This is a genomic window from Nesterenkonia sp. CL21, from assembly GCF_031705515.1.
Classification (GTDB): domain Bacteria; phylum Actinomycetota; class Actinomycetes; order Actinomycetales; family Micrococcaceae; genus Nesterenkonia; species Nesterenkonia aethiopica.
Map to the genome: position 1 here is coordinate 1 of NZ_JAUTWR010000012.1, position 55,678 is coordinate 55,678.

53 protein-coding genes, 1 tRNA gene and 1 pseudogene (1 of these 55 cut by a window edge) are annotated in these 55,678 nt (G+C 69.7%); 40 read left to right on the top strand and 15 right to left on the bottom strand.

All coding sequences use genetic code 11. The features are described from left to right. The coding region (locus tag Q7C18_RS14590; RefSeq protein ID WP_311025990.1) for an aldehyde dehydrogenase family protein at positions 1–865 on the top strand (865 nt) is incomplete at its 5' end. 65 nt (positions 866–930) lie between these two features. On the opposite strand, the gene Q7C18_RS14595 is transcribed toward Q7C18_RS14590, so the two are convergent. Next, on the bottom strand, positions 931–1,590 hold the full coding sequence (locus tag Q7C18_RS14595) for a TetR/AcrR family transcriptional regulator (RefSeq protein ID WP_311025991.1): 660 nt from the start codon (positions 1,588–1,590) through the stop codon (positions 931–933). Positions 1,591–1,756: 166 nt separating this feature from the next. On the opposite strand from Q7C18_RS14595, the gene Q7C18_RS14600 reads away from it, so the two are divergent. From Q7C18_RS14600 to Q7C18_RS14625, 6 genes are all read left to right on the top strand, one after another. Then, positions 1,757–3,163, top strand: coding sequence for an NAD(P)/FAD-dependent oxidoreductase (locus tag Q7C18_RS14600; protein ID WP_311025992.1), 1,407 nt, complete (start codon positions 1,757–1,759; stop codon positions 3,161–3,163). A gap of 29 nt (positions 3,164–3,192) precedes the next feature. Beyond that, positions 3,193–4,062 carry a universal stress protein gene (locus Q7C18_RS14605; protein WP_311025993.1) on the top strand — a complete coding sequence of 290 codons (870 nt, stop codon included), beginning with the start codon at positions 3,193–3,195 and terminating at the stop codon, positions 4,060–4,062. Positions 4,063–4,076: 14 nt separating this feature from the next. Continuing rightward, on the top strand, positions 4,077–5,630 hold the full coding sequence (locus tag Q7C18_RS14610; RefSeq protein ID WP_311025994.1) for an APC family permease: 1,554 nt from the start codon (positions 4,077–4,079) through the stop codon (positions 5,628–5,630). 29 nt (positions 5,631–5,659) lie between these two features. After that, a complete protein-coding gene (locus Q7C18_RS14615; RefSeq protein ID WP_311025995.1) occupies positions 5,660–6,787 on the top strand; it encodes an agmatine deiminase family protein in 1,128 nt (375 codons plus the stop codon). A gap of 16 nt (positions 6,788–6,803) precedes the next feature. Then, entirely contained in the window at positions 6,804–8,549 is a 1,746-nt protein-coding gene (locus Q7C18_RS14620) for an amidase (protein WP_311025996.1), read from the top strand. Between the two features lie 95 nt (positions 8,550–8,644). Then, positions 8,645–8,986 (top strand): hypothetical protein, encoded by a 342-nt coding sequence (locus Q7C18_RS14625; protein WP_070158746.1) that lies wholly within the window; start codon positions 8,645–8,647, stop codon positions 8,984–8,986. Between the two features lie 9 nt (positions 8,987–8,995). Here Q7C18_RS14625 and Q7C18_RS14630 read toward each other — a convergent pair whose 3' ends face one another. Next, the gene (locus Q7C18_RS14630; protein ID WP_311025997.1) at positions 8,996–10,510 is read right to left on the bottom strand and encodes an MFS transporter; all 1,515 of its coding nucleotides are present in this window, start codon (positions 10,508–10,510) and stop codon (positions 8,996–8,998) included. A gap of 104 nt (positions 10,511–10,614) precedes the next feature. Here Q7C18_RS14630 and Q7C18_RS14635 point away from each other — a divergent pair, with 104 nt between their 5' ends. The 9 genes from Q7C18_RS14635 (at position 10,615) to Q7C18_RS14675 (ending at position 18,196) form a co-directional block, all read left to right on the top strand. Continuing rightward, entirely contained in the window at positions 10,615–10,893 is a 279-nt protein-coding gene (locus tag Q7C18_RS14635) for a hypothetical protein (RefSeq protein ID WP_311025998.1), read from the top strand. A gap of 43 nt (positions 10,894–10,936) precedes the next feature. Continuing rightward, positions 10,937–11,539: a hypothetical protein gene (locus tag Q7C18_RS14640; protein WP_311025999.1), complete on the top strand. Its 603-nt coding sequence runs from the start codon at positions 10,937–10,939 to the stop codon at positions 11,537–11,539. 202 nt (positions 11,540–11,741) lie between these two features. Continuing rightward, the gene (locus Q7C18_RS14645) at positions 11,742–12,506 is read left to right on the top strand and encodes an exodeoxyribonuclease III (RefSeq protein ID WP_396954381.1); all 765 of its coding nucleotides are present in this window, start codon (positions 11,742–11,744) and stop codon (positions 12,504–12,506) included. A 49-nt stretch (positions 12,507–12,555) separates the two neighbouring features. Beyond that, positions 12,556–12,837 carry an Lrp/AsnC family transcriptional regulator gene (locus tag Q7C18_RS14650; protein ID WP_070161514.1) on the top strand — a complete coding sequence of 94 codons (282 nt, stop codon included), beginning with the start codon at positions 12,556–12,558 and terminating at the stop codon, positions 12,835–12,837. 26 nt (positions 12,838–12,863) lie between these two features. Beyond that, positions 12,864–13,748 carry a tryptophan 2,3-dioxygenase family protein gene (locus tag Q7C18_RS14655; RefSeq protein ID WP_311026000.1) on the top strand — a complete coding sequence of 295 codons (885 nt, stop codon included), beginning with the start codon at positions 12,864–12,866 and terminating at the stop codon, positions 13,746–13,748. A gap of 19 nt (positions 13,749–13,767) precedes the next feature. Continuing rightward, positions 13,768–15,096, top strand: coding sequence for a kynureninase (gene kynU / locus Q7C18_RS14660; protein ID WP_311026001.1), 1,329 nt, complete (start codon positions 13,768–13,770; stop codon positions 15,094–15,096). Next, positions 15,093–15,932 (top strand): alpha/beta fold hydrolase, encoded by an 840-nt coding sequence (locus tag Q7C18_RS14665; protein WP_311026002.1) that lies wholly within the window; start codon positions 15,093–15,095, stop codon positions 15,930–15,932. Before kynU ends, Q7C18_RS14665 begins: the two co-directional genes overlap by 4 nt. Before the next feature lie 98 nt (positions 15,933–16,030). After that, positions 16,031–17,074: a tryptophan--tRNA ligase gene (trpS, locus tag Q7C18_RS14670; RefSeq protein ID WP_311026003.1), complete on the top strand. Its 1,044-nt coding sequence runs from the start codon at positions 16,031–16,033 to the stop codon at positions 17,072–17,074. A gap of 36 nt (positions 17,075–17,110) precedes the next feature. After that, the gene (locus Q7C18_RS14675; RefSeq protein ID WP_311026004.1) at positions 17,111–18,196 is read left to right on the top strand and encodes a YihY/virulence factor BrkB family protein; all 1,086 of its coding nucleotides are present in this window, start codon (positions 17,111–17,113) and stop codon (positions 18,194–18,196) included. 100 nt (positions 18,197–18,296) lie between these two features. On the opposite strand, the gene Q7C18_RS14680 is transcribed toward Q7C18_RS14675, so the two are convergent. The 5 genes from Q7C18_RS14680 to sdhC form a co-directional block, all read right to left on the bottom strand. Beyond that, on the bottom strand, positions 18,297–19,457 hold the full coding sequence (locus tag Q7C18_RS14680; RefSeq protein ID WP_311026005.1) for a hypothetical protein: 1,161 nt from the start codon (positions 19,455–19,457) through the stop codon (positions 18,297–18,299). Between the two features lie 206 nt (positions 19,458–19,663). Next, positions 19,664–20,455, bottom strand: a complete 792-nt coding sequence (locus tag Q7C18_RS14685; RefSeq protein WP_070161503.1) for a succinate dehydrogenase iron-sulfur subunit — start codon at positions 20,453–20,455, stop codon at positions 19,664–19,666. Beyond that, complete coding sequence (gene sdhA, locus Q7C18_RS14690; protein WP_070161501.1) at positions 20,455–22,242, bottom strand: succinate dehydrogenase flavoprotein subunit; 1,788 nt, start codon at positions 22,240–22,242, stop codon at positions 20,455–20,457. The genes Q7C18_RS14685 and sdhA overlap by 1 nt, the downstream gene beginning before the upstream one ends. 124 nt (positions 22,243–22,366) lie before the next feature. Then, the gene (locus Q7C18_RS14695) at positions 22,367–22,864 is read right to left on the bottom strand and encodes a succinate dehydrogenase hydrophobic membrane anchor subunit (protein ID WP_070161499.1); all 498 of its coding nucleotides are present in this window, start codon (positions 22,862–22,864) and stop codon (positions 22,367–22,369) included. A gap of 3 nt (positions 22,865–22,867) precedes the next feature. Beyond that, positions 22,868–23,248, bottom strand: a complete 381-nt coding sequence (gene sdhC / locus Q7C18_RS14700; protein ID WP_139827581.1) for a succinate dehydrogenase, cytochrome b556 subunit — start codon at positions 23,246–23,248, stop codon at positions 22,868–22,870. Between the two features lie 519 nt (positions 23,249–23,767). On the opposite strand from sdhC, the gene Q7C18_RS14705 reads away from it, so the two are divergent. The 5 genes from Q7C18_RS14705 to Q7C18_RS14725 are packed head-to-tail and all read left to right on the top strand — an operon-like array spanning position 23,768 to position 28,809. Continuing rightward, entirely contained in the window at positions 23,768–24,847 is a 1,080-nt protein-coding gene (locus Q7C18_RS14705; protein WP_311026072.1) for a mannose-1-phosphate guanylyltransferase, read from the top strand. Next, entirely contained in the window at positions 24,837–26,075 is a 1,239-nt protein-coding gene (locus Q7C18_RS14710) for an amidohydrolase (RefSeq protein ID WP_311026006.1), read from the top strand. Before Q7C18_RS14705 ends, Q7C18_RS14710 begins: the two co-directional genes overlap by 11 nt. Before the next feature lie 51 nt (positions 26,076–26,126). Beyond that, the gene (locus Q7C18_RS14715; protein WP_083277677.1) at positions 26,127–26,633 is read left to right on the top strand and encodes a cytidine deaminase; all 507 of its coding nucleotides are present in this window, start codon (positions 26,127–26,129) and stop codon (positions 26,631–26,633) included. A 59-nt stretch (positions 26,634–26,692) separates the two neighbouring features. Then, positions 26,693–28,048 carry a thymidine phosphorylase gene (locus Q7C18_RS14720; protein ID WP_311026007.1) on the top strand — a complete coding sequence of 452 codons (1,356 nt, stop codon included), beginning with the start codon at positions 26,693–26,695 and terminating at the stop codon, positions 28,046–28,048. Positions 28,049–28,083: 35 nt separating this feature from the next. Then, positions 28,084–28,809 carry a DedA family protein gene (locus tag Q7C18_RS14725; protein ID WP_070161492.1) on the top strand — a complete coding sequence of 242 codons (726 nt, stop codon included), beginning with the start codon at positions 28,084–28,086 and terminating at the stop codon, positions 28,807–28,809. A gap of 225 nt (positions 28,810–29,034) precedes the next feature. Here Q7C18_RS14725 and Q7C18_RS14730 read toward each other — a convergent pair. Further along, positions 29,035–30,266: pseudogene (locus Q7C18_RS14730) on the bottom strand (IS3 family transposase). Between the two features lie 45 nt (positions 30,267–30,311). Next, positions 30,312–30,458 (bottom strand): hypothetical protein, encoded by a 147-nt coding sequence (locus tag Q7C18_RS14735; protein WP_311026008.1) that lies wholly within the window; start codon positions 30,456–30,458, stop codon positions 30,312–30,314. 64 nt (positions 30,459–30,522) lie between these two features. Here Q7C18_RS14735 and Q7C18_RS14740 point away from each other — a divergent pair, with 64 nt between their 5' ends. From Q7C18_RS14740 to Q7C18_RS14790, 11 genes are all read left to right on the top strand, one after another. Continuing rightward, the gene (locus tag Q7C18_RS14740; RefSeq protein ID WP_311026009.1) at positions 30,523–31,677 is read left to right on the top strand and encodes an adenosine deaminase; all 1,155 of its coding nucleotides are present in this window, start codon (positions 30,523–30,525) and stop codon (positions 31,675–31,677) included. Further along, on the top strand, positions 31,674–32,453 hold the full coding sequence (locus Q7C18_RS14745) for a MazG nucleotide pyrophosphohydrolase domain-containing protein (RefSeq protein WP_311026010.1): 780 nt from the start codon (positions 31,674–31,676) through the stop codon (positions 32,451–32,453). The genes Q7C18_RS14740 and Q7C18_RS14745 overlap by 4 nt, the downstream gene beginning before the upstream one ends. 21 nt (positions 32,454–32,474) lie before the next feature. Then, positions 32,475–33,755, top strand: a complete 1,281-nt coding sequence (gene eno, locus Q7C18_RS14750; protein WP_085437674.1) for a phosphopyruvate hydratase — start codon at positions 32,475–32,477, stop codon at positions 33,753–33,755. 200 nt (positions 33,756–33,955) lie between these two features. Continuing rightward, positions 33,956–34,549: a septum formation initiator family protein gene (locus Q7C18_RS14755; RefSeq protein ID WP_311026011.1), complete on the top strand. Its 594-nt coding sequence runs from the start codon at positions 33,956–33,958 to the stop codon at positions 34,547–34,549. A gap of 39 nt (positions 34,550–34,588) precedes the next feature. Further along, a complete protein-coding gene (locus Q7C18_RS14760) occupies positions 34,589–35,218 on the top strand; it encodes a DUF501 domain-containing protein (protein WP_396954377.1) in 630 nt (209 codons plus the stop codon). Next, positions 35,215–36,276, top strand: a complete 1,062-nt coding sequence (locus Q7C18_RS14765; RefSeq protein WP_083277393.1) for a Ppx/GppA phosphatase family protein — start codon at positions 35,215–35,217, stop codon at positions 36,274–36,276. Before Q7C18_RS14760 ends, Q7C18_RS14765 begins: the two co-directional genes overlap by 4 nt. An 80-nt stretch (positions 36,277–36,356) precedes the next feature. After that, positions 36,357–38,054, top strand: a complete 1,698-nt coding sequence (locus Q7C18_RS14770) for a S8 family serine peptidase (RefSeq protein WP_311026012.1) — start codon at positions 36,357–36,359, stop codon at positions 38,052–38,054. A gap of 200 nt (positions 38,055–38,254) precedes the next feature. After that, positions 38,255–39,637: an FAD-dependent oxidoreductase gene (locus Q7C18_RS14775; RefSeq protein ID WP_311026013.1), complete on the top strand. Its 1,383-nt coding sequence runs from the start codon at positions 38,255–38,257 to the stop codon at positions 39,635–39,637. Positions 39,638–39,750: 113 nt separating this feature from the next. Continuing rightward, positions 39,751–39,824, top strand: a tRNA-Leu gene (locus Q7C18_RS14780). 84 nt (positions 39,825–39,908) lie between these two features. After that, positions 39,909–40,997 (top strand): FAD-dependent monooxygenase, encoded by a 1,089-nt coding sequence (locus Q7C18_RS14785; RefSeq protein ID WP_311026014.1) that lies wholly within the window; start codon positions 39,909–39,911, stop codon positions 40,995–40,997. A gap of 7 nt (positions 40,998–41,004) precedes the next feature. After that, entirely contained in the window at positions 41,005–41,529 is a 525-nt protein-coding gene (locus Q7C18_RS14790) for a TetR family transcriptional regulator (protein WP_311026015.1), read from the top strand. 11 nt (positions 41,530–41,540) lie between these two features. Here Q7C18_RS14790 and Q7C18_RS14795 read toward each other — a convergent pair whose 3' ends face one another. Further along, the gene (locus Q7C18_RS14795; RefSeq protein WP_311026016.1) at positions 41,541–42,581 is read right to left on the bottom strand and encodes a LacI family DNA-binding transcriptional regulator; all 1,041 of its coding nucleotides are present in this window, start codon (positions 42,579–42,581) and stop codon (positions 41,541–41,543) included. Positions 42,582–42,900: 319 nt separating this feature from the next. Between Q7C18_RS14795 and Q7C18_RS14800 the strand changes: the two genes are divergently transcribed. The 4 genes from Q7C18_RS14800 to Q7C18_RS14815 all read left to right on the top strand — a co-directional run bounded on the left by Q7C18_RS14800 (position 42,901) and on the right by Q7C18_RS14815 (position 47,248). Then, complete coding sequence (locus Q7C18_RS14800; protein ID WP_311026017.1) at positions 42,901–44,037, top strand: Gfo/Idh/MocA family oxidoreductase; 1,137 nt, start codon at positions 42,901–42,903, stop codon at positions 44,035–44,037. Beyond that, complete coding sequence (locus Q7C18_RS14805; RefSeq protein WP_311026018.1) at positions 44,034–44,984, top strand: PmoA family protein; 951 nt, start codon at positions 44,034–44,036, stop codon at positions 44,982–44,984. The genes Q7C18_RS14800 and Q7C18_RS14805 overlap by 4 nt, the downstream gene beginning before the upstream one ends. Next, a complete protein-coding gene (locus Q7C18_RS14810; protein WP_311026019.1) occupies positions 44,981–45,748 on the top strand; it encodes a cupin domain-containing protein in 768 nt (255 codons plus the stop codon). Before Q7C18_RS14805 ends, Q7C18_RS14810 begins: the two co-directional genes overlap by 4 nt. Positions 45,749–45,928: 180 nt before the next feature. Next, positions 45,929–47,248 carry an extracellular solute-binding protein gene (locus Q7C18_RS14815; RefSeq protein WP_311026020.1) on the top strand — a complete coding sequence of 440 codons (1,320 nt, stop codon included), beginning with the start codon at positions 45,929–45,931 and terminating at the stop codon, positions 47,246–47,248. A 27-nt stretch (positions 47,249–47,275) separates the two neighbouring features. On the opposite strand, the gene Q7C18_RS14820 is transcribed toward Q7C18_RS14815, so the two are convergent. The 3 genes from Q7C18_RS14820 to Q7C18_RS14830 all read right to left on the bottom strand — a co-directional run bounded on the left by Q7C18_RS14820 (position 47,276) and on the right by Q7C18_RS14830 (position 49,659). After that, a complete protein-coding gene (locus tag Q7C18_RS14820) occupies positions 47,276–48,280 on the bottom strand; it encodes a LacI family DNA-binding transcriptional regulator (RefSeq protein WP_311026021.1) in 1,005 nt (334 codons plus the stop codon). Positions 48,281–48,367: 87 nt separating this feature from the next. Then, positions 48,368–48,961, bottom strand: coding sequence for an energy-coupling factor transporter transmembrane protein EcfT (locus Q7C18_RS14825; RefSeq protein WP_070160008.1), 594 nt, complete (start codon positions 48,959–48,961; stop codon positions 48,368–48,370). A 92-nt stretch (positions 48,962–49,053) separates the two neighbouring features. Then, positions 49,054–49,659: a biotin transporter BioY gene (locus Q7C18_RS14830; RefSeq protein WP_311026022.1), complete on the bottom strand. Its 606-nt coding sequence runs from the start codon at positions 49,657–49,659 to the stop codon at positions 49,054–49,056. Between the two features lie 339 nt (positions 49,660–49,998). On the opposite strand from Q7C18_RS14830, the gene Q7C18_RS14835 reads away from it, so the two are divergent. The 4 genes from Q7C18_RS14835 to Q7C18_RS14850 all read left to right on the top strand — a co-directional run bounded on the left by Q7C18_RS14835 (position 49,999) and on the right by Q7C18_RS14850 (position 54,387). Then, positions 49,999–50,916, top strand: coding sequence for a Bax inhibitor-1/YccA family protein (locus Q7C18_RS14835; RefSeq protein ID WP_311026023.1), 918 nt, complete (start codon positions 49,999–50,001; stop codon positions 50,914–50,916). A gap of 170 nt (positions 50,917–51,086) precedes the next feature. Continuing rightward, positions 51,087–52,646, top strand: a complete 1,560-nt coding sequence (locus Q7C18_RS14840; protein WP_311026024.1) for an AI-2E family transporter — start codon at positions 51,087–51,089, stop codon at positions 52,644–52,646. A gap of 29 nt (positions 52,647–52,675) precedes the next feature. Beyond that, on the top strand, positions 52,676–54,031 hold the full coding sequence (ilvA, locus tag Q7C18_RS14845) for a threonine ammonia-lyase (RefSeq protein ID WP_237090105.1): 1,356 nt from the start codon (positions 52,676–52,678) through the stop codon (positions 54,029–54,031). Continuing rightward, a complete protein-coding gene (locus Q7C18_RS14850) occupies positions 54,031–54,387 on the top strand; it encodes a hypothetical protein (RefSeq protein ID WP_311026025.1) in 357 nt (118 codons plus the stop codon). Before ilvA ends, Q7C18_RS14850 begins: the two co-directional genes overlap by 1 nt. Here the strand turns inward: Q7C18_RS14850 and greA are convergent, their stop codons facing one another. Both greA and Q7C18_RS14860 read right to left on the bottom strand, forming a co-directional pair. Next, complete coding sequence (gene greA / locus Q7C18_RS14855; RefSeq protein ID WP_311026026.1) at positions 54,388–54,891, bottom strand: transcription elongation factor GreA; 504 nt, start codon at positions 54,889–54,891, stop codon at positions 54,388–54,390. Positions 54,892–55,201: 310 nt separating this feature from the next. Continuing rightward, on the bottom strand, positions 55,202–55,678 hold the 3' portion of the coding sequence (locus tag Q7C18_RS14860; protein ID WP_311026027.1) for an ABC transporter permease. Its footprint extends 324 nt past the window's final position; only the last 477 of its 801 coding nucleotides appear in the window; its start codon lies off the right edge, out of view; it ends in the stop codon at positions 55,202–55,204.

Below are 55,678 nucleotides of genomic sequence, written 5' to 3' on the forward strand. Positions count from 1 at the left end.
CCGGTTGGCTGGGGAGATCTTCCCGGCCGGGGTGGTCAATGTGGTCCTCGGTGATGGTTCGACCGGGCGGCTGCTCACGGAGCATCGGGCTGCGGCGATGGTCTCGTTGACCGGGTCGGTGCGGGCCGGGGAGGCGGTGGCCGCCTCGGCGGGGTTGAAGCGCACGCATCTGGAGCTGGGTGGGAAGGCTCCGGCGGTGGTCTTCGCGGATGCGGACCTGGCTGCGGTGGCGAAGGCTGTGGTGGAGTCAGGCACCTTCAATGCGGGGCAGGACTGTACGGCGGTGACTCGGGTGCTGGTCGAAGAGGCGGCTCATGATGAGTTGGTGGAGCATCTGGTGGCTGCGGCGGAAGCGACCCGCACGGGGAACGTGGATGATGGGCTCAATGATTATGGGCCGTTGAACAATGCGCGGCATTTCGCGGCGGTGCAGGCCAAGATCGAGGGGTTGCCGGGGCATGCGCGGATCCTCACTGGGGGTGGCCCGGTGGAGGGCAGTCCGGGGTTCTTCTTTGAGCCCACGATCATCACGGGGGTTGAGCAGTCGGATGCGATTGTGCAGGAGGAGGTCTTCGGGCCGGTGCTCACGGTGCAGTCGTTTGCCTCGGAGCAGGAGGCGTTGGAGCTGGCCAATGGGGTGGAGTATGCGTTGGCTTCGAGTGTGTGGACGGCTGATGGGGCGCGGGCGATGCGGTTCACGCGGGATTTGGACTTCGGGTGTGTGTGGGTCAATACGCATCTGTTGTTGGTCGCGGAGATGCCTCATGGGGGGTTCAAGGCTTCTGGGCATGGGAAGGATCTCTCCGGGTATGCGGTGGAGGAATACACCCGGGTCAAGCACGTCATGCACGCGATCGAGGTCTGAGCGGCCGCTCCTGAGCATCCGCCCGAGGGGCTCATGCCCGCGCCTCCCCAGAGGTCGCGCGACGCTCACTCGGTGGCCACGCGGCGGCGCAGTCCGTCGATCAGAGAGTCCAAGGTGAACAGGAAGGCGCGGTCCGCCGCGGCGCGGGCGTCCTCGTCCCGCGCCGCAGCGGCCCGGCCGAAGCGCGGGGCCAGGTCTGCCCGGCGCCCGGGGTCGAAGATGTCGGCCGGTGCCGAGGCGTCGTAGGCGGCGCCGAAGACGAGGGCCTCGACGCCGACGATCACGTCCACGGCGTCCGGCCCGGGGATGCCGGCGTCCTCCAGTGCGGCGGTGACACGTTCGTACATCACCAGCGTCTGGGGCGCGTCGGCCACCGGGAGGACAGCCATGATCGGGATCAGCTCGGTGTGCCGGATGTAGCAGTCCCGGTAGGAGATCGCCCACCGGCGCAGCGCCTGGTCCCAGGGCAGGGACTGGAAGCCGGTGGTGTCGATCTGTTCGTTGAGCCGATCCTGCAGGAGCAGCATCACATCTCGCTTGGAGGAGACGTGGTTGTACAGCGCCGAGGTGGAGACGCCGAGCTCGCGGGCGAGGGACGCCATCGTCAGGTCCCTGTAGCCACGGGTACTCACGATCCGGATCGCCGCGGTGGTGATGCCCTCGCGGGAGAGTACGGGGGAGGACGGTCGGCCGCGTCGTCGGGGTCGGGTCTGCTCCGGGCTCACGGTGGTCCTTCGGGTCGAGGTCAGCTGGCGCCCTCAGTGTAGGCGGCGCCTGGGTGAGAACCACGACGACGGCCCGCAGGGCGGGGGAAGTCATCGCAGGGCTTGACAAGGTGGGTGTCCATGCCCGTTAATGAATATAGTTCATTTAATTGTGAAGGAGAGCACAGTGACAGGGATCCGCTCCGTGGGAAGCATCGAGGCACTCGACCGTGACGTCGTCGTGGTGGGGGCCGGACCGGCCGGGCTGCGCGCCGCCCGCGCCCTGCAGCAGCAGGGCCGCAGCGTCGCCGTCCTGGAGGCTCGCGACCGCGTGGGAGGCCGCACCTGGTCGCAGGAGATCGACGGCGCCTTCCTGGAGGTCGGGGGCCAGTGGGTCTCGCCGGACCAGACCGAGCTGCTGGGTCTCCTCGACGAGCTTGGGCTGGAGACCTTCCAGCGCCACCGCGACGGGGCCAACGTCTACCTGGCCACCGACGGCACCCGCCACGAGTTCACCGGTGAGATGTTCCCCGTCGGGGAGCACACCGAGGCCGAGATGGAGCGCGTCATCGAGATCCTCGATCGGCTGGCCGCCGAGATCGGGGCCCAGGAGCCGTGGGCGCACCCGCAGGCCCGGGAGCTGGACTCGGTCACGTTCGCCGAGTGGCTGCGGCAGCAGACCGACGACGCCCCGGCCCGCGAGAACCTCGCGATCTTCCTGGCCGGCGGCATGCTGACCAAGCCGGACCACGCCTTCTCCGCGCTGCAGGCGGTGCTGATGGCCGCCTCCGCAGGCTCCTTCAGCCACCTGGTCGATGAGGACTTCATCCTGGACCGTCGCGTGGTCGGCGGCATGCAGAGCGTCTCCGAGACGATGGCCGCTCAGCTCGAGCCGGGCACCGTGCACCTGGAGACCCCGGTGCGCACCATCGCCTGGGAGGAGCCGCACGGGGTCACCGTGTGGTCGGACCGGGTCACCGTCCGCGCGCAGCAGGTGATCGTGGCCGTCCCGCCGAACCTGTACTCCCGCATCAGCTTCGAACCGGCTCTGCCGAGGCTGCAGCACCAGATGCATCAGCACCAGTCCATGGGCCTGGTCATCAAGGTCCACGCCGTCTATGACCGCCCCTTCTGGCGCGAGGCAGGCCTCTCCGGCACCGGTTTCGGGGCCGCGGAGATCTGCCAGGAGGTCTACGACAACACCAACCACGGGGACTCCCGCGGAACCCTCGTCGCCTTCGTCTCCGACGAGAAGGCCGACGAGATGTTCGCCCTCCCGGAGGAGGAGCGTCGTCGGCGGATCCTGGAGTCGCTCGCGCACTACCTGGGTGAGCAGGCGCTGAGCCCAGAGGTCTACTACGAGTCCGACTTCGGCTCGGAGGAGTGGACCCGCGGAGCCTACGCCGCCAGCTTCGACCTCGGCGGACTGAGCCGCTACGGCGCCCATCAGCGGGAGGCCGTCGGTCCGATCCACTGGGCCTGCTCGGACCTGGCCGCCGAGGGCTATCAGCACGTCGACGGCGCCCTGCGCCAGGGCCGCCGAGCCGCCGAGGACGTCCTGGCCGAGCTGCCGACGTCAGCCGCCACGGTGTGAGCGACGAGCCTGCGAGAGGAGACCCCCCGATGAGCCCCCACACAGACACCGGAACAGACACCGCAACCGGCACTGAGGCCGTCACCGTCACGGAGACGGAGACCCCGCCCGCGGTGACGGCCCCCGCCCTGCGACGCATCCTGGTCGGATACGGCGGTGACGAGCGCAGCCGCGATGCGGTGCGACTCGGCGTCGCCCTCGCCCGGGCCGCCGACGCACACCTGCACCTGCAGCTGATCCTGCGGCAGGACTCCGCCTTCACCCCGGCGTACCCGCCGGTGGGCGACGTCGGCGGGATCATCGCCGACCAGGCACGCGGCTGGCTCGCCGAGGCGCAGCAGATGATCCCCGACGACGTCGCGCACAGCAGCGCGATCAGCCCCGCCCCCTCGGTGGCCGAAGGTCTGATCGCCGCCGCCGAGGAGCACGGAGCCGACCTGCTGGTCACCGGCTCCGGAGTGGGCGCCCGTCGGCTCACCACCCATCCGGCGGTGGATGCTCTGCTGCACAGCTCACCGGTTCCGCTGGCGCTGGCGCCGGCCGGTCACTGCGGCGAGACACCGGTCGGCCACGTGCTGGCCGCCGTCTCCCCGGGCGGTGGCGTGCACCAGGTCGCCGACGACGCCGCCGCCTGGGCGGCCCAGCTCCAGGTGCCGGTGACCCAGGTGACCTTCCCCCAGGGCGGGGACCCCGCCCGCGCCGTCGCCGCGCACGACTGGCCCGAAGGCGGGCTGCTGATGATGGGCTCCTCCCGCCTGGCCGGCCGACGTCGGCTCTTCCTGGGTGACACGGCCGCCCGCATCCTCACGCAGCTGCCGATCCCGCTGATCGTCATGCCGCGACACGACACCCCTGACCACCGGAACGACCACCCGAACCCCGCGGATTCCGTCCGTTGAGGGAGGACACCACCATGACCCAGATCGGCAGCGGCGCCGCCACCGGCGCCCCCGGATCCGCACCCGCAGGGACGGACCACAGGAAAGGCCTGAGTGCCGGAGCGATCGGCACACTCGGCGCCGTCGTCATCGGCGTCTCCACGATCGCCCCGGCCTACACGCTCTCCGGCGCGGTCGGACCCACCGCCTCGGCCGTGGGTGAGCACCTGCCGGCGGTGCTGATCGTCGGGTTCATCCCGATGCTGCTGGTGGCCCTGGGCTACCGCCAGCTCAACCGGGCCATGCCCGACTCCGGCACCACCTTCACCTGGGCCTCCCGGGCCTTCGGCCCATGGATCGGGTGGATGGGCAGCTGGTGCCTGCTGGCCTCCACGATCCTGGTGCTGTCCAACCTGGCCGGCATCGCCGTGGACTTCTTCTACCTGGCGATCAGCCAGCTCACCGGCCTGGACTGGATCGCGGACCTGACACGCAACGTGCCGGTCAACATCCTCACCTGCCTGGCCTTCATGGCCGTGGCCGCCTACATCTCCTACCGCGGACTGGAGGCCACCAAGGCGTTCCAGTACCTGCTGGTGTCCTTCCAGATGGTCGTGCTGGTCTGGTTCTCCGTGGTGGCCTTCCGCCACGTGGGCAGCGGCACCGCCTTCGACGCGACCCACTTCAGCTGGGACTGGTTCAACCCGTTCGGTGTGGAGACCTTCTCCGCCTTCGCCGCCGGCATCGCCCTGTCGGTGTTCATCTACTGGGGCTGGGACGTCGTACTGACGATGAACGAGGAGTCCAAGGGCACCACCACCACGCCCGGCAAGGCGGCCGTGCTGACCATCCTGGTCGTCGTCGGGCTCTACACCCTGGTGACGCTGGCGACCCTGTCCTACGCGGGCGTCTCCACCGGGGACTTCGGCCTGGGCAACCCGGACATCCAGGAGAACGTCTTCGCCGCGCTGGCCGGCCCGGTGATGGGGCCCTTCGCGATCCTCATCTCCCTGGCGGTCCTGTCCTCCTCCGCCTCCTCGCTGCAGTCCACCATGATCTCCCCGGCGCGGACCATGCTCGCCATGGGCCACTACGGAGCGCTGAGCCCCAAGTACGCGAAGGTCAGCCCCAAGCACCAGACGCCGGCCTACGCGACGATCGTCTCGGTGGTCATCGCCGCGGTCTTCTACGCGGTGATGCGCGTGATCTCGGAGAACGTCCTGTGGGACACCATCACCACTCTGGGCATGATGGTCTGCTTCTACTACGGCGTCACGGCGCTGGCCTGCGTGTGGTACTTCCGTGCCGAGGCCACCGCCTCCGTGGGATCCTTCATCAACAAGCTGCTGGCCCCGCTGCTGGGCGGCATCCTGCTGCTGATCTTCTTCTTCCAGACCGCCTGGGACTCGATGGACCCGGCCTACGGCTCCGGCTCCGAGATCGGCGGCGTCGGCCTGGTGTTCATCCTGGGGGTGCTGATCTTCGTGCTCGGCGTGGCCGCGATGCTCTACCAGCACCGCCGCAACCCGGAGTTCTTCCGCCGTCGCTTCGAGACCACCGAGTACCCCACCGAGCACCCGACCGCCTGACCGCCCCGCGGAGGACCCTGAGGAGAGACATGGACACCCCCATCTCACAGCCGACGACGGCGCAGCCGGTCGGCGCCACGACGGAGACGACCGTGATGCCGCCCGAGTGGGCGCCGCATGAGCGCACCTGGATGGCCTTCCCCCCGGCCAACGAGACCTTCGGTCCGCACGGCTCGCAGTCGCTGGCACGCGCCCGGCGGGCCTGGTCCCAGGTGGCGCGTACCATCGCCGCCGTCGAACCGGTCACCGTGGTGGCCGACCCGGCGGACGAGCAGGCCGCCCGGGAAGCGCTCGGCGAGGTCGCCGAGATCGTCACCATCGCCCTCGACGACGCCTGGATGCGTGACATCGGGCTGACCTTCGTCCACACCGCCTCGGGCGCCGTCGCCGGAGTGGACTGGATCTTCAACGGCTGGGGCGACCAGCCCTGGGCCCCCCATGAGCGGGACGCCAAGGTCGGAGTGGAGATGGCCGGTCCCGCCGGCGTCGAACGGATCGGCAGCCCGCTGGTCAACGAAGGCGGGGCCTTCCACGTGGACGGCCGCGGCACCGTGCTGCTCACCGAGACCGTCCAGCAGGATCCGGGGCGGAACCCCGGGCTGAGCAGGGAGCAGATCGAGGCGGAGCTGCACGCGAAGCTGGGCACCCGCCACGCCGTCTGGTTCCCCCGTGGTCTCACCCGGGACTACGAGGAGTTCGGCACCCGCGGTCATGTGGACATGTTCGCCTGCTTCACCCCGTCCGGCAGCGTGCTGCTGCACCGGCAGGACGACCCCCGGCACCCGGACCACGAGGTCACCCGCCGGCTGCGCGAGGTCCTGGAGGCGGCGCGCGACGCGGAGGGGGACCCGTTCGAGATCATCGACGTCCCGGCCCCGCGCACCATCGTGGACGCCGACGAAGAGTTTGTGGACTGGACCTACATCAACCACTACGTGGCCGACGGCCTGGTGGTGCTGTGCGGCTACGACGACCCCCACGACGCGCAGGCCGCCGAGATCCTGGCCCGGGCCTACCCGGACCACCGGATCCAGCTGGTGGACGCCCGGGACATCCTCTGCTTCGGGGGCGGCATCCACTGCATCACCCAGCAGCAGCCGCGGCCGCGCCTCCGCCCGGAAGCACCCGGCCGGGAGCAGGCGACCCCTCACGCGTGAAAGGAACAGATCAGCGATGACGGCAGCATTCGACGTCGTGGAGGCCACGATCCCGCAGATGCGCGCGGCTCTGGAGCGCGGCGAGACCACCAGTGAGGAGCTGGTGGGCGCCCACCTGGCGCGCATCGAGGCCTACGACCAACAGGGGCCGCGGCTCAACGCCGTGGTGGTGCGCAACGAGCAGGCCCTCGCCGAGGCCCGCGCCTCGGACGCCCGCCGTGCCCGCGGCGAGCTCCTGGGTCCGCTCGACGGCCTCCCCTACACCGCCAAGGAGAGCTACCAGGCCGCCGGGCTGACCGTCTCGGCCGGCTCGCCGGCCTTCGCCGAGCTCGTCGCCCAGCGGGACTCCTTCACCGTGGAGCGGCTGCGAGCCTCAGGGGCGGTCCTGCTGGGCCTGACCACCATGCCTCCGATGGCCAACGGCGGCATGCAGCGAGGTCTGCGCGGCCGGGCCGAGAGCCCGTACAGCGCCGAGCACCTCACCTCCGCCTTCGCCTCCGGCTCCTCCAACGGATCCGGCACGGCGACGGCGGCCAGCTTCGCGGCCTTCGGCCTGGCGGAGGAGACCTGGTCCTCCGGGCGCGCGCCGGCGTCGAACAACGCCCTGTGCGCCTACACCCCGTCCTGGGGGATGATCTCGATCCGGGGGAACTGGCCGCTGGTGCCCACCATGGACGTGGTGGTGCCGCACACCCGCAGCATGGAGGACATGCTGGAGGTGCTCGACGTCATCATGGTCGACGACGCCGAGACCCGGGGCGACTTCTGGCGGGTGCAGCCGTGGGTGGAGATCCCGAAGACCTCTGCTGTGCGTCCGGAGAGCTTCACAGACCTGTGTCCGGCCGATCCCGCGGAGGCCGCGCGGCTGCTCGCGGGGCTGCGGATCGGGGCGCCCGCCCTGTACTTGGGCCTGGACGCCTCGGCCGGGACCGCTGAGCCGTCCCCCGAAGGGGTCACGGGCATCGGCGGCTCCACCGGGCGGCCGATCACCCCGCGGCCCAGTGTGCTCGACCTCTGGGAGCAGGCGCGCGCGGACATGGAGCGCCACGGGGCCGACGTACGCATCACGGACCTGCCGGTGGTCACCAACTACGAGGGAGACCGCCCAGGGGCCCCGACGATCCGCACCCGAGGGCTGGTCAGCTCCGAGTATCTGGACCGAGAGATCCTCGACCTCTCCGCCTGGGGGTGGGAGGACTTCCTGAACGCCAACGGGGACCCCGGGCTGTCCAGCCTCGCGGCGGTGGACGGGACGCAGATCTTCCCGCACCCGGAGGGCGCCCTGGAGGACCGGTACCACGGCTTCGACGACGACATCGCCGCCTACCCGCAGTTCATCCGGGACAACCCCGAGCTGTCGATGCATCAGATCCCGCACCTTCAGGAGGGCCTGCGCGGTCTGGTGCGCACCCGGGAGGTCGATCTGGAGGCCTGGATGGACCGGCTGGGCCTGGACGTCATCGCTTTCCCCGCGGTGGCCGACGTCGGACCTGCGGATGCGGACGTCAACCCAGACTCGGCGGAGCTCGCGTGGCGCAACGGCGTCTGGGTGGCCAACGGGAACCTGGTCTGGCGGCACCTGGGGGTGCCGACCGTCACCGTGCCGATGGGCACCATGGCCGACACCGGGATGCCGGTGGGGCTGACCTTCGCCGGGCGCGCCCACGACGACGTCAGGCTGCTGCAGATCGCCGCGGCCTTCGAGGCCACCGGGCGCCGCCGCACCGAGCCGCCGCGGACGCCGCGGCTGGATGCTTCGTAGGATGGAGGCGCGGCGGGTCAGCGGGAGCCGGCCCGCCGCGAGTCGGGGCTGACCTGCTCCGGCCCGCCAGACGCCCCGTCCTTGCGAGGAGAGACATGACCGAGCTTCCTGAGACCACCGTCGGCGCCGAGGAGACCCGGCGCACCACCTGGATGCGCCGCTACAGGCTGGACCCGGAGCTGGCGCAGGAGTTCGTCGCGTTCCTGCGCGACGAGGTCTTCCCCGCCCGGGAGGAGCGCGGCTTCACCGTCGAGTCGGTGTGGCTCGCCGCGGACAGCACCGAGCTGACCTGGTATGTCAGCCGCTTCGGCACTGCCGAGGAGTTCGCGGCCGCCGAGAAGGAGTGGGAGGAGTCCGAGGAACGGGCTCGGATCTTCTCCGGCCGGCCGAAGTACGTGCTCGACAAGGACCTCACCCAGGTCACGCGCCTGCGCTGACCGGGCCCCTCACGAGGCGGCCGCCGGGGCCCGTCGCGCCCGGCGGGCCGCCAGCACTGCGGCGAGCACGGCGCTGAGCATGCATGCGGCGATCGCCAGGGAGGCCACCAGCACGGCGGCATGGTGGTCCACGGCTGCCGCGATGCTGAAGTAGACCCCGGTGACCAGAGCGATGCCGACCGCCGTGAACAGCCTCTGGGAGGTCTGCGCGACGCCGCCGGCCGCGCCTGCCATGCGCGCCGGCACATCCTGCATGGACAGGGTCTGCGCGCTGGGGATGATCAGCGCCTGGGAGAGCCCGTTGAGCGCCAGGGCGGCTCCCACCAGCCACAGGGACCCGGAGCCGGCGCCCATCAATGCGGTGGCCCCGGCCAGGGCGAGCATGGAGAGCACGGCGATCACCGTGCCGACCACCAGCATCCGAGGGCCCGAGGTCTCCACGCGGCGCCCCACCGCGGTGGAGAGCAGCATGACCATCACCGCCGAGGGCAGGGTCACGACGCCGGCCACCAGCGCCCCATGGCCCAGCCCCTGCTGCACATAGACCGCGACGACCGCCCACACAGCCGGCATTCCGAGGAAGTACAGGGACAGCACCAGGGTGTTGAGGGTGTAGCTGGGACGGGTGAACAGGGCCAGGTTCACCATGGGCGCCTCGGCGTCGAGCCGTCCCAGGCGGCGCTCCCAGAACGCCCAGACGGTCATCAGCGCCAGACCAGCGGCGCCGAGGAACGCTCCGGTTCCGGAGCGGAACTGGATGAACGGCAGCATGACCAGCACCACGGCCGCGGAGAGCAGCGCCACGCCCAGCGGATCCAGCGCGGCCAGGCCTCGGCGGCCGCCGCTGCCGGTGCGGGTGCCGGTGCTGCTGGAGGTGCCGGTGACGGCCCCTCCACGGGTGCGCGGGAGCCACAGGAAGGCGAGCACGAAGGCCAGCAGGGTCAGCGGCACATTGATCAGGAACGTCGTCCGCCAGCCCAGGTCGTCACCGACGACGTCGATGATCAGCCCGCCGATCGCCGGTCCGGCCGCCACGGCCACGCCGATGACGGTGCTCATCAGCCCGTAGGCCCGGCCGCGGGCCGACCCACGGAACAGCTGCTGGATCATGCCGATGATCTGTGGGGTCAGCAGCCCCGCCCCGACTCCCATGAGCACGCGGGCGATGTTGAGCACCATCGGGGTGGGCGCCAGGGCGGACATCAGGGAGGCCAGCCCGAACACCGCCACGCCCAGCAGGAAGAAGCGGCGGCGGCCCCACAGGTCGCCGGCCCGGCCCGCAGGAACCAGCACCACCCCGAAGGCCAGGGCGTAGCCGGACAGGACCCACTGCAGATCCGAGGACCCGGCGCCCAGCCCTGATTCGATCGCCGGCAGCGCCACGTTGACGATGCTGATGCTCATCAGCGCGGCGAACAGCGGAGTCAGCAGCGCCACCATCACCCGGCGGGCCGGGGGATCAGGCGGCGCGCCGTCCGGGGCGGCTGAGCCGGCGTCGTCGGGTGTGGGGGAGGCTGAGGTCACACTCTGCCCAACCGTGCTGACCCGGGAGATCTTCCCCCGGGTGTGACCCCGGGCCTACACTCACCGGCACAGCCGTCGCCGGTGAAGAAACAGGGGTGAGGGAGATGCTGAGAGCCACGTTGATCCTGGAGGTCCCACGCGGGCTGCTGATCAAACAGGAGGAGCACCACGACAACGACGTCGAGGGCTACACCGGGCAGCACCTGATCCGCGGGGAGGAGGGGTTCACCTTCACAGTGGACCAGTACACCTACTCGCAGCATGAGGAGCACGTCGACATCAGGCTCTCTGAGCCGGTGGACGACGAGGGTCTCCACCGCGATCCCATGCAGGCGCTCCCGAGGCACGGCTGGGAGCACCATCTGACCTGGCCGACCCGCTGACGCGATTCGCCGTCCCACCCCGGTCTCGGAGATAATCGGGACCATGAGTTCGCAGCCTCCTCTCGAATCCGGGTCCACGGGCCGTCGTGCCGACGACGCCCTCCGCAGCTTCGGGCGCCGATCCTCCGGCATCACCTTCGCCGTGATGATCACGGTGCTGCTGGTGGCGCTGGTGTTCGCCGCCAACCAGAACGACGTGATCGGGTGGATCATCGTCGCCATCTCCACCGGCTGGCTGATCCTCGCCGCGATCCTGGTGACCTCGGTGCGCCGAGGGGCGCAGAAGATGAGCCAGACGCTCGACTCGGCGCGGGCCGACGCCGCCGCGCGCCACAGCCAGGACGCAGGCGGAACCGCCGTCGTGGACGAGGACGCCCACACCCGCAATATGAAGCTGGACCACTCCTTCAAGATCGTGCAGGTCCAGCGCAGGGTCATCGGACAGGAGCTCGCCAAGGGCGAGGAGGCCGACCTGGAGATGGTCGAGCGTGCCCTGGACACCATCGAGATGACCGCGACCAACGGTCGTGACATGCTCGCCGAGCACGTCGGCCGCGGCGGTGAGGAGCAGCGCCGCGGGCGGGAGCAGCGTGACGACCGCCCGCGCGATGACGATCGGCCCATCAGCGGCGAAGTCGTCGACTGAGCCGCACCGGCCGGAGCCGGCGTCGCGGGCCGCGGCGCCGGTGCACACCAGACTGAGCTGACAGACGAGAGGATCCTCCGTGCCTGACGAGACCACCCCCTTCGGCGAGTTCCCGCATCGCGTCGTCGACCCCAAGCCCGAGGGCCTGACCCGCGTGGCGTCGGTGAACGTCAACGGCATCCGCGCCGCCCACCGCAAGGGGATGGGGGAGTGGCTGGCCTCCCGCGACGTCGACATCCTCGCCCTGCAGGAGGTCCGTGCCGACGAGTCCATCGTCACCAAGCTCATCGGAGAGATGACCGAGCCCACAGGCGTGGCATGGCACATCCACGAGGAGGAGGCCGCACAGAAGGGGCGGGCCGGCGTCGCCATCGTCTCCCGCACCGAGCCCACCGAGGTCCGCAGCGGTATCGGCGACGGCCACCCGGAGGACCAGGGCCGGTGGGTGGAGGCGGACTTCACCCTCGGAGACGGCAGCACGCTGACCGTGGTCAGCGTCTACGTGCATTCGGGCGAGGTCGGCTCCGTGAAGCAGGAGCACAAGATGCGGTTCCTGGAGTACATGCGTCACCACCTGCCGCAACTCGCCCGCACCAAGGACCACGTGCTGGTGGTCGGGGACCTCAACGTCGGGCACACCGAGCTCGACATCAAGAACTGGAAGGGCAACGTGAAGAACTCGGGCTTCCTGCCGGAGGAACGGGCGTACTTCGACGGCTACTTCGGCGACGAGGGCGGATACGTCGACGTCGCCCGCACCCTGGCCGGTCCCGTGGAAGGGCCCTACACCTGGTGGTCCTACCGCGGGAAGGCCTTCGACAACGACACCGGCTGGCGCATCGACTACCAGATGGCGACCCCCGCACTCGCGGAGACGGCCGAGAAGTCCGCCGTGGACCGGGCGCTGGACTATTCGCTGCGCTGGTCCGACCATGCGCCCCTCGTGGTGGACTACCGCCTCCCGTAGGCTGAGCGGGCCACCCCACTGATCACGAGAACTCGATGAGGAGCATGCGATGGTCACTGCCTTCGTGATGATCAAGACCGACCCCCAGGGCATCCCGGAGGCCGGCCAGCAGATCGCCGACATCGACGGCGTCCAGGCCGTCTATTCGGTCACCGGACCCTGGGACCTGGTCGCGATGGTCAAGGGCCCCAGCTTCGACGAGCTCGCCGAACTGATCCCGGACCGCATCTCCAAGGTCTCCGGGATCCGGGACACCGAGACCCTGCTGGCGTTCCGCACCTACTCCGACCAGGACCTCGAGGCCGGATTCGCCCTCGGGCTGGACGACTGAGTCCCGGTCCGGGGCAGAGAGGCGCCATGACAGAGTCGTCGACGGCCCGACCCAGCGAGACGGCCGAGCACAACGAACGTGAGCTTGAGGCCGGGATCCACACCGACCTGCGGGACCGCATGACCTACGGGTCCTATCTGGGGCTGGAGCGGCTGCTCTCCGCCCAGCATCCGGTCAGCGAGCCCGAGCACCATGACGAGCTGCTGTTCATCATCCAGCACCAGACCACCGAGCTGTGGCTGAAGCTGGTCATCCATGAGCTGCGCGCCGCCCGGGACCTGATCGCGGCAGATCAGCTGCAGCCCGCGCTGAAGTGCATCGCCCGGGTCAAGCACATCCAGCGGACGCTGACCGAGCAGTGGTCGGTGCTGGCCACACTCACTCCCAGCGAGTACGCGGAGTTCCGCGACTTCCTGGGCAGCTCCTCGGGATTTCAGTCCTGGCAGTACCGGGCCGTGGAGTTCCTGCTCGGCAACAAGAACGCCGGCATGCTGAAGGTCTTCGACGCCGAGCCCGAGGCACAGCGTCAGCTGGCCGACCTGTTGGAGCAGCCCAGCATCTATGACGAGTTCATCCGCCATCTGGCCCGCCTGGGGCACCCGGTGCCCCAGGAGCTGCTGGACCGGGACGTCTCACGGGCCCACACCGCCCACGACGGCCTCACGGAGCTCTTCCGCGGCATCTACGAGGATCGCGAGCAGCACTGGCTGATCTATGAGAGCTGCGAGGAGCTGGTGGACCTGGAGGAGAACTTCCAGACCTGGCGGTTCCGCCACCTGCGCACCGTGATGCGGATCATCGGCGGAAAACCCGGCACCGGCGGCTCCAGCGGGGTCGCGTTCCTGCAGAAGGCACTGGAGCTGACCTTCTTCCCTGAGCTGTTCGCCGTCCGCTCCGAGATCGGACGCTGAGGTCACCGAGGAGATGCCCATGGACCCCCAGCAGCCTGCCCAGCACCACGCCCGGCAGCACGCACCAGCCGCAGCGCCGGCCGCCGTCGACCGCGCCGCCGTCGACCGTGCCCTCGTCGACCGTGCCGCCGCGCTCGACGCCGCCGATCCGTTGGCCCACCTCCGGGACGAGTTCGTCCTGGACGAGCAGGTCCGCTCCTACCTGGACGGCAACTCCCTCGGGCGGCCCACCAGGACGGCGGCCGAGCGACTGGGCCGCTTCGCCGTCGAGGAATGGGGCGCTCGGCTGATCCGCGCCTGGGACGAGTCCTGGATGGAGCTGCCGCTGCGCCTCGGGGACCGGATCGCCCGGCTCACCCTGGGAGCCGCCGAGGGGCAGACCTTCGTCGGGGACTCCACCACCGTCATCCTGTACAAGCTGCTGCGCGCCGCCGTCGAAGCCCAGGCCGCGGCCGGCCGCCATGAGATCATCCTGGACACCGGTAACTTCCCCACCGACCGGTATCTGCTGGAGGGCATCGCGGCCGAACGCGGCATGACGCTGCGCTGGATCGACACCGACCCGGTGGAGGGCGTGGCCCTGGCAGACGTCGAGGCGCTGCTGGGGGAGCGGACCGCCGTCGTCGTGCTCAGCCACGTGGAGTACCGCTCCGGGCATCTGGCGGATCTTCCGGGCATCACCGCCGCGGCGCACCGGCACGGCGCGGTGGTGCTGTGGGACCTGTGCCATTCGGTCGGGTCGGTGCCGATCACCTTGGACGCCCATGAGGTGGACCTGGCGGTGGGCTGCACCTATAAGTACCTCAACGGCGGCCCGGGCTCCCCGGCCTTCGGCTATGTGGCTCGCCGTCACCTGGGCCGCCTGCGGCAGCCGGTCCAGGGCTGGATGGGCGCGGCAGACCCGTTCGCCATGGGGCCGGAGTATGCCCCGCACCCGGGCATCCGGGGGTTCATCAGCGGCACCCCGCCGGTGACCGGCATGCTCGCCATGGAGGGGATGCTGGACCTCATCGAGCAGGCCGGGATGGAGGCGGTGCGGGAGAAGTCGGTGGCGCTGACGGGCTTCGCCGAGGAGCTGGTGGACGAGCTGCTGACACCGCTGGGCGTGCGTCTCTCCTCCCCACGGGATCCGCACCGGCGCGGGTCCCACGTCACCGTGGACCACGAGGACTTCGCCGCCGTGCTGCCGCGGCTCTGGTCCCAGGGCGTGATCCCCGACTTCCGGCCTCCGCACGGGCTCCGGCTGGGCCTGTCCCCGCTGTCCACCAGCTTCGCGGAGGTGGAGGTCGGCATCCGCGCCATCCGGGACAGCCTGGTGGAGGTTCGCGACGGCGCAGGGTCGGCATGAGCCGCGCCGGCACGCGCAGGGTCGGCGCGGGACATGACGGTACGACGCCGGCGCAGCGGGAGTCCGCCCAGCTGGCCTCCCTGCTGGCCCGCGGGACCGCCGCCGGGACGCGCCACACCTACGGGGACCGGCCCGATCAGCACCTGGAGCTCTACGGCGACCCGGCCACCGCCGAGCAGGGGATCATCCTGATCCACGGCGGGTACTTCCGTCAGCGCGTCGACCTCACCCACGCGCGCCCTCTGGCCGCCGAGCTCGCCGGGGGAGACGCGTCCGGGCGAGGGGGCGCCGTCGTGGCCCTGCTGGAGTACCGGCGGGCCGGCGGAGACGGCGGGCATCCGCGCACGCTGGAGGACGTCAGCACTGCGGTGGCGCACTGTGTCCGGCTGTGGCAGGAGCTCGGGATGCGTCCCGAGGGGGCCGCCGCCCCGCTGATCGCCGGGCATTCGGCCGGAGGCTGTCTGGCCCTGGCCTGGGCCACCCACCACGGGGCGGACCTGCCGCAGGCCCGGGTCCGGGCGCTGGCGCCCATCACCGACCTCATCCGTGAGGCGCGCGGTGGGCTCGCCGAGGGCGCGGTGCTCGACTACATGGGTGCGCTCCCGGACGAGGCACCGGAGGCGTACCGCTGGGAGGATCCGCGCTCGCGGGCCGCGCTGCTGCCGGACGGATTCGACGCGCGGATCATCCATGGCACCGATGACGCCACCGTGGACATCGGATTCTCCCGAGACATGCCGCTGCCGCGCACCGAGCTCGACGGCGCCTGCCACTTCGACGTCATCGACCCGGCGTCGCCGTACTTCGCCGGCGTGCGGGACTGGCTGGCGGGCTGAGGCGCGGTCCGCCCTCGCGGCACCCGACGCGCTGGTAATCTGACGGAGGCAGCGACACACCACGCCAGGGACTCCTGGCACGATCGATGAGGGAGAACATGGCCGAGCAGAGTGCGCAGCTGGTGGGCATCTCCGACGAGCACCGGGTGCTCTCCGGGATGCAGCCCTCCGGAGACTCCCTGCACCTGGGGAACTACGTGGGCGCACTGGTCAACTGGGTGACGATGCAGGAAGACTATGACGCCTTCTTCTTCATCCCGGATCTGCACGGCATCACCGTCCCCCACGACCCGGCGGAGCTGCGGCATCGCACCCGAATGACCGCCGCCCAGTTCCTGGCAGGCGGGATCGACGTCGAGCGCTCCACCCTGTTCGTGCAGTCCCATATGCCGGAGCATGCCCAGCTGGCGTGGGTGCTGACCTGCCTCACCGGTATGGGCGAAGCCTCCCGGATGACCCAGTTCAAGGACAAGTCCGCCAAACAGGGCGCGGACTCCGCCGGAGTGGGTCTGCTGACCTACCCGATGCTCATGGCCGCCGATATCCTGCTCTACCAGCCCGACGGCGTGCCGGTGGGCGATGACCAGAAGCAGCACGTGGAGCTGGCCCGGAACCTGGCCCAGCGGTTCAACCACCGGTTCGGAGAGACCTTCCGGGTCCCGGAGCCCTTCATCCCTCAGGTCGGAGCCCGCATCTATGATCTGCAGGACCCCACCACCAAGATGAGCAAGTCCGCCTCCTCACCGAACGGGCTGCTCAACATCATGGACACGGATAAGAAGATCGCCAAGAAGATCAAGTCCGCGGTCACCGACGACGGCACCGAGATCCGCTTCGACCGGGAGTCCAAGCCGGGGGTGTCGAACCTGCTCAGCATCTATTCGGCGGTCTCCGGAAAGAGCATCGACGAGCTGGTCGAGGAGTACCAGGGGAAGATGTACGGGCACCTCAAGGTGGACCTGGCCGACGCCGTGGTGGCCACGCTGGGACCCATCCGCGACCGTACCCTGGAGCTGCTGGAGGACCCCGCGGAGCTCGACGCGCTGCTCGCCCGCGGTGCGGAGAAGGCACGCGGCATCGCCGGACCGCTGCTGGCCGACGTCTATGAGAAGGTCGGCTTCCTGCCCGCTGCGGGCTCCTGAGGCGGGCGGGCGGCGAGGACCGGAGGTGAGGAGCAGGTGACCACGAACCCTTCCCGCCTCCGGCCGCGGAACTCCCACCACAACGCGCTGCTGCAGTCGGCCCGCACCCGGATCGAGAAGATCGACGACCGCACCGAGGTGCACGCCCGCCCGGACCCGATCGACGCCGCCGCCCTGAAGCAGGAGGAGCTGCGCGCCCGGATGGCGTTCGGCCGTGCCCGCCGCGACGCCCGGGGCCCCATGGCTGTGGGGATGGCCCTGGTGGAGTGGGGGCTGGCCCGCTGGGCACGGTTCCGCCCGGTCCGCGCGCTCAACCTGTTCTTCTTCCACTACGGCACGGTCATGGCCGCCGGTGCCGCGTACATGATGTTCTTCTCCGTGGCTGCCATGCTGGTGGCGGTCTTCTCCGTGGCCGGTCTGGTGATCGGCGGGGACGAGGAGATGCAGGACTTCATCGTGGAGGCCGTCGAGACGGCGGTGCCCGGGGTGATCGACACCGGCGACGGTGGACTGGCCCGGCCGGAGACCCTCTTCGACACCGCCGGGTTCAATGCTGCCCTGGTGGTCTCGCTGATCGTCATGGTGGTCGCCTCGCTGAGCTGGATCCACGGCCTGCGCTCGGGCATCCGCAGCATCTTCGACCGGCCGCTGATGGCCGAGTACATCTGGGTGGTGAAGTCCCGGGACTTCCTGATCATGCTGGTGCTCGGTGCGGTGCTGGCCACCACGACGGCGGCGAACCTGCTGACCACGGTGTTCTTGGACGCCACTCTGGGCTTCTTGGGCTGGGAGGTGCTGGACGGGCCGCTGACGCGGCTGACCACCATCGGAGTGTCCTTCGTGCTGGACGTCCTGGTGGCGGTGCTGCTGATGCGGGTGGCCTCGCGCATCGTCATTCCCGTCTCGGCGCTGTGGCAGGCCGCGATCATCGCCGGGCTGGGGTCCTCGCTGCTGCGACAGCTCTCCACCCAGCTGATCTCCGGGGCCACCGCCAACGAGCTGCTGCTGCCGTTCGCCACGGTGTTGGGGCTCTTCTTCTACTTCTACGTGTTCAGCCTGGTGTACCTGCTGGCCGCCGCCTGGGGCGCCGTCGTCGCGGCTGACCGCTCCTCGACGGCCTGAGCCGCCTCCCCCGACTCGCCCGTCGTGCGCCGTCCAGCACGACACCGAGCGAAAGATCGTCCCTCTATGAGAGATCGTGCCTGTATGGACGGGCGATTTCTCATAGAGAGACGATCTGTGAGGACGGCAGCCGCGGGACGCCGGCGGCACACAGACGCGTGCCGAGTGTGGTGGGGCGTCGCAGGTCCTCCCATCCCCATCGCACCACCGTGCGGCCGGTGCGGCGGATCCCGTCCTCGCGGATCTTCTCTTCATGGACGGCCAGGGCCGCGCTCCGTCCCGTCTGATCCTGCTGGCTGAGGTACTTGATCCGGCCGTCGAACTCTCCGACGACGCCGGCGTCACGCCATTCGAAGTCCAGTCGGGCGTGTCCCGTCTCCAGTGCCACTCGGGTCTGAAGCTCCGGCGTGACGAACCCCAGCTCATGAATCCTCACGCGCGACCATGATTCTCCCGGAGATTCGGCCCGCGGGTCGGCGAATGCGAGACGCCTCTGCAGCAGAGCGCGCCGGCGTCGTGAGCTGACGTGGTCCTTCCACGCGAGAAGCAGACGCCGCGCCTCATCTTCCTCCGTACCTTGCGCCATGAGCCGGGCGAGCACGGCATCGAGGATGACGACGGCGTCCGCGGCGGGCAAGCGGGTCGCTGTGTCCACCGCGGCGAGTTCCAGAGGCTCAGCTCGGTACCCGACGGCAGGGCCCTGGCAGATTCTCAGCGCCGTGGGCGGGAGCATCTGCTGGGGGAGGAGCAGCTCTTCGGCAGATCGCCTGTCCTGCTGGGCCTGAGACCGCATGGCAGAGCGGTGCTGGTCAGGTGGAATCATCGGCTCATGGCGCTGTGTGGGCATGCCCTGCAGAATCGCTGCCCGTGCCGGAGGACGGCGGTGCTTGGCCAGAACGGCGTCAGCGGAGAGCCGGCCCGTCATCGGCGTCTGCCGTGTGATGCGCACGGAACTCCTGCGCATCGTCCGCACGTGGATGCGCTGAGGAGGATGCAGCAGCGGGATGCCGTGCAGAAGCAGGGCGCTGGTGCGGCAGAAGACCGTCTCAGGGTCGGCCAGGGCCGTGGCTGCGATCATCAGGACGGGTCTTTCCCACGGTGCGGCGTCGAGCCATTCCTGCGCGGGGACGTAGACGCCGCGTCGCAGCCTGAGCATGTCGCCCGTCCGCACTCCGTAGCTGAGGTCGGTGCCGGTGTGCAGACCGTCAGGGGTGGGCCGGGCGAGGTGCAGGGGGATCTGGGGCCGGGAGGGGATCTCCATGGAAACACTCTGCCGCACATCGGCCTGATGCCGCCCACGTTATCCACAGGTCCGGGGGCACTGTCCGCAGGAGGGGGGGCGGCGAAGGAGCAGACGCAGAGGGTGCAGACGCAGAGGGTGCAGACGTAGAAAGTGCAGACGCCAGGAGGGGCCCGCCGCATCATGCGGCGAGCCCCTCCTGGTGCCTGGGAACGTAGGTCAGCCGGTCACATGGCCCGGGTCAGGATGGCCGTCTTGACCTCCTGGATGGCCTTGGTGACCTCGATCCCGCGCGGGCAGGCGTCCGAGCAGTTGAAGGTGGTGCGGCAGCGCCACACGCCCTCCTTGTCGTTGAGGACCTCCAGGCGCATGTCGCCGGCGTCGTCGCGGGAGTCGAAGATGAAGCGGTGGGCGTTCACGATCGCCGCGGGGCCGAAGTACTGGCCGTCGGTCCAGAACACCGGGCAGGAGGACGTGCAGGCCGCGCACAGGATGCACTTGGTGGTGTCGTCGAACCGCTCGCGGTCCTCCGGGGACTGCAGCCGTTCCGCCGTCGGGGCGGGGGAGTTGTTGACCAGGAACGGCATGATCTCCCGGTAGGACTGGAAGAACGGCTCCATGTCCACGATCAGGTCCTTCTCCACCGGGAGGCCCTTGATCGGCTCCACCGTGATCGGCTTGGAGGTGTCGAGGTCCTTCAGCAGGGTCTTGCAGGCCAGGCGGTTGCGGCCGTTGATGCGCATGGCGTCGGAGCCGCAGATGCCGTGGGCGCAGGAACGACGGAACGTCAGCGAGCCGTCGATCTCCCACTTGACCTTGTGCAGGGCGTCCAGCACACGGTCCGTGCCGTACATGGTCAGGGTCCACTCGTCCCAACGGGCCTCATCCGAGAACTCGGGATCGTAGCGGCGCACCTTCAGCGTGATGTCGAAGCTGGGGATCTCCCCGCCTCCGCCCGAGCTCTGGGCGAGATCGACCTTGGAGGCAGGCTCTGCGACGTCTTGGGTGGGGGTGCTCATCAGTACTTACGCTCCATCGGCTCGTAGCGGGTGAAGACGACCGGCTTGGTCTCGAAGCGGATGCCCTTCGTGCCCTCGGTCTCCGCCTCGGGGTCCTGGTAGAGCATCGAGTGCAGCATGAAGTTCTCGTCGTCGCGGTCGGGGAAGTCCTCGCGGTAGTGACCTCCGCGGGACTCCTGCCGGTGCAGCGCGGCCACGGTCATGACCTCGGCCATGTCCAGCAGGAAGCCGAGCTCCACGGCCTCGAGCAGGTCGAGGTTGAACCGGCGGCCCTTGTCCTGGATCTGCACCTGCTGGTAACGCTCCCGCAGGTTCTCGATGACGCCGAGGGCCTCCTTGATGGTCTCCTCGGAACGGAACACCTGCATGTTGGCGTCCATGGTCTCCTGGAGCTCGGCACGGATGGCGGCCACCCGCTCTCCGCCGTTGCCGTTGCGGACCGTGGCGAGCATCTCCTCGGTGCGGGCGGTCGGGTTCTCCGGCAGCTCCACGAACTCGGCGGTGGAGGCGTACTCGGCGGCGGCGATGCCGGCGCGCTTGCCGAACACGTTGATGTCCAGCAGGGAGTTGGTGCCCAGACGGTTGGACCCGTGGACGGAGACGCAGGCGACCTCGCCGGCGGCGTAGAGGCCGGGGACGGTGGTGTCGTTGTCCTGCAGCACCTCGGAGGTCACCGTGGTGGGCACGCCGCCCATGGCGTAGTGGCAGGTGGGGAACACCGGAACCGGCTCCGTGTACGGCTCCACACCGAGGTAGGTGCGGGCGAACTCGGTGATGTCCGGCAGCTTGGCGTCGATGTGCGCCGGCTCCAGGTGGGTCAGGTCCAGCAGCACGTAGTCCTTGTTCGGGCCGCAGCCGCGCCCCTCCCGCACCTCGTTGGCCATGGACCGGGCGACGATGTCACGCGGGGCCAGGTCCTTGATGGTGGGGGCGTAGCGCTCCATGAAGCGTTCACCCTCGGAGTTGCGCAGGATGCCGCCCTCACCGCGGGCCGCCTCGGAGAGCAGAATGCCCAGCCCGGCCAGTCCGGTCGGGTGGAACTGCACGAACTCCATGTCCTCCAGCGGGATGCCGGCGCGGTAGGCGATGGCCATGCCGTCCCCGGTCAGCGTGTGCGCGTTGGAGGTGGTCTTGAAGATCTTGCCCAGCCCGCCGGTGGCGAACACCACGGACTTGGCCTGGAAGACGTGGATCTCACCGTTGGCGAGGTCGTAGGAGACGACGCCGGCGACGCGCTTCTGCTTGTAGGGGGTGCCGTCCTCGCGGGTGGCGTCCTCCTCCACGGTGAGCAGGTCCAGCACGTAGTACTCGTTGTGGAACTCCACGTTGTGCTTGACGCAGTTCTGGTAGAGCGTCTGCAGGATCATGTGGCCGGTGCGGTCGGCCGCATAGCAGGCGCGGCGCACGGCGGCCTTGCCGTGGTCGCGCGTGTGGCCGCCGAAGCGACGCTGGTCGATCTTGCCCTCGGGGGTGCGGTTGAAGGGCAGCCCCATCTTCTCCAGGTCGAGGACGGCGTCGATGGCCTCCTTGGCCATGACCTCGGCCGCGTCCTGGTCGACCAGGTAGTCACCGCCCTTGACGGTGTCGAAGGTGTGCCACTCCCAGTTGTCCTCCTCGACGTTCGCGAGGGCGGCGCACATGCCGCCCTGGGCGGCGCCGGTGTGGGAGCGGGTCGGATAGAGCTTCGTCAGCACGGCGGTGTGGGCGCGCTGGCCGGATTCGATGGCGGCGCGCATCCCCGCGCCGCCGGCGCCGACGATGACGACGTCATACTTGTGAACCTGCATCAGCTTGGGTGTCTCTCTTCGGTCGGAAGTGGTGGAGGCGTCTCGGACGGGGCCCGCGCTCCCCGCCGTCGTCGTGCCCTGGGCGGAGCCCGGGGTCAGCCCGGCGGGGAGGGGCGCTCGTCGATCAGTTCGGGCAGACCGCCCGCGGCAGCGGCTCGCCGGTGGTGCTGTCCAGCAGGCACGGCTCGAAGGTGAAGATCACCATGGTGCCCAGGATGATGATCACCGTGCTGCCGATGTAGAGGATCGACTTCAGCCACAGACGGGTCGAGTCCTTCTCGGCGTAGTCGTTGATGATGGTGCGCATGCCGTTGGTGCCGTGCAGCATGGCCAGCCAGAGCATGGTCAGGTCCCAGAACTGCCAGACCGGGTTGGCCCACTTGCCGGCGACGAAGCCGAAGTCGACCTGGTGGATGCCGTCACCCACCATGAGGTTCACCCACAGGTGCACGAAGATGAGCACCACCAGGGCGATGCCGGAGACGCGCATGAAGACCCAGGCGGCCATCTCGAAGCTGCCGGAGGTCGTCTTGCTGCGCAGGTACTTGGGGTCCACTCGTCCCGAGCGGGGGGCCTCGATGCCCTGTGCCGGGAGGACTGCTTCAGAGTTGGTGGCGGTCATCGATCAGTTCCACCCTTCCAGGAAGAGCATCAGGTGACGGGCGCTGAAGGCGACCATCGTCACGATCCAGAGGGCGAGCACGCCCCAGAGCATCTGCTTGTGGTAGCGCGTGCCCTTCTTCCAGAAGTCCACCAGGATGATCCGCAGACCGTTGAAGGCGTGGAAGACGATCGCGCCGACCAGGCCGATCTCGCCCATGATCATGATGGGGTTCTTATAGGCGCCGATGACGGCATCGTAGGCCTCTGGAGACACGCGCACGAGCGAAGTGTCGAGCACGTGGACCAAGAGGAAGAAGAAGATGCCGACGCCGGTGATCCTGTGGCCGACCCAGGACCACATGCCTTCTCGGCCCCTGTACAGGGTGCCTTTGGATTGCGTCACGTGTGTAAACCTCCCTGCATCGTCGCATGGCGTTCCGCCCGCCCTTCCTTGGGTGCGCATCTGATCGCAGTTGGCGGAGCGGATGTGTGTGACGCCTGTGCGAGTGCGATCTACGTACCAGGGTAAGCCACCGTCGCCGGTGACGCGGGCGTCGGCACATTCCTGGACGCAATGTTGCGCGGATCATCGTAGACCTTCCGCCCGGGAGGAGATGAATCATGACCTTCGCCACAGGACGGACCGCCAATATTTCTACGTGACGTAGAAATTCGACTTTCCCGGGGGCGCGAGAGCGGCCACAGGAAGGGATGCGGGCCCGAGAGGGAGGCTCACGTCGCTCCGGGCGGGAGAGGACCCGCAGCGCCGGAACGGGCCGATGTCGCCGGACACGTCTACCCTGGGGGAGTGACTTTCGCACATGATGCCTCTCTGGCCGGGGCCGAGGCCCGGCACGCCGGGGACCACGACGCCGTCGCGGCCTCTGCTGCGCCCCCCGTCAGCTTCGAGCGCTTCTACACCGTGATCCCCGCCGGAGGCGTGGGCACCCGGCTGTGGCCGCTCTCGCGCGCGAACGCGCCGAAGTTCCTGCATGACCTTACGGGCTCCGGCACCACCCTGATCCGGGGCACCTACGAGCGGCTGGCTCCGCTGACCGGGGAACGCGTGGTGGTGGTCACCGGTGAGCAGCACCGGGACGCGGTGCGCGCCCAGCTGCCCGAGGTGGACGAGGACGATCTGGTCCTCGAGCCCTCGCCGAAGGACTCTGCGGCCGCAATCGGACTGGCCGCGGCGATCCTGCACCGGCGCAGTCCGGACATCATCATGGGGTCCTTTGCCGCCGACCAGGTCATCGCCCCGGTGGACGCCTTCCAGGCGGCCGTCCGGGAGGCAGTCGCCACGGCGGCCACCGGCAAGATCGTGACCATCGGGATCACCCCCACCCATCCCTCCACCGCCTTCGGCTACATCCGCCGCGGGGAGCGGCTCGAGGTGGACCACGCGCCGAGCGCTCGTCAGGTGGCCGAGTTCGTGGAGAAGCCGGGGGAGGCGCGGGCCGCCCAGTACGTGGCCGACGGCGACTACCTGTGGAACGCGGGAATGTTCGTGGCCCCGGTGGGGCTGCTGCTGCAGCATCTGCGGGCCGCCGAGCCGCAGCTGCACGCCGGTCTGGTGGAGATCGCCGAGGCCTGGGGCACATCGCGGCAGGATGAGGTCATGCAGCGGATCTGGCCGTCGTTGCCGAAGACCGCCATCGACTATGCCGTGGCGGAGCCGGCCGCCGACGCCGGGGACGTGGCCGTCATCCCCGGGGAATTCACCTGGGACGACGTCGGCGACTTCGCCGCCATCGCCCGACTGAACCCCGCGCATGAGCAGGATGAGATGACCGTGCTGGGAGAGAAAGCACGCGTCTATTCGGACCAGTCCAGCGGCGTGGTGGTCTCCGACACCCAGCGGGTCGTCGCGCTCATCGGCGTCCAGGACATCGTGGTGGTGGACACCGAGGACGCCCTGCTGGTGACCACCACCGATCACGCCCAGTCCGTCAAGCAGGCGGTGGAGGCGCTGCGTGAGAAGGGAGACTCCGATGTCCTCTAGCCCTGTCACCACCGATGAGGCGCTCCACGGGGCGGCCGCCGTCGTCGAGGACCTGGAGCCCCGGCTGCTGGCCATGCGCCGGGAGATCCACTCCCATCCGGAGCTCTCCTGGCAGGAGGTGGAGACCACGAACCGGATCGCCGCCTGGCTGCGGGAGGTCGGACTGGAGCCGCAGATGCTGCCGGAGACCACCGGGCTGTTCGTCGACGTCGGCGACGGGCCGCTGGTCGCCGGATTCCGCGGGGACATCGACGCGCTGCCGGTCACCGAGCTGACGGACCTGGACTACGCCTCGCAGCACCCCGACGTCGCCCACGCCTGCGGCCATGACATCCACACCACCGTCATGCTGGGGCTGGCACTGAGCCTGCAGCGGCTGCACGACGAGCGGCCCCATGGGTTGGGCGGCAGCGTGCGGATCATCTTCCAACCGGCGGAGGAGACCATGCCCGGCGGCGCGCTGGAGGTGATCCGTCGCGGCGTGCTGGAGCCGGTGCCGCGGGTCTTCGCGCTGCACGCGGACCCGCGCATCGACGTGGAGACCATCGGCACCCGCATCGGTGCGATCACGTCGGCGGCCGACGTGGTGCGCATCGAGGTCACCGGCCGCGGCGGACACACCTCCCGGCCACACCTGACCGAGGACGTGGTCTCCGCCCTGGCGCACATCGCCACCACCGCCCCCAGCGTGCTGTCCCGCCGGGTGGACGTCCGCTCAGCGGTCTCCCTGGTGTGGGGCCAGATCCAGGCCGGCAGCGCGCACAACGCCATCCCGTCGACCGGCACGCTGGTGGGCACCATGCGAGTCCTCGACGCCGAGGCCTGGCGCGGTGCCGGAGAGCTGCTGGAGGAGATCATCGGCCAATGCGCGGCACCCTTCGGCGTGGACGTCGCCCTGGAGCATGTCCGGGGCGTGCCGCCGGTGAACAACGCCGAGGCGGAGACCATGCTGCTGGAGGAGTGCGGACGGGCCATGCTGGGCGCCGACGCCGTCGAACTGGCCCCGCAGTCCATGGGCGGAGAGGACTTCGCCTGGATGACCCAGGAACGGCCCGGAGCGATGTTCCGGCTGGGAACCCGCACCCCCGGCGGGGAGGACTTCGACCTCCACCGCGGAGACTACGCCCCGGACGAGCGGGCGCTGGCGGTCGGCACCAAGGTCATGGTCGCCGCGGCGCTGCGCTGCCTGGCCGCCGGGCCGTCCGGAGCCTTCGGCAGGACCTCATGACGCCACCCGCCCCGGTCCACTCCCTGTCCGTACCACCCGTAGGATGACCCCATGAACGTCGATCACCCCCGCGACTCCGCCGAGCGCTCGACAGATCCGGCCGGCGGCCCTTCCGCGGAGCATGAGGATCTGGACTTCACCGGCAGCCTCCGGCTGGCCCCCGGCGGGGGCTCCGTGGACTGGGATGCATTGCACACCCAGGCGCGGATCGCCATGACCAAGGCCTATGTGCCGTACTCGAAGTACCCGGTGGGAGCGGCGGGGCTGCTGGACACCGGCAGCATCGTCTCCGGCTGCAATGTGGAGAACGCCTCCTACGGGCTGACGCTGTGTGCGGAATGCACCATGGTGGGCCAGCTGCAGATGTCCGGAGGCGGCCGTCTGGTGGCGTTCACTTGCGTCAATGGCGACGGCGAGCCGATCACCCCGTGCGGCAGGTGCCGTCAGCTGCTCCATGAGTTCGCCGCCGAGACGCTGTTCATCCGGACCGCGGACGGCGTGACCACGCTGCAGGACCTTCTGCCGCAGGCCTTCGGCCCGCGGGACCTCGAGGACTGAGCCCTCCCGCGCCGCCCTGTCCGATCCACGACACCGTCCACTCGAGAGGACACCTCCCCATGACCTCTGACGTCACCTCCGCACCGACCGGCTTCGACCCGCAGGCCTTCGACGTCGTCGACCTGATCCGCACCAAGCGCGACGGCGGGGTGCTCTCCTCGGCGGAGATCGACTGGGTGATCGCCGCCTACACCGCCGGCCGGGTGGCCGATGAGCAGATGTCGGCCATGGCCATGGCGATCCTGCTGCGCGGCATGGGCCGGGACGAGATCTCCTCGTGGACCCGGGCGATGATCGCCTCGGGGGAGCGGATGGACTTCTCCTCGCTGACCACTGCCGACGGCGCCCGCCGCCGCACGGCGGACAAGCACTCCACCGGCGGGGTAGGGGACAAGATCACCCTGCCGCTGGCTCCGCTGGTAGCGAGCTTCGGGGTGCCGGTGCCGCAGCTCTCCGGCCGCGGCCTGGGCCACACCGGCGGCACGCTGGACAAGCTGGAGGCCATCCCCGGCTGGCGGGCGTCGCTGAGCAATGAGGAGATGCTCGCCCAGCTGGACGACGTCGGCGCGGTGATCTGCGCGGCCGGAGCCGGGCTGGCACCGGCGGACAAGAAGCTCTATGCCCTGCGGGACGTCACCGGCACCGTGGAGGCGATCCCGCTGATCGCCAGTTCCATCATGTCCAAGAAGATCGCCGAGGGCACCGATGCGCTCGTGCTGGACGTGAAGGTCGGCTCCGGTGCCTTCATGAAGTCCCGCGAGGACGCCGAGGAACTGGCCCGCACCATGGTCGCCCTGGGCACCGACGCCGGAGTGGCGACCACCGCCCTGATCACGGCCATGGAGACCCCTCTGGGACTGACTGCCGGCAATGCCATCGAAGTTCAGGAGTCGGTGGAGGTGCTCGCCGGGGGCGGACCGTCCGACGTCGTGGAGCTGACCGTGGCGCTGGCGCAGGAGATGCTCACCGCCGCCGGGGTTCCGGATGCGGACCCTGCGGAGGCGCTGAAGGACGGACGGGCCATGGACACCTGGCGGCGGATGATCGCCGCCCAGGGCGGGGATCCGGACGCGGACCTGCCGACCGCGACGCATCAGCACACGGTGACCGCAGGGGTCTCCGGGACGGTGACCCGGATGGATGCGATGGCGGTGGGCCTGGCCGCCTGGCGTCTGGGGGCGGGGCGCGCCCGCAAGGAGGACGCCGTGCAGGCCGGAGCTGGGGTGCGTATGCACGTCAAGCCCGGTGAGGTGGTCCAGGAGGGCCAGCCGCTGTTCACGCTGCTCACCGATGAGGAATCGCGGATGGCCCGTGCCGAGGAGGCGCTGCAGGGAGCGGTCGACGTCGATGCGGAGGGTGGTCCGGTGGAGCTCGGGGACCTGGTGCTGGACCGCATCAGCGCCGAGGACCTCTAAGCGGCACCGGCCGCGGCGCTGCTGAGGGGACCCCGATGACGCGTTTCCAGGAGTGGAGCGAGTTCTTCAACGCGCTGGTCATCGAGGTGGCCTCCGGCTGGTGGACCCTTCTGGGCCTCGGGGGCTTCGTCTTCATCAATGGGGTCTTCCCGCCGCTGCCGTCGGATTCGCTGATCATCACACTCGGCTCGGTCCAGGACCAGCCGGGGACGCCCTGGTGGCTGTGGGTGATCCTGGTGGCAGCAGGCGCCGCCGTGCTGGGTGACTTCGTGGCCTACCTGTTGGGCCGACGGATCGGCACCGATCGGTGGGCATGGCTGCGTCGCCCGGCGATGCAGCGGACCCTGACCTGGTCCCGCCATGAGCTGGACAAACGGGGAGTGCTGCTGATCTTCGTGGGTCGCTTCATCCCGGGCGCGCGGGTGGCGATCAATTTCGTGGCCGGGTCCACTCGGTACTCCAAGCGACGGTTCCTGCTGATCGACGCGGTCGCCTCCCTCGTCTGGGCGAGTTGGCTCATCGTGCTGGGTGCAGTGGGCACCGAGCTGCTGGGCAGCCAGCTGCTGGCGATGCTGGTGGGCATCGGGGTGGCGGTGCTGCTGGGTCTGCTCTGCGACCGTCTCTTCCGCCTGCTGTCCGTCTGGCTCGATCGCAAGGGTGTGCACATCGACCCGGAGGGCTATCAGGACACCGGTGTCATCGAGGTGGAGCGGCCGATCCGGCTGCGGCGGCACCATCGGGAGCACGACGACGAGGGGTGACGGGGCTCTCCGAGCGCTGACGGTGAGTCGGTTTGACGGACACGGTCATGTCGGTGTGAGCTGTGCGGGGTGAGCAGCAGGCCAGGGGGACTGGTCGGCTCACGTACGGGTCGAGTCCTGAACGGGAGGGAACGGACGTTGGTCTTCTACGACGTCAACGTGTCGCAGTGCATCACGATCTTCGGTGCGGCAGAGGATGAACCGCCCTGGGTTCTGTTCCGGTCTTTATGCGGGTGCCCGGGCGGGCTCGTGTGATTGATAGTAGGCGGCCTCGGCCTCTGCTGGGGTGCGATAGTCGAGCGCTTCGTGCAGGCGCTGCGTGTTCCACCAGTTGACCCAGTTCATGGTCTGGAACTCGACCTCGGTCGTCGAAGGCCAAGCGGGTCGAGCGTGGATGAGTTCGGCCTTGTAGAGGCCGTTCACGGCCTCAGCGAGGGCGTTGTCATAGCTGTCTCCGACGGTGCCGACCGAACCGGTGATCCCGACCTCGGCGAGGCGTTCGGAGTAGCGGATGGACACGTACTGACTCCCGCGATCGGAATGATGCACGAGCCCATCTAGGGCTCGGTCCTTCGCGGATACGAGGGCGTGCTCGAGGGCTTCCAATGGGAGATCCTCGGTGCGCATCGTGGAGCGAGTAGCCCAGCCGACGATCTTCCGATCGAACACGTCGGTGACGAACGCGGTGTAGCAGAACCCGCAACTGGTGCGGACGTAGGTGATGTCCGCGACCCAGAGTCGGTTCGGCCGGTCCGCGGTGGAGCGCCGTTCCACAAGGTCCGGACGTTCATCGGCTTCCCGTGCGGGGACGGTCGTGCGGGGCTTCCGGCCCCGGACCACGCCGGACAATCCCGCAGCACGCATGAGCCTGGCGACCTGATCGCGGCCGATGTCCCAGCCCTCGCGGCGCATCGCGTGCCAGATCTTCCGGGCCCCGTAGACGCCCTAGTTGTCGGCATGGATCCGTTCGATCACCGGAACCAGCTCTGCGTCACGCAACTGCCGGTCGCTCGCGGGGCGGACCTTCGCGGCCCGATAGCCGCGAGAAGTGAGGAACCCACCGTCTGTCGCACCGAGCGTGCGGCAGATGAGCTCGACCCCGAACAGGTCGCGATACATGTCGACATACGCGATCATCTCGGCGTGGGCCGGTCGAGCTCCGCGGCGAAAAACGCCGACGCGGTCTTCAGGATCTCATTCGCGCGCCGCAGCTCAGCGTTCTCGCGTTTGAGACGTCTGATCTCAGCCTGCGCGTCGGTGGTCGCACCCGGCTTCTTCCCGGCATCGACCTCGGCCTGCTCGACCCAGCGACGCAGTCCCTCGATCGAGACGTTCAGCTTCGGTGCGGTCTCCTTGATCACCTGATACCGCGACAGGCCCGCCTCGTCGGCCTCGAGCCGGTCCTGCACCATGCGCACGGCACGATCCTTGAACGCTTGCGGGTACTTCGATGGCATATCCCAATCCTCTCGAAAACGGATCGGAACGAAACCCAGGGCGGTTCATAGTCCGCACAGTGCGCCGGCGGCGGCAGACAGGCCGGGCCGCAGCCCGCGGGCGCTGGAACGCAGGATCACCACAGTGTCAGGGCCGGGAGAGATGTAGCTCACCAGGACGAGGGAGAGGAAGACGGGCCAGTGGACGTCCATCGGCGTTCAGTCTCCGTTCGGTGCGTCGATTCCCGGCCCATCCTATGGCCGATAGGCTGGTGCCATGACTGCGACTTCCTCGCCTGAGACCACCGGTCCCTCTGACGCCTTCGTCGAGCAGATCCGCTCGCTGCCCAAGGTCAGCCTCCATGATCACCTCGACGGCGGTCTGCGTCCGGCCACGCTCATCGAGCTCGCCCGCGAGGCCGGCGTCGAGCTGCCCACCGAGGACCCCGAGGCGCTGGCCCGCCGGTTCCGGGAGAACGCCGACTCCGGGTCCCTGGAGCGCTACCTGGAGGCCTTCGGGCTCACCACGGCGGTCATGCAGACCGCGCAGAACCTGCGCCGCGTGGCCCGCGAATATGTTGAGGACCTCGCAGCGGACGGTGTGGTCTACGCCGAGGTCCGCTGGGCCCCGGAGCAGCACCAGCAGCAGGGGCTGAGTCTGGATGAGGCCGTCGAGGCCGTCCAGGCGGGGCTCGAGGAAGGCATGGCCGCCCTCGAGGATGAGGACCGGATCGTGGTGGTCGGCCAGCTGATCTCTGCGATGCGTCAGTCCGACCGCGCCGACGAAGCCGTGGAACTGGCCAAGCGCCACCGTGACCGCGGTGTGGTCGGCTTCGACATCGCTGGGCCCGAGCACGGCTTCCCGCCGTCCCGGTTCGCTCCGGCGTTCACCGTGCTGGCCGAGGCGATGATCCCCGCCACCGTCCACGCCGGGGAGGCCGACGGCGTCGAGTCCATCCGTGACGCGCTCGTCTCCGGGCGCGCCCAGCGTCTGGGCCACGGGGTGCGGATCGCCCAGGACGTCTCGATCTCTGAGGAGCCGGTGACCTCCGACGACGGCGGCGACGCCTACGAGGTCATCCTCGGCGACGTCGCCCGCTGGGTCCGCGACCGGCAGGTGCACCTGGAGGTCAGTCCCACCTCCAACCTGCAGACCGGCGCCATCGCCCCCTTCGCCTCGGACGGGATCGCGACGATCACCGACCACCCGTTCGACATGCTCTACCAGCTGGGCTTCAACGTCGGGGTCAACACGGACAACCGCCTGGTCTCCGGGGTGACCCTCTCTGGGGAGCTGGCTCTGCTGGCCGAAGCCTTCGGCTACGAGCTCGCCGAACTCGCCGACTTCCAGATCAACGCCCTGGAGTCCTCCTTCCTCGGACAGGAGGAGCGGGAGGCGCTCTCGGCGCTGATCCTCGAGGCCTGGCAGTGACCACGGCCCACCAGCCGTCCGCCCAGCCGCCGTCGGACCCCGTGCGGCGGCTGGAGTGGGTGGTGGCCCAGCTGCGCCTCCACTGTCCGTGGACGCAGCGGCTGAGCCATGGCTCCCTCGTGGAGTACCTGGTGGAGGAGGCCTACGAGACGGTCGAGGAGATCGAGGCCGGAGGCGTGGACGAATCCCTGCGTCAGGAGCTGGGCGACCTGCTCTTCCAGATCGTGCTGCACGCCCAGCTGGCGGCCGAGCGCTCCAGCTTCGACCTCGACGGCGTGGCCGAGGCCATCACCGCCAAACTGGTGCGCCGCAGTCCGCATGTCTTCACCTCTGACGGGCAGCTCGACGTCGACCCCCAGGCCTCCCTGGACCAGATCGAACGCGCCTGGACCCGCATCAAGGCGGAGGAGAAGGCCGAGGAGAAGGCTGTCGAGGAGGTGACGGCCGGGCAGAACGGAGCCGACGGTGACGCCGAGCTCGCCGCCGTCGTCGGCTCCCTGCCGGCCCACCTTCCCGCCCTCGCCCGGGCCGCCAAGCTCATCGACCGGCTGGACCGCACCGTCTCGGCCGACCCCGAGGCAGGCGACGACGTCGGCGCCGGACCCGCCTCCTCAGCCCAGGATCCGCTCGCCGCGGCTGACGAGGACGCCTTAGGTGAACTACTCTTCTCGGTGGTGGAGAGAGCACGTTCTCGGGGTCAGGACCCCGAACGCGCGTTGCGTCGCCACCTCAGCACGCTGGCGCAAGGGCGCGTCGGCCCCGGACTGTCCAGATAACCGAAAAGGAGCCGACTACCCATGTCACTCATCGCCAGTGTGTACGGCCGCGAGATCCTCGACTCACGCGGAAACCCGACCGTCGAGGTCGACGTGCTTCTCGACGACGGCAGCTTCGGCCAGGCCGCCGTCCCCTCCGGCGCCTCCACCGGAGCTTTCGAAGCCGTGGAGCGCCGTGACGGCGACAAGGGCCGGTACCTGGGCAAGGGCGTCTCCGGCGCCGTGTCCGCGGTCAACGACGTCATCGCCCCCGCCCTGGAGGGCCAGGACGCCACCGAGCAGCGCCTGATCGACCAGATCCTGCTGGACCTCGACGGCACCGACAACAAGAACAGCCTCGGCGCCAACGCGATCCTCGGCGTCTCCCTGGCCGTGGCCAAGGCCGCCGCCGACGCCTCAGACCTGCCCCTGTACAAGTACCTCGGCGGGCCGAACGCCCACCTGCTGCCGGTGCCGATGATGAACATCCTCAACGGCGGCTCCCACGCGGACTCCAACGTGGACATCCAGGAGTTCATGATCGCTCCCATCGGTGCGGCCACCTTCTCCGAGGCGCTGCGCTCCGGCGTCGAGGTCTACCACGCGCTGAAGGGCCTGCTGAAGGAGAAGGGCCTGAACACCGGCCTGGGTGACGAGGGCGGCTTCGCCCCGGACCTGCCGTCGAACCGCGACGCGCTGGACCTGATCACCGAGGCCATCAAGCGCGCCGGCTACACCCCGGGCACGGATGTGGCGCTGGCCCTCGACGTCGCCGCCACCGAGTTCTACTCCGAGGGCGCCTACACCTTCGAGGGCGAGCAGAAGACCCCCGAGCAGATGAGCGCCTACTACTCCGAGCTGGTGGACGCCTACCCGCTGGTCTCCATCGAGGACCCGCTGGACGAGGACGACTGGGCCGGTTGGAAGACCCTGACCGAGACCATCGGCGACAAGGTCCAGCTGGTGGGCGACGACCTCTTCGTCACCAACCCGGACCGCCTGGCCAAGGGCATCGACGCCGACACCGCCAACTCGCTGCTGGTGAAGGTCAACCAGATCGGCTCGCTGACCGAGACCCTGGACGCCATCTCCCTGGCGCAGCGCAGCCGCTACACCACGATGGTCTCCCACCGCTCCGGCGAGACCGAGGACACCACCATCGCGGACATCGCCGTGGCCACCAACGCCGGCCAGATCAAGACCGGCGCCCCGGCCCGCTCCGAGCGTGTGGCGAAGTACAACCAGCTGCTGCGCATCGAGGAGGAGCTCGGCGACGCCGCCGCCTACGCCGGCGCGAGCGCCTTCCCGCGTTTCCGCGGCTGACTCTGGTCGGCCCATCCTGATCAGCGCGACCTGAGCATCGTCTGAGGGGCCGCACCCGGAGCATCGTCCCGATGCCCCGGGTGCGGCCCCTCTGCGTGTCCGCCGCCGTCGACGAGGCATCGGCGACTACCCTGGGACTTCGACGGCGCGCAGGGCGTCGCCCCAGCTGAGACACCGGTGGCACACGGAAGGCGGTGACCATGGCCAGGCATGCCAGACGCAGCGACTCCGACGCCGGCCGCAGCGCCCGCGTCGCTTCCGCCGAAGCCCGCCGGCTCGCCGAGCGCGAGCAGGTCTCCGGAGAGATCCGGATGCCGGCCGACCTCGCCGCCCGCCGTGCGCGCCGAGTGAGCCCGCCGAAGCAGCGCCGCCCCTCCGGGGAGCGCACGGCCGTCAGCGCCCGCTCGATGGTCCCGGAACGGACCCTCTCCGGGCGGCTGATCGTGATGACCCTGGTCGCCCTGGTGGTGGTCTCCTTCCTGGTGCCCACTGTGCGCACCTATCTCCAGCAGCGGTCCGAGCTGGCCGACCTGGAGGCCGGCATCGCCGAGGAGCAGCAGCGTCAGGACGAGCTCGAATCCGAGGTCAGCCGCTGGGACGACCCCGAGTACGTGCGTCAGCAGGCGCGCGAACGCATCAACCTGGCGATGCCGGGGGAGCGGCAGTACCACGTGATCGGCGACCTCACCGGAGAGGACGACACCCCGGAGAACCAGGAGGACAGCGAGGTCCGTACCGACCTCCCCTGGGCTGAGGCGCTGTGGGATTCTCTGGTCCGGTCTGCCGTAGATTAGTCTCGACGGTGGAGGTCCGTTCCTGCCGAGGACCCGCCCATGAGCACCAGGAGAGCCCGCGAGACGATGACCCAGCCCCGTAGCGCCACCCCCACCCAGGACGACCTGGACACGCTCAGCCTGCAGCTGGGCAGGCCGGTGCGCGACGTCGTCGAGATCCCGGCACGCTGCCGCTGCGGCAACCCGCTGGTGGCCGCCACCGCGCCGCGCCTCTCCAACGGGATCCCCTTCCCGACGACGTTCTATCTCACGCACCCCACCCTCACCCAGGCCGTGTCCCGGCTGGAGGCTGCCGGCGTGATGGCGGAGATGACTGAGCGGCTGGGCCACGACGAGGAGCTTGCCGCCGCCCACCGGGCCGCCCATGAGAACTACCTGGCCGAGCGTGAACGCATCCGGCTGGCCGCCGGCGTGGATCCCGTCTGGGAGATCGACGGGATCACCGCCGGGGGCATGCCCGACCGCGTGAAGTGCCTGCATGTGCTCGTCGGCCACGCGCTGGCCGTGGGTCCCGGCATCACCCCGCTGGGCGACGAGACCCTGGACCGCATCGCCGAGGACTGGCCGCCGGAGGTCTGCACCTGTGCCGCCGCATGGGACCACGACGCCGAGATCCCCACCCGTGACCTCAGCCGACACGTGCGGCGACTGAAGGAGGAGCAGCAATGAGAGTGGCCGCCATCGACTGCGGGACCAATTCGATCCGCCTGCTGATCGCCGATGTGGAGAGCGCGGGGGAGCCGCGCGGACCCCAAAGCGTCCCGGAGGGGCAAGAGCCGTGGGGGACCGAGACCGGTGAGCACAGCGCGGTCGCCCAGATGCATCGTTCGCGGCTCACCGATGTCGTCCGGCAGATGACCGTGGTCCGTCTGGGCGAGGGCGTGGACGAGACCGGAGAGTTCTCCCCGGCCGCGCTGGAGCGCACGTTCGCCGCGGTGGACAGCTACGCGGCCCTGATCCGTCGGCACAAGGTGGAGGCGGTCCGCTTCGTGGCCACCTCCGCGACCCGAGACGTGGCGAACCGCGACGCGTTCATCGCAGGCATCAAGGACCGCCTCGGCGTGGAGCCGGAGGTCATCCGCGGCAGCGAGGAGGCCGGGCTCTCCTTCGTGGGTGCGGCCTCCCTGCTGGACTGGGACCCCGAGCGGAAGGTCCTCGTGGTGGACCTCGGCGGAGGATCCACCGAGTTCGTCCTGGGCACCTCGAAGGGCATGGAGCACGCCATCTCCACGGACATGGGGTGCGTCCGATTCACCGAGCGGCATATGCGCACCGACCCGCCGGCAGAGACCGAGACCTCCATGGCGAGCTTCGAGACGCTCTCCTTCCTGGAGGACGTCAGCCAGGTCATGCCGCTGCACGAGACCGACGTCGTCATCGGCGTCGCCGGCACGGTGACCACGGTGACCGCCCACGCCCTGGACCTCGAGGACTATGATCCGGATCTCATCCACGGCGCCGAGGTGGGGTTGGACCGCATCCACCAGTCGGTGGACCAGCTGGTGCACGCGCCCCGGGACCAGCGGGCCCACATGCCGTTCATGCACCCCGGCCGGGTGGACGTCATCGGCGCCGGTGCGCTGATCTGGGGCACCATCCTGGACTACATCAATAAGGTCACGAAGGGGCGGGTGACTACCGCCGTCGCGTCGGAGCATGACATTCTGGACGGCATCGCCCTGTCGCTCGCCACCGGCGCCGCGCAGGAGGCGACCGGCCGGGGCTGAGCCCTGCCCGCATGAGTACGCATCACGAGCGCCCCCAGCATCACGAGCACCCCAGCAGGGAACGGAACCGAAGGAAGACCATGACTGACGCTGCCCCGGAGACGAGGGACGCGGCCCGGCAGGGCTCGCCCCACGGAGGACGGCGTGGCCGTTACGGGCGGCGTCGTGCGGCCGGGCCGGGAATGCTGGCCGCCGCCGCGCTGTTGCTGGCCCCCGCTGTCACCGTCGGCGGGGTGGTCACGGCTCCTGCCGCCCATGCTGATGCCTGGCGGGACGCGCAGTTCTGGCTCGAGGACTATGGCGTCACCGAGGCCTGGGAGACCGCTCGAGGCGAGGGCGTGACCATCGCGATCCTCGACACCGGCGTCGACGCCGACCACCCCACCTTGGAGGGCGCCGTCGTCGACGGCACCGACGTCTCCGGAGGTGGTGACGGCTCTGGGGGGCCGGTGGAGCAGTTCTCCACCGAACACGGCACCATGGTGGCCTCCCTGGCGGCCGGGCGTGGCTACGAGCCCACCGGAGACGAGCTCGACGAGCTCCCTGAGCCGGAGGACTACGAGGAGTTCACCGACGAGGACTGGGAGCAGTTCTGGGACGACCTCCTCGACGAGCTCGAGGGTGCGGAGAACCGAGGTCTCTCGCAGGGTGCCGGAGTGCTGAGCCCTGACGTCCTTCTGACGGGCGAGGGCCGTGAGCCGCTGGACCTCACCGCCTCGGCGATCCTGCCCGCCTCGACCACCGAGGACGACGAGGACGAAGACGACGACGAGGACGCCGACGAGGACGAGGACGACGACGAGGACGCCGACGAGGACGACGACGAGGACGACGCTGGCGACGCTGACGAAGACGCCGAGGAGGACGCGGCCGGCGTGATCGGCGTCGCCCCCGAGGCGGACGTGCTGAGCGTGTCCATGGCGTTGGAGATGCCGAACTCCTACGGCCCGGACCTGGAGGACCAGGTGGTCGAGGCCGTGGACTGGGCCGTGGACAACGGGGCGGACATCATCAACATGTCCTTCGGCCTGCCTAACGAGCAGGAGTGGCCCGAGTCCTGGGACGAGGCCTTCCTGAAGGCTGCGGAGAACGACGTGCTGGTCGTCGCCGCGGCGGGCAACCGAGTCTCCGGCAGCTGGAGCGTCGGCGCCCCGGCGACGATCCCCGGCGTGCTGACCGTCGCAGGCGTCAACGAGGATCGGGAGATCAGCGAGGACGCCTCCGCCCAGGGCATCGCGGTGGACATCGCCGCCCCTTCGGAACCGCTGGTCGGGGCGGTCCCGGACGGGCTCAACACCCAGTGGATGGGCACCTCCGGCGCGGCGCCGATCGTCGCGGGAGCGGCGGCACTGGTGTGGTCCGCGCATCCTGACCTCTCCGCCGAGGAGGTCAAACACCGGCTGCTGAGCACCGCCGACGGAGTCGGCGACGGCAACGGTGTGGATCCCGAGTTCGGACAGGGCATCCTCAACGTGGCGCAGGCCGTGGCCGGCGATGACGTCCCGGAGTTCGACCCGTCGGCCTACGAGACCCTCGAGGAGTGGATCCGTGTCCATCGCCGCGGAGAGTCCGACAACACCGAGCACGCCGACATCCCCAGCGACGCCGGCGTCTCACCCGGCCCCGAGGGCGACCCCCGGGACCGGCCGCAGGCCTCCGACGCCAGGGGCACCCAGGACTGGGCGGGACCGGTGGTGGTCGGGGTCGCCGCGCTGCTGGTGATCTCGGTGGTCAGCGTGGCAGCAGTGCACCTGACGTCCCGGCGTCGGCGCTCCTGAGTCGATCTGCCGGGGAACGCACGGTGAGGGGAACAGGCGTCCGGCGTCATACCCGCGCCCCTCACCGTGCCTGGCAGTAGACTGCACTGAAGGAAGGACACGCAGCGTGGCGGTGGTCCGCACCGGAGACCGGTGAGGGGCCGCCGCTGTTGCTGTGTGCAGTTCACGTACCCCTCAGCACCAGCGCTAGGATGGCATCCATGGCAATCTCGCAGAAGCTCTCAGAGAAACCGCGCATTCTGATCGTCGGCGGTGGATATGTCGGCCTCACCGTCGCCCAGAAGCTCCAGAAGAAGGTCAAGGCCGAGGGCGGCGTCGTCACCCTGGTCGACCCCCTTCCCTACATGACCTATCAGCCGTTCCTCCCTGAGGTGGTCGGCGGGCACATCGAGGCTCGGCACGCGATCGTCTCCCACCGCAGCCACCTGCGGGACACGGAGGTCATCACCGGCAAGGTCACGGAGGTGGACCACGCGGAGCGCACCGCCAGCGTGGAGCTGGAGGACGGGGAGAGCGTCGAGATCCCGTACCAGGACATCATCATGGCGGCGGGCGCGACCACTCGCACCTTCCCGATCGAGGGTCTGGCCGAGCAGGGCATCGGTCTGAAGACCATCGAGGAGGCCCTGACGCTGCGCAACCAGATCCTGGAGCGCATCGAGGCCGCCTCCACCATGACCGATGAGAAGGCCAAGTCCCGGGCGCTGACCTTCACCGTGGTCGGCGGCGGCTTCGCCGGCATCGAGTGCATCGCGGAGATGGAGGACATCATCCGCGCCGCCGTCTCGGCCAACCCGCGCCTGAGTCAGTCCGACGTGCGCATCGTGCTCGTCGAGGCCATGGGCCGCATCATGCCGGAGGTCTCCGAGGACCAGGCCGTCGGCGTGGTCGAGCACCTGCGCGGCCGCGGCATCGAGGTGCTGCTGAACACCTCGCTGGGCTCCGCCGTCGACGGCGAGCTGCAGCTGATCAACATGGCCGACAAGTCCGAGGCCGACCGCTTCGAGGCCGACACCCTGGTCTGGACCGCCGGTGTGGCCGCCAACGCAGTCGCGCGCCGCTCCAGCTTCCCGATCGACGAGCGCGGCCGCATCACCGCCTCTGCCACGCTGCAGATCGTCGACGAGGAGGGCAGCCCGATCGAGGGTGCCTGGACCGCCGGCGACGTCGCCGCCGTGCCGGACCTCACCGGCGCCGGGCCGGGCGGCTTCTGCGTCCCCAACGCTCAGCACGCGCTGCGCCAGTCCAAGCAGCTGGTCAAGAACCTCGTGGCCGCCCGCTTCGGGGAGGGGAAGGTCAGCGAGTACAAGCATGACTCCCTCGGCGCTGTGGCCGGACTGGGCCTGTTCAAGGGTGTGGGCAACCCGATGGGAGTCAAGCTCAAGGGCTTCCCGGCCTGGCTGGCCCACCGCGGCTACCACGGCATGGCGATCCCCACCGTGGAGCGCAAGGTGCGCGTGGCCAGCAACTGGCTCAACGAGTTCGTCTTCGGTCGGGACATCACCCCGCTGCGCGACCTGGAGACCCCGCGCCGCCAGTTCGAGGAGGCCGCGACCCCGGCCAAGAAGAAGGCCGACGCCTGATCCTCGACTTCTGATCGGACTGAGTCCGATCCCGAGATTCCCAGAGACGACGGCGAGCCTCTGCCGGAGACCTAAGATGGTCCTGGCGGCGGGCTCGCCGTCGTCGTGTCTGCGCCCCCATAGCCCAATCGGCAGAGGCAGCTGACTTAAAATCAGCACAGTCTGGGTTCGAGTCCCAGTGGGGGCACCGAAGATCGCTGAACGCGTGTGCGGTCCTCGACGGAGGATCCGCACCCTCGACGCGGTACTACGAATGTAGTAGCTTCGTGGCATGGTGGGGCGTGCGGTCGTCGTCGGAGCAGGCATCTCGGGCTTGGCCGTGGGCAGAGCTCTCCTCGCTGCGGGATGGGAAGTGGAGCTTCGCGAGCGGGCGCACGGCTTGCCCGAAGCCGGCACTGCGCTGGGGATGTGGCCCGAGGCTCTGGCCGCTCTGGATGCCTTGGGAGTGGGTGACCGTGTGCGTCATGCAGGAGCCGTGCAGCATGGGGCGGCGTTCCTCCGCCCCGACGGGACCGAGATTGCCGCCGTCAGAACCCCGGCACCGGCTGTCCTCCTCTCACGCCCAGCTCTGCATCGGTTCCTGTGGGAGGGGAAGCTCGAGGATGCCGTTCGCTGGGGAGACCCGCTGGAGGACCTGGCAGAGCTGACTGGGCCTGACATGTCCGATGCGGACCTCGTGGTCGGCGCTGACGGCATCCACAGCCGGCTGCGGTCTGTGGTCGCGGGCCAGGAGGTCCGCCCTCGAGAGCTGCGCGTCACCGCGTTCAGAGGGACGGTCCCTGGCCCCGTGGAGACTACCTGCGAGACCTGGGGGCCGGGGCGTCTCTTCGGGGTCACCCCGCAGGAGTCAGGCATGGCCAACTGGTTCGCCGCGGTTCGGGATGACCTCCTGGATGAGTGCTCAGGACTCCCCGACGACGAGCTGTTGAGCACGCTGTTCGGAGACTGGCACCCCGGGGTGCGGGATGTCGTGGCGCTCGCCGGATCTGTCGGAATCGACCGGCGCCGGATCTTCGATCTGCCGCCGCTGCGCAGCTGGCACCGCGGCAGGGTCGTCATCCTCGGGGATGCGGCACATGCGATGGCTCCGAACATCGGCCGAGGCGCCTGCGAGGCGATCATCGACGCCGTCGTGCTGGCTGAGGCGCTGAGTGTCTCGGCGACGGTCGAGGCAGGGCTGCGGGTGTTCGACAGGCGGCGACGACGAGCGGCACAGCGAGTCGTCCGTGCCTCCCGGCTGCTCAGCCGAGTGTCGACGGCGCGGCGCCTGCCCGAGACCCGGCGCCGGGCACTGCGAGTCGTGGCGGGCCTCGTCTCCTCCTCGCTCCGTAGAGAGGGGGAGCGCAGTGGGCACCCGTGATCGAGCCATGGATGCAGCCGTGGAGCTGTTGGGGTCTCACGGGTTGCGGGCCCTGACCCATCGGCGGATCGATGTCGCCGCAGGTCTGCCGCAGGGCTCCACCTCGAACCACTTCAGGACCCGGGCGCAGCTCCTCCAGGGCGTGGTGGAGCATCTGGTGGCCATGGAGCAGACGGTCTTCGATGCGGAGGAGCGCCCCCAGAGCATCGACGGGCTCGTCGACGCTCTCTGCGCATTCATCGACCTCGCGACAGGCGCTCAGCGGACCGTGACGGCGGCACGGCTCGCCCTCTTCGTCGAGGCCATCCACGATCACCAGGTGCGAGAGGTTCTTGCGCGGGGACGGGAGCACATGGAGGAGTGGGCGGCGGAGACAGTGCAGAGCGTCGGCCTGCCTGAGCCCGTGATCACGGCCCGGCGGGTCATGTGGCAGGTCGAGGGGATCATCCTTCACCGCCTGGCCCTGGGAGGGGAGCACCTGTCTGCGGAGGCGGAGGCCTCCTTGCGCGCCTGCCTGGGCTCCGATGACTGAATCTCCGTTCCTCAGTCGGTCGTCGCGCTCGGCGCAGGCCCGGTGGACTCGCGCAGCACCACATGGTTCGGCACCGGTGCATCGGCGGGAGGCTCCTCCCCGCGGACCAGGGCGATGAGCCGTTGCATGGCCAGACGGCCCCGCCCGTCGCGGTCCACCGCCACGGTGGACAACGACGGCGTCGAGTAGCGTCCCAGGTCGATGTCGTCCCAGCCGATGATGCTGAGGTCCTCTGGGACCCGCCAGCCACGCTCGTGCGCGGCGCGGAGGGCGCCGAGGGCCAGGAAGTCGTTGGCCGCGATCACTGCCGTCACGCCGCTGTCGGCCTCCAAAGACTGCAGGGCCTGGTAGCCGGTGTGTGCGGACCAGTCGCCGCCGGTGACGCCGTGGGACTCGAGCCCGCGTTCGGCGAGGGTCTCCTCGTAGACCTGGCGGCGGGCACGGGCGGAGGCCCATTCCTCGGGGCCCTGGATGTGGAGGAAGCGTCGGTGGCCCTGATCGGCGAGGGTGGCGATGATCTCGCGCAGCGCACCGGCGTCGGCCAAGGTGCCCAGTCCGCGGAGCTTGTCGTCGAACTGCTCCACGATGGTCAGCGCTCCGGAGGCGGCGGTCTTCCCCTGCTCCTGCAGCTCCGGCAGTCCGGCCAAGGAGAGCACGCCCTCTACCCGTCCGGAGCCCATCAGCTCGCGGGCCCGGCGGCTGCGTTCCTCCGCCGGGCCTTCCACCACCGCGATCTCCATGAAGTACCCGGCCTCGTGGGCCGCCTCGGCGGCGGCGGCGAGCATGGGCGTGGGCATCTGGGTCACCGGAGCGGGCAACAGGGCGGTGAGGACCCCGGTCTGCCGGGTCCGCATGGACCGGGCGATCATATTGGGCCGGTAGTCCAGCTCCTTGATGGCGGCCTCGACCCGCGCGATGGTGTCGGCACGGAAGGGGCCCATGTCGCGCAGATAACGGGAGACGGTCTGGTGGGAGACGCCGGCCCGGCGGGCGACCTCGTGGATGGTCGCGGCGCGGGCGGGCCGCGCCTCGGGGGTGGTCTCTGACGCCACGTGGTCACCTCTCCTGTGCTGGCTGTCCGTCGCGGGCCGGACGGACTGCTAGGCCATGGGGCCATGGGGCCATCGGATGACGCATCCGGTCCGCTGCTCCATCCTGCCATCGCCCTGCGGCGGCGGCCAGCGGACTGAGCGCGCGGCACCTGCTCCGCAGGCGTGTGACATGGATGACAATTCGGTGTTGACAGCCTAACCTCGCACTCCCTACTCTTGTGGTCAACGTCATAAAGTGATCGATCACAGTAACGGGTCGGCACCACCGTCACAGGTCGACGTGACCGTGAACCATCCCCATCCCGCGAGGAGCACATCCATGACCGCCGCATCCCCCCGCGTCCGCGCCGCCGTCGTCGGCGCCGGAGGCATCGCCACCGTGGCGCACCTGCCCACACTGAAGGCCCATGAGGACCGTGTGGAGGTGGTGGCCATCGCCGACGTCGACGCCGACCGTCTCAGCGCTGTGGCCGAGGAGTGGGACATCCCGGGCCGCTACAGCGACGTCGACACCATGCTCGCCGCGGAACGTCCCGACCTGCTGGTGCTGTGCACCCCGCCGGTGGCGCACAAGGACGGCGTCATCAAGGGCTTGAAGGCGGGCGCGTGGGTGTGGTGCGAGAAGCCCCCGGTGCTCACCCTGGCCGAATATGACGAGGTGGCGGCCCACGAGGGCGAGAGTGGGCCCTTCGCCTCCTACGTCTTTCAGCACCGCTTCGGCTCCGGAGCCCAGCAGCTCAAACAGCAGGTCCGGGACCACACTCTCGGGCGCCCGCTGGTCGCGGTCTGCCACACCCTCTGGTACCGCACTCACGGCTACTACGAGGTGCCGTGGCGCGGCAAGTGGGCCACCGAGGGTGGCGGTCCGGCCATGGGACACGGCATCCACCAGATGGACCTGCTCTTCGAGATCCTCGGCGACTGGACCGAGGTCACGGCCGTCGCGGACGCGTTGGACCGGGACGTCGAGACCGAGGACGTCTCCCTGGCAACAGTGCGCTTCGCCAACGGTGCCATGGCCTCCGTGGTGAACTCCGTGCTCTCCCCCCGGGAGGTCTCCTACCTGCGCTTCGACTTCCAGGACGCCACCGTGGAGGTGGAGCACCTCTACGGGTATGACAACAGCTCCTGGACCTGGACCCCGGCGCCCCACCGTGCCGAGGACGGCTCGGCGGCCGGTTGGACGCCGCAGGAGAACGTCCCCTCCTCGCACAAGCAGCAGCTCTCCGAGCTGCTGGACGCAATGGCCGCGGGGGTGCGTCCCCGCGCCTCGGGCGACGACGGACGCCGAGTCCTGGAGTTCATCGCCGCGCTCTACGAATCCGCGGAGACGGGCCGCACCGTCCGGCGGGCGGAGATGAAGCCCGAGGGCACCTACTACTCCGCCATGCATGACCCCTCGTTCGTCTACGGCAGCGCGGAGAACACCGCTGTCAGCAAGGAGACCGTCCAGTGACCAGCACTGCCGTGACCACAGGCTTCGACGTCCGCGCCGAGCAGGACGCCATCGCCGTCGACGCCGCGGGCACCGAGATCCTGCGCTACGTCATCCACCCGGACTCGCCGAAGGAGGAGGCCCCGAAGCCGTACCTGTTCCCCCTGCGCTTCACCGACGGTGGCGAGGCCGCGGTGCGCCGCCCCTGGGACCACCGCTGGCACACCGGCCTGCAGTTCACCTGGTCGCATGTGGCGGACCAGAACTTCTGGGGTGGCCCCACCTTCGCCGCAGAGACCGGCTATCAGATGCGCGACAACCTCGGCACCATGAAGCACACCGGTTTCGCCGTGGAGCCGACGGCCGGTGAGGACGTCGTCTTCGACGAGACGCTGGAGTGGATCACCTCCCGCGGGGAGCACTGGTTCGACGAACACCGCATCCAGCGGGTCCACTCGCTGGACGTCGACCGCTTCGGCCCCGGTCGGGGCGTGTGGGCCATCGACCTCACCACCGAGCTGACCAACGTCAGCGGCCGCACGCTGCCGATGGGCAGCCCGACGACGGCGGGCCGGCCCAGTGCCGGCTACACCGGCTGGTTCTGGCGCGGGCCGCGCTCCTGGACCGGCTGCGACGTCGTCAACTCCGCCGGCGCCGCGGGCGAGGAGAACACGATGGGAGCCCCGGCGGGCTGGGTCGCCTTCTCCTCCGAACATGACGAGCTCGACGGGGGCGGCACGGTGATGGCCTTCGCCGGGTCCTCTGAGTCCCAGGATGCGGAGGTTCCGCCGATCAAGTGGTTCACCCGCACGGGCATCTTCACGGTCACCAGCCCGTCGCCGGCCTTCGACCAGGAGATCCATCTGCCCGCCGAGGGGCGGCTGCGCCTGCATCATCGCTTCGTGTTCATCGCGAAGGTGTGCAGCGGGGAGGAGCTGACGGCGCTGGGGGAGGAGTTCGCCCTGTGAGCGCCCCCCAGGAGAACTCCGCCCGTCCTTCACGTTCCCTGCCGCGGTTCCCCGGGGGGACCTCAGTGAGCGATCTGTGCGTGTATGACTGGGACACTCCGGACGGCCTCCACGGCGGGACCCCGCACTTACACACGCTGTCCACCGAGGCCTATGTGGTCACGGCCGGCCGTGGTGAGGTGCACACCCTCAGCGCGGACGGCGCGGCGCAGGATCCTCTGGAGAAGGGGTCCCTGCTGTGGTTCACCCCCGGCACCGTGCACCGGCTGGTCAATCACGCAGGACTCGAGCTGGCGGTCATCATGCAGAACGCCGGGCTGCCGGAGGCGGGAGATGCGGTGATGACCTTCCCGGATGAGGTCCTGGCCGATCCCGAGCGCTACCACCAGGCGGTGGCGCTGCCCACCGACGGAGACGAGCAGGCCCGTGCCGAGGCGGCCCGGGCACGCCGGGACCTGGCCATCGAGGGCCACCGGCAGCTGCTCGCCGCCGTCGAGCAGGACGGGCCTGCGGCCATGCGGCGCCTCCATGAGCGCGCGGCGGCCCTGGTGCGTCCCCGCATCGAGCAGTGGCGCGAGATCTGGGCCGCGAACGTGGAGGCCGAGACCGAGCGCACCCGAGCCCAGTTGGAGGCGCTCGCCGACGGCGACGCCTCCCACCTGCAGGAAGCTTCCGTGATCCGGGGTGAGCCCAGGCCCGGCCCCCGACTGTTCGGCATGTGTGGCCGCCTGAAGACCTGGAGGGCCCCGGACATCACGGACTGAAGCCCCTCTTCTGGTGCGAAGAGTGGATCCGGTGCGACAACTGAATACGCAGGGGCTCCGAGGCATCAGGCCACACCGATGGCAGGCCTCGGGGCCCCTGTGCTCCCTCCAGCCCCAGCCCATCGACAGACCTCAGCCCATCAGCAAGACCCAGCCCATTCCCCGAGATGAGGAGTCCCCATGACACCCAGGATGCGTCCATCACTGCCCGACGCTGCGCCGCCCCGTCCCAGTCGGCGGCGCCGACGCTGGCCCCGGCCGCTCGGCGCTCTGCTGGTGGCTGGGCTCGCCGCGACCGCCTGCGGCGACGGCAGCGACGACGGCGACGTCACGCTGACCTTCAGCTGGTGGGGCGGAGACGTCAGGCACCAGTACACCCAGGAGATCATCGCGCTCTTCGAGGAGGAGCATCCGCACATCACCGTGGAGCCCCGCTATGGCGAGTGGGACGGCTACTGGGACCAGCTGGCCACCCAGACCGCGGCCGGAGACACCCCGGACATCATCCAGATGGACCTGGTCTACCTCCGCGAGTACATCGAGTCCGGCGTCCTGCTGCCGCTGGACCAGATCGACACCGGCGAGTTCACCCAGGAGCTGCTGGACACCGGCACGCTCGACGGCGAGCTCTACGCCATGCCCGTGGGGCAGACGGCGCTGACCTATGCGGTCAATCCGAGCCTGATCGAGGAGGCCGGGGAGGAGATGCCCGACGGTGCCACCTGGACCTGGGACGACCTGAAGGACCTGACCACCGCGATCTCCGAGGAGACGGACAGCTATGGGCTGGCCACCTTCTTCGACTCCGGAGGCCTGGAGCTGTGGCTGCGTCAGACCCATGGCGTGAGCATGATCGGCGACGACGGCGAGCTCGCCTGGGAGCCGGAGCAGGCCGTCGAGTACTTCGAGATGCTCGGCGAGTTCCAGGAAGACGGCGCACTGCCGTCGGCCGCAGAGATGTCCGAGCAGCACGGCATCGCTCGGGAACAGACCCTCATCGCCACGGGCGAGGCCGCCGCGGCGCCGGTCTGGGACGCGATGCTGGTGGCACTGTCCGGAGATGCCTCCGCGGATCTGGAGCCGCTCATGGTGCCCAGCCGCGCCGGGGACGCCTCGGAGGCGGGCATGTACTACAAGGCCTCCATGTTCTACTCGGTGGCGACGGGCACCGACCACCCGGAGGAGGCCCAGCTCTTCGTGGACTTCCTGGTCAATGACGAGCGTGCCGGCGAGCTGCAGCAGATCGAACGGGGCATCCCCGGCAACGAGACCATCCGTGACCAGATCCGCGAGGACCTCGGCGAGGTGGAGACCCAGGTGGTCGAGTACTCCGAGAGCCTCGAGGACGTGGTGGCCGACGCCCCACCGATGCCGCCGGAGGGCTACGGCGCAGTCCAGGACATCATCATCCGCTACATGGACGAGTTCTTCTTCGGCAGGCTCAGCGCCGAGGATGCCGCCGAGGCCATGCACGGCGAGATCGAGGACGCGCTGCGCTGATCGGGCGGCTGATCCGGAGCAGCTCGCTCAGAAGGCCAGGCCCGTGCTCGACTCGGACCCGCGCAGCACCAGGCGGGTGGGCAGCTCGATGACCTCGGGGACGGTGGTGGGGCGCGCGATGCGCTCCACCGCCAGGGCCGCGGCACGGCGGCCCATCTCGAGGGGGTCGTGGCTGACCACGCTGATGCCGAGCACGTCGGCGGTGTCGAAGTCGTCGAAACCGACGAGCGCGGGCCGCGTCTCCAGCGCGCGGGCTGCGCGCAGCACAGCCACGCTCATCCTGTTGTTGCCGGCCACCACGGCGGTCGGAGGCTCGGCGGTGTCCAGGGCCGCCCGGGCGACGGCGTCCTCGACGACGTCGTCGCTGAGGTGTTCCAGCGCCGCAGTGTCGCCCAGCCCCGCGGCGGCCATCGCCTCCCGGTAGCCGGCCAGTCGTTCATGCTGGGTGTGGATGTCTGCCGGGGAGGCCAGGTAGGCGATCCGGCGGTGTCCCGCGTTCAGCAGCGCCTCGGCGGCCTGTCGGGCCCCGGCGCGGTTCTGCAGCAGCACGGCGTCGGCCAGCAGGTTCCGGGCGGGGCGGTCCACGGCGATCACCGGGGTGCCCAGCTGACGCTCGCCGTCCAGATAGGACTGGTCGGCCGCTGAGGGGATCATCAGCAGCGCGGCCACCCGCTGGGAGAGCAGCGCGTCGGCGACCCGCTCCTCACCCTCCTCCGTGTCGTCGCTGGAGCCCATCACCAGGGTCAGTCCGGAGGCTGAGAGTTCATGCTCGATGCCCGCGGCGACCGCATGATAGAAGGGGTTGCTCATCTCACCGATGAGCAGCCCCACGGTGGAGGTGGTGCCTCCTCGGCGCAGGGTCCGGGCCAGCGTGTTGGGGCGGAACCGCAGCCGACGCGCGGCGGCCAGGACCTGCTCGCGCGTCGCGGCGGCGACCTTCTCGGGTTCGCTGTAGACGCGCGAGGCGGTCTTGCGGCTCACTCCGGCCAGGCGGGCGACGTCGTCGAGGGTGGCGCGCTGCGGCAAGGCCATGCGTGGTCTCCTGAAGGCGGGGGCGTCCGTTGCATGACATCGTAGGACATTCTGTCTGCCGGATGCGATGCCGCGGAGCGGCGGCGCTCAGCGTACGCCGCGGGCCGCCAGGGCCTCAGCGGTCTCCTCGGCATGGCGCAGCGACATCACCAGCAGCGGCATGATGAGCGCCTTCGGGGTGACGCGTCGGCCGCGGGCCCGCAGCGCCTCGCGGATCTGACCGGAGAACGCCAGGATCACGGGCACGGAGCGGATCGTCAGGGACAGGGCCAGGGAGATCCGGGAGGTGTCGACGCCGAGCTTCGCCAGAGGCGCCAGGGCGCGGTCGAATCCCTCCAGGATGTCTGAGGTGCGGGTGGTGAGCGTGAACAGCCCGGCCACCATGATCACCGCGACCACGCGGGAGACGTTGAGCAGGGCGACCTGCGGCTCGAGGAAGATCAGCTGGGGGACGGTGAGGATGAGCAGGATCCAGCGCAGACCCCACAGGCGCCGCAGCAGCCCGGAGACCCCGGTTCCGGCGAGCAGATGTCCGAGGACCACCAGGGCCCAGGCACCCAGGATCGCCCACGGGTTCTCCCGCTGCAGGGAGACCCCCAGGGCCAGCAGGAAGACCAGCAGGAACTTGACGCCGACCCCCGTGCGGTGCAGCACCGAGGTGCCCGGCTGATGCAGCGGCATGACCGCGGAGGCCGCGCCTCCGCCCGCAGGTCCCGCCGAGGTCGCCCGGGGTGCGCGGCGTCGCACGGACCCCGATGCCGGCCGTGCGGTCGTCATCGCGCGGGGGCCCCGCGGCGGCGCGCCCAGCTGAAGGGTGCGGGATAGGCCTTCACCAACGCGTGGGTGATGAGCACGGCGATCACCGCCTTGGCGAGGTCGCCCGGGAGGAATGCGGCGGTGGCGGCGGTCGCCTGGGGGAGCGTGAGGCCCAGCTGGTAGGCCATCACCGGAATGCCGCAGGCATAGATCACCCCGATCCCGCCCAGGGCGACGCTAAGAGCGGTCCGCCACCAGGCCAGCGGCCAGCGCCACTGAGTGAGAGCCCCGACGACGAGCGCGGCGGGGATCCAGCCCAGCGCGAACCCGGCGGTGGGGCCCGCGTAGACGCCGAGCCCTCCGGAGCCCTGCGCCAGCAGAGGCAGGCCGGCGACGACGAGGGCGTGCAGCAGTACCATGGCACCGGCCCCTCGCCAGGGGCCCAGGATCGCGCCGGCCAGCATCACCCCGAGGGTCTGCAGGGTGATCGGCACTCCGGCCACCACGGGGATGGCGAAGGGCTGGCCCAGCACCGCGACGAGCGCGGCGAACATGGCCATCTGGGCGATCCCGCGCACGGCGGCGGTGGCCGGGCCGGCGACGAGGGTCTCGGACGGGGGCATCGGGGCTCCAGGAGTGGGGCGTCCTGGCGCCGGCGAGTCGCGTCGCCGACGGTTTGAACGCTGTTCAATACGGTCTGCGGCCCCACTGTAGGCCGTGGAGACCGTCTCTCGCCACTGCGCCCCGGTCAGCTCTGCGCGGACAGCGGCGCTGATGCGGTCTCACCAGGGGACATGCGGCGCACATCACGCCGTGTTCCCGGTAGACTGTCTACACGGTGCGTCAGCGTTGCACCCCTGCGACGGCGGGTGAGAGCCCGTCGCCGAGTCGCTCGCTCGCCGAGCGCAGGTGCTGCGCACTCGACAGAGCCACGAGCCCCGATAAGGAGTGCGGCCCACGACATGTCCAACCCGATCTTCAACTCGCAGGCGTTCCCCTCGCAGTTCAAGGAGCGCGAGCGCCGTCGTTTCTACATGAGCGACCAGGGCACCGTGACCGAGCAGCCCCGGGCACAGCACCCCGGAGCCGGTCCGAGCTACGCCCAGCAGCACGGCATGCCCGGCCAGCAGGCCCCGGGTGCCGACCAGCTGCACCAGATGTACGGCCAGCCCTCGCCCACAGGCCAGGACCTCGGCCGGATGACCTATGACGAGGTCATCCGCAAGACCCTGATCAGCTTCGTCGTGGTGCTCGTCGGAGCGGGCATCTCCGTGACCGCCGGGGCGATGAGCTTCGGCCTGGCCAGCGGACTGATGCTGCTCGGCGTCCTCGGCGGCTTTGCCCTGGGCATGGTCAACGCGTTCAAGCGCGAGCCGAACCCGGCGCTGATCCTCGCCTACAGCGCCTTCCAGGGACTGTTCCTGGGCGGCATCTCGATGTTCCTGGAGTACCAGTTCCCGGGCATCGTGCTGCAGGCCGTCCTCGGCACCGCCATCGTCTTCGCCTCGGTGCTGGTGCTCTTCCGCTCCGGGAAGGTCCGCGCCACGCCCAAGCTGAACAAGATGTTCATGGTGGCCGGCCTGGCCTACCTGGTGTTCTGCCTGGTCAACTTCGGCCTGATGATGTTCGGCGGCACCAGCTCCATGTTCGGTCTGCGCACCGAGTTCAGCCCGTGGATCGGCCTGGCCATCGGCGCGCTGGCCATCCTGCTGGCCACCTACTCGCTGGTGCTGGACTTCACCAACATCCAGGAAGGCGTGGAGGCCGGCGTGGCGTCCAAGTACTCCTGGGCCGCGGCCTTCGGCCTGACCGTGAGCCTGGTGTGGCTCTACATCGAGATCCTGCGCATCATCGCCATCATCCGGTCCATGGCGGAATGACGCCGCAGTTTCGCTCCGGCTGCTGCCTGCGGCCGGCATGACATCGCGACGGGTCCGCCGCGCACCGCTTCCGGTGCGCTGCGGGCCCGTCGTCGTCCGGGGCGTCTCAGTCCCTGAACCTTCACACACTGATCCTTCGAGTCCAGGAGTGCTGTGCCACCATGGAGCGCATGAACGCTGAGGAAGCCCGCGGTGACGGCCGGAAGCCGCCGGCCGCCGTGCCGGTGGGCGCCCACGCCGCGGTTGCGAGCGACGCCGCGTCTGAGTCCGGCGTGTCCGGATCCGGCGCCGCCGCCGCTTCGAGCCCTGCGGGGGCGGACCCGGTGACCTCCGGGAAGCTCGAGCACGAGCGACTGGCCGGGCTCAGCGACGCCGAGCGGATCCAGGAGGACATCCCCTGGGGCGTGCGGATCGCCGCCGCCTGGTCCTGGCGCGTGCTGCTGATCCTGGCGTTCACCGGAGTGCTGCTGTGGCTGCTGAGCTACGTCTCGCTGCTGATCATCCCGCTGCTGGTGGCCGCGCTGCTGGCCACGCTGCTGCGCCCGGTCCACAACTTCTTCCGCACGCTGCGCTTCCCGCGGATCCTGGCGGCGATCACCACGATCCTGCTGCTGATCGGATTCGTCGTCGGCCTGCTGTACCTCGTGGGCCAGGAAATCATCACCGGCTTCGCGGAGATGGCCGACCAGGTGCGCGTCGGCGTGATGGAGCTGGTGGCCATGGCCGAGGAGATCGGCCGGGATCTCGGCATCTCCATCTCCGCCGAGGAGTTCAACCAGTGGATGGCCGAGGCCACCCAGTGGGTGCAGGACAACGCGGAGTCCATCCTGGGCGGAGCGATGTCCATCGGCTCCACGGCTGGAAACTTGATGGTCGGGCTGATCCTCGCGCTGTTCACTCTGATCTTCTTCCTCTCCGACGGCCACCGCATCTGGGACTTCTCCGTGAACTTCGTCCCGCGGAAGTTCCGTCCCGCCATCCACGGGGCGGGCCGGCGGGGCTGGTCGGCGTTGGGCTCCTATGTTCGCGTCCAGGTCTTCGTGGCCGCCGTCGACGCCGTCGGCATCGGCATCGGCGCCGCCCTGCTGGGAGTGCCCCTGGCGCTGCCCGTGGCCGTGCTGGTCTTCCTGGGTTCCTTCATCCCGATCATCGGTGCGGTGGTGACGGGCGCGATCGCCGTGCTGCTGGCGCTGGTGGCCAACGGGCTGGTCAATGCTCTGCTGATGCTCGGCGTGGTGCTGCTGGTCCAGCAGATCGAGTCCAACGTGCTGCAGCCCATCGTGATGGGCAAGGCCGTGAAGCTCCACCCGCTGGCCGTGGTGCTCGCGGTGACCGCCGGAACGACTCTGCTGGGCATCGTCGGGGCGCTCTTCGCTGTGCCGGTGCTGGCCTTCATCAACCGCTCGGTGCGCTACATCGTGAAGGAAGAGTGGCGGCACGACGACGAAGCCATCGCCATGGAACGAGAACAGCAGGAGGAGGAGCTGCGCCGGGTCGCCGCCCGCCGCGAGATCGAGGCCCAGGAGCAGGAGACCCTGGCCGGGATCAAGCGACGCTTCCTGGAGACCATGCCGGGACTGGACCCGGACAAGCCGGCCTTCGCCCGGCGTGGGGGCCGCGGCGGCAAGCAGGGCGACGGCGCCGGGGAGGAGGCCGAGGGCCCCGCTGCCGACTCGACTGCACATGACGCTGGCGTCTCCCGAGGCGACCGTGCCTCCGAGAAGGACTGACCTCTGAGAAGGACTGACACAGGACCACGATGACCCAGACCGACCAGATCGAGCGCGAGACCATGACATCCACTCCGAGCCCGCAGGGCTCCTCGGCCTCAGGAGACGCCATCACGGAGCATCAGGCGGAGCACCGGATCCCCGGACGGCACCTGAGCGTGCAGCTGGAGGATGTTCAGGCGGCCCGCGAGCTGCTGGACGGCGTCATCGTGCCGACCGCCATGGAGCACTCCCGTGCTCTGGGGCGCATGATGGACGCCACCGTGCATCTGAAGTGCGAGAACCTGCAGCGTGCCGGCTCCTTCAAGGTCAGGGGCGCGTATGTGCGCATGGCCCGGCTCTCCGCCGAGGAGAAGGAGCGCGGCGTCGTCGCGGCCTCGGCCGGCAACCACGCCCAGGGCGTGGCGCTGGCGGCCAAGAAGCTCGGCATCCGGGCGAAGATCTACATGCCGCGCGGAGTGGCGCTGCCCAAGCTGGCCGCCACGCGTGACCACGGGGCCGAGGTGATCCTGCACGGCTCCAATGTGGACGAGGCTCTCACGGAGGCCCAGAACTACGCCTCCGAGTCGGGTGCGGTGTTCATCCACCCGTTCAACAACACCGACGTGGTGGCCGGCCAGGGCACCATCGGCCTGGAGATCCTGGAGCAGGTCCCCGACGTCGACACCGTCATCATGGGCATCGGCGGCGGCGGACTGCTGGCCGGCAATGCGGTGGCCATCAAGCAGGAGGCGGCGCGACAGGGCCGCGAAGTGCGCATCATCGGGGTGCAGGCGGAGAATGCGGCTGCCTATCCGCCGTCGTTGGCCGCGGACGCGCTGGTGCCCATCAAGGGGGTCCGCACCATCGCGGACGGGATCGCCGTGGGGCGGCCCGGGAACATCCCTTTCGAGATCATCAAGGACCTCGTCGACGACGTCGTCACCGTCAGCGAGGACGCGATCGCCCAGGCGCTGATCTTCCTCATGGAGCGCTCGAAGATGGTGGTGGAGCCGGCCGGCGCAGTCGGCGTCGCCGCGCTGCTGGAAGGGAAGCTCGCCGGACTCGGCATCGAACCGAAGTCCATCGTGGCGCTGCTCTCCGGCGGGAACATCGACCCGATGCTCATGCTCAAGGTCATCCAGCGCGGCCTCTCCGCGGCGAACCGCTTCCTGACGGTGAAGCTGATGCTCAAGGACCGGCCCGGGGAGCTGGCGATGATCTCGCGTATCATCGCCGACACTGACGCGAATGTCACCGGGGTGGACCACACCCGCATCGGCGGGGCCCTGTCCATGGGCGACGTCTCCATCGTGATCAACATGGAGACCAAGGGGGAGGAGCACTCCGCCTTGGTGCTCAACAGTCTCCGCGCCGAAGGCTACGAACCGATCGTGATGAACTGATGCCCGTCTCGATGATGAAGTTCTCCGTCAGCGCCGGCGTGGGTCTCAGCGCCGGCGTCGGTGGCGAGGTCACCGAGGGCGGTGGACCTGACGGGGCCTGGGCGGATCTGATCGGCCTGGCGCTGATCGGTCTGATGTGGGCGCTGAGCCTGGCGGCGCTGGCCGGACTGGCGTGGTGGCTGGGTCGCTGGATGCGTCGCCGTGAGGAGAGACGGAAGAACCCCGCCGCCGAGGGCGACGGGGTGTCGTCTCGTGCTGCGGGGCGCTCTCGACGCCAGCAGCGTCGTCTGCGGCGCAGCGTCCGCCGAGGCCGCCGGCGTCAGAACAACGCCAGCGACCTCGACGGCTGGGTCTGATCAGCCGGTGAACGGCTCGGCGGAGACGATCTCCACCGGGATCTCCTTGCCGTTGGGCGCGGCATAGGACAGCGAGTCGCCGGCCTTGGCGCCGCTGATGGCCGCTCCGATCGGGGAGCTGGCGGAGTAGACGTCCAGGTCGGAGTCGCCGGCGATCTCGCGGTTGCCGAACAGGAACCGCATCTCATTGCCGGCGATCTTCGCCGTGACGACCATGCCGGGCACGACGGTCCCGTCGCCGGCGGGGGCGTCACCGACGTAGGCGTTCTCGAGCAGGTCGGTGAGGTAGCGGATGCGCGCCTCGGCCTTGCCCTGCTCCTCCTTGGCCGCGTGGTAGCCGCCGTTCTCCTTCAGGTCGCCCTCTTCGCGGGCGGACTCGATCCGGTCGACGATCTCCTGTCGACCGGGGCCGCTGAGGTGTTCCAACTCAGCCTTGAGGCGGTCATACGCCTCCTGGGTCAGCCACTGGGCGTTCTCATCGGTCTCGTGAGCGTGCGTCGACACTGTAGTTCTCCTTGGGTCTGAGGAGGAACCGGGCGCCGGGCCAGGGGCCCGACACGTCAGACGGCATCGCCCTCCGTGGTGGGGCGGACCCCTCCGGACAGCGATGCCGTGCGGTTCCTCGTCGTACATGCAGAGACCCCGCCTGAGGACGTGTGCCGCGGGATTGGTGCCCGGCAGCTCCCCGGCGGGGTGGTTCTGCGTTTCCACAATCGTAGTGGTGACGGGCCAGAACCTCAACGGCGCAGTGTCAACGGCACAGTGTCGTCCACGGCACAGGGTCGTCGTCGCTGCGAGGCTGGCAGTGCTGCCCTCACCTCCGGACGCTGAACAGTCTGCGCCCGGGTCCGTAGACCAGTCCCACCACGATCAGCGCGACGGCGATCATCACCACCGCCAGCGCAGCGGCGGCCTGGGGGTCGGACTGCTGCAGCAGGTACACCTCCACCGGGGCGGTCCGGGTGGTCCCGGCCGCGGATCCGGCGAAGGCCAGAGTCGCGCCGAACTCGCCCAGGCAGCGCGCGAAGCACAACACGGTCCCAGCCAGGAGACCGGGGCGGACCAGCGGCAGCACCACCCACCACAGGGTGGCCAGCGGGCCGGCCCCCATAGTCGCGGCCGCCTCCTCATACTCCCGGTCCAGCGACGCCACGGCGGACTCCACGGAGAGCACCATGAACGGCATCGCCACAAACGCTTGGGCCAGCACCACCGCGAGGGAGGTGAAGGTGATCTGCACGCCCAGGGCATGCAGCGGCTGGCCCACCAGGCCCATACGTCCGAAGGCCGC

What these genes read in the sequence shown, in the direction of transcription:
- Q7C18_RS14605 (WP_311025993.1), top strand. Translation starts at nt 3,193, where the DNA reads ATGAGCCCCCACACAGACACCGGAACAGACACCGCAACCGGCACTGAG.
- Q7C18_RS14610 (WP_311025994.1), top strand. Translation starts at nt 4,077, where the DNA reads ATGACCCAGATCGGCAGCGGCGCCGCCACCGGCGCCCCCGGATCCGCA.
- Q7C18_RS14615 (WP_311025995.1), top strand. Translation starts at nt 5,660, where the DNA reads ATGGACACCCCCATCTCACAGCCGACGACGGCGCAGCCGGTCGGCGCC.
- Q7C18_RS14620 (WP_311025996.1), top strand. Translation starts at nt 6,804, where the DNA reads ATGACGGCAGCATTCGACGTCGTGGAGGCCACGATCCCGCAGATGCGC.
- Q7C18_RS14625 (WP_070158746.1), top strand. Translation starts at nt 8,645, where the DNA reads ATGACCGAGCTTCCTGAGACCACCGTCGGCGCCGAGGAGACCCGGCGC.
- Q7C18_RS14635 (WP_311025998.1), top strand. Translation starts at nt 10,615, where the DNA reads ATGCTGAGAGCCACGTTGATCCTGGAGGTCCCACGCGGGCTGCTGATC.
- Q7C18_RS14640 (WP_311025999.1), top strand. Translation starts at nt 10,937, where the DNA reads ATGAGTTCGCAGCCTCCTCTCGAATCCGGGTCCACGGGCCGTCGTGCC.
- Q7C18_RS14645 (WP_396954381.1), top strand. Translation starts at nt 11,742, where the DNA reads ATGGGGGAGTGGCTGGCCTCCCGCGACGTCGACATCCTCGCCCTGCAG.
- Q7C18_RS14650 (WP_070161514.1), top strand. Translation starts at nt 12,556, where the DNA reads ATGGTCACTGCCTTCGTGATGATCAAGACCGACCCCCAGGGCATCCCG.
- Q7C18_RS14655 (WP_311026000.1), top strand. Translation starts at nt 12,864, where the DNA reads ATGACAGAGTCGTCGACGGCCCGACCCAGCGAGACGGCCGAGCACAAC.
- kynU (WP_311026001.1), top strand. Translation starts at nt 13,768, where the DNA reads ATGGACCCCCAGCAGCCTGCCCAGCACCACGCCCGGCAGCACGCACCA.
- Q7C18_RS14665 (WP_311026002.1), top strand. Translation starts at nt 15,093, where the DNA reads ATGAGCCGCGCCGGCACGCGCAGGGTCGGCGCGGGACATGACGGTACG.
- trpS (WP_311026003.1), top strand. Translation starts at nt 16,031, where the DNA reads ATGGCCGAGCAGAGTGCGCAGCTGGTGGGCATCTCCGACGAGCACCGG.
- Q7C18_RS14680 (WP_311026005.1), bottom strand. Translation starts at nt 19,457, where the DNA reads ATGGAGATCCCCTCCCGGCCCCAGATCCCCCTGCACCTCGCCCGGCCC.
- Q7C18_RS14685 (WP_070161503.1), bottom strand. Translation starts at nt 20,455, where the DNA reads ATGAGCACCCCCACCCAAGACGTCGCAGAGCCTGCCTCCAAGGTCGAT.
- sdhA (WP_070161501.1), bottom strand. Translation starts at nt 22,242, where the DNA reads ATGCAGGTTCACAAGTATGACGTCGTCATCGTCGGCGCCGGCGGCGCG.
- Q7C18_RS14695 (WP_070161499.1), bottom strand. Translation starts at nt 22,864, where the DNA reads ATGACCGCCACCAACTCTGAAGCAGTCCTCCCGGCACAGGGCATCGAG.
- Q7C18_RS14710 (WP_311026006.1), top strand. Translation starts at nt 24,837, where the DNA reads ATGTCCTCTAGCCCTGTCACCACCGATGAGGCGCTCCACGGGGCGGCC.
- Q7C18_RS14715 (WP_083277677.1), top strand. Translation starts at nt 26,127, where the DNA reads ATGAACGTCGATCACCCCCGCGACTCCGCCGAGCGCTCGACAGATCCG.
- Q7C18_RS14720 (WP_311026007.1), top strand. Translation starts at nt 26,693, where the DNA reads ATGACCTCTGACGTCACCTCCGCACCGACCGGCTTCGACCCGCAGGCC.
- Q7C18_RS14725 (WP_070161492.1), top strand. Translation starts at nt 28,084, where the DNA reads ATGACGCGTTTCCAGGAGTGGAGCGAGTTCTTCAACGCGCTGGTCATC.
- Q7C18_RS14735 (WP_311026008.1), bottom strand. Translation starts at nt 30,458, where the DNA reads ATGGACGTCCACTGGCCCGTCTTCCTCTCCCTCGTCCTGGTGAGCTAC.
- Q7C18_RS14740 (WP_311026009.1), top strand. Translation starts at nt 30,523, where the DNA reads ATGACTGCGACTTCCTCGCCTGAGACCACCGGTCCCTCTGACGCCTTC.
- eno (WP_085437674.1), top strand. Translation starts at nt 32,475, where the DNA reads ATGTCACTCATCGCCAGTGTGTACGGCCGCGAGATCCTCGACTCACGC.
- Q7C18_RS14755 (WP_311026011.1), top strand. Translation starts at nt 33,956, where the DNA reads ATGGCCAGGCATGCCAGACGCAGCGACTCCGACGCCGGCCGCAGCGCC.
- Q7C18_RS14760 (WP_396954377.1), top strand. Translation starts at nt 34,589, where the DNA reads ATGAGCACCAGGAGAGCCCGCGAGACGATGACCCAGCCCCGTAGCGCC.
- Q7C18_RS14765 (WP_083277393.1), top strand. Translation starts at nt 35,215, where the DNA reads ATGAGAGTGGCCGCCATCGACTGCGGGACCAATTCGATCCGCCTGCTG.
- Q7C18_RS14770 (WP_311026012.1), top strand. Translation starts at nt 36,357, where the DNA reads ATGACTGACGCTGCCCCGGAGACGAGGGACGCGGCCCGGCAGGGCTCG.
- Q7C18_RS14775 (WP_311026013.1), top strand. Translation starts at nt 38,255, where the DNA reads ATGGCAATCTCGCAGAAGCTCTCAGAGAAACCGCGCATTCTGATCGTC.
- Q7C18_RS14785 (WP_311026014.1), top strand. Translation starts at nt 39,909, where the DNA reads ATGGTGGGGCGTGCGGTCGTCGTCGGAGCAGGCATCTCGGGCTTGGCC.
- Q7C18_RS14790 (WP_311026015.1), top strand. Translation starts at nt 41,005, where the DNA reads ATGGATGCAGCCGTGGAGCTGTTGGGGTCTCACGGGTTGCGGGCCCTG.
- Q7C18_RS14800 (WP_311026017.1), top strand. Translation starts at nt 42,901, where the DNA reads ATGACCGCCGCATCCCCCCGCGTCCGCGCCGCCGTCGTCGGCGCCGGA.
- Q7C18_RS14815 (WP_311026020.1), top strand. Translation starts at nt 45,929, where the DNA reads ATGACACCCAGGATGCGTCCATCACTGCCCGACGCTGCGCCGCCCCGT.
- Q7C18_RS14820 (WP_311026021.1), bottom strand. Translation starts at nt 48,280, where the DNA reads ATGGCCTTGCCGCAGCGCGCCACCCTCGACGACGTCGCCCGCCTGGCC.
- Q7C18_RS14825 (WP_070160008.1), bottom strand. Translation starts at nt 48,961, where the DNA reads ATGCCGCTGCATCAGCCGGGCACCTCGGTGCTGCACCGCACGGGGGTC.
- Q7C18_RS14830 (WP_311026022.1), bottom strand. Translation starts at nt 49,659, where the DNA reads ATGCCCCCGTCCGAGACCCTCGTCGCCGGCCCGGCCACCGCCGCCGTG.
- Q7C18_RS14835 (WP_311026023.1), top strand. Translation starts at nt 49,999, where the DNA reads ATGTCCAACCCGATCTTCAACTCGCAGGCGTTCCCCTCGCAGTTCAAG.
- Q7C18_RS14840 (WP_311026024.1), top strand. Translation starts at nt 51,087, where the DNA reads ATGAACGCTGAGGAAGCCCGCGGTGACGGCCGGAAGCCGCCGGCCGCC.
- ilvA (WP_237090105.1), top strand. Translation starts at nt 52,676, where the DNA reads ATGACCCAGACCGACCAGATCGAGCGCGAGACCATGACATCCACTCCG.
- Q7C18_RS14850 (WP_311026025.1), top strand. Translation starts at nt 54,031, where the DNA reads ATGCCCGTCTCGATGATGAAGTTCTCCGTCAGCGCCGGCGTGGGTCTC.